This window comes from Cellulomonas sp. plas2, assembly GCF_057221735.1.
In genome coordinates, this window is sequence record NZ_CM170155.1 from 2,567,479 (window position 1) to 2,624,882 (window position 57,404).

General features: G+C 76.4%; 49 protein-coding genes, 2 tRNA genes and 1 pseudogene (2 of these 52 only partly in view). 27 read left to right on the top strand and 25 right to left on the bottom strand.

Annotated features, from left to right (window positions below; all coding sequences use genetic code 11):
• The 7 genes and pseudogenes from clpX to AC2TDM_RS11515 all read right to left on the bottom strand — a co-directional run.
• Positions 1-281 carry the 5' end (the start) of an ATP-dependent Clp protease ATP-binding subunit ClpX gene (gene clpX / locus AC2TDM_RS11485; protein WP_090030004.1) on the bottom strand. Its footprint begins 1,003 nt before the window's first position, so only the first 281 of its 1,284 coding nucleotides appear in the window; it begins with the start codon at positions 279-281; its stop codon lies beyond the left edge, outside the window.
• Positions 282-591: 310 nt separating this feature from the next.
• Positions 592-1,306, bottom strand: a pseudogene (locus AC2TDM_RS11490) (ATP-dependent Clp protease proteolytic subunit).
• Between the two features lie 44 nt (positions 1,307-1,350).
• Positions 1,351-1,998 (bottom strand): ATP-dependent Clp protease proteolytic subunit, encoded by a 648-nt coding sequence (locus AC2TDM_RS11495; RefSeq protein ID WP_484634696.1) that lies wholly within the window; start codon positions 1,996-1,998, stop codon positions 1,351-1,353.
• A 258-nt stretch (positions 1,999-2,256) separates the two neighbouring features.
• Positions 2,257-3,777: a trigger factor gene (gene tig, locus AC2TDM_RS11500; RefSeq protein ID WP_484634697.1), complete on the bottom strand. Its 1,521-nt coding sequence runs from the start codon at positions 3,775-3,777 to the stop codon at positions 2,257-2,259.
• Between the two features lie 196 nt (positions 3,778-3,973).
• Entirely contained in the window at positions 3,974-5,185 is a 1,212-nt protein-coding gene (locus AC2TDM_RS11505; RefSeq protein ID WP_484634698.1) for a baeRF2 domain-containing protein, read from the bottom strand.
• A 173-nt stretch (positions 5,186-5,358) separates the two neighbouring features.
• Positions 5,359-5,432, bottom strand: a tRNA-Pro gene (locus AC2TDM_RS11510).
• 36 nt (positions 5,433-5,468) lie between these two features.
• The gene (locus AC2TDM_RS11515; protein WP_484634699.1) at positions 5,469-6,416 is read right to left on the bottom strand and encodes a Ppx/GppA phosphatase family protein; all 948 of its coding nucleotides are present in this window, start codon (positions 6,414-6,416) and stop codon (positions 5,469-5,471) included.
• A gap of 105 nt (positions 6,417-6,521) precedes the next feature.
• Here AC2TDM_RS11515 and AC2TDM_RS11520 point away from each other — a divergent pair.
• Positions 6,522-6,595 (top strand) — tRNA-Gly (locus AC2TDM_RS11520).
• Here AC2TDM_RS11520 and AC2TDM_RS11525 read toward each other — a convergent pair.
• Positions 6,564-7,457, bottom strand: coding sequence for an alpha/beta fold hydrolase (locus tag AC2TDM_RS11525; RefSeq protein WP_090029996.1), 894 nt, complete (start codon positions 7,455-7,457; stop codon positions 6,564-6,566). The two genes, AC2TDM_RS11520 and AC2TDM_RS11525, sit on opposite strands and share 32 nt — an antisense overlap.
• A gap of 111 nt (positions 7,458-7,568) precedes the next feature.
• Between AC2TDM_RS11525 and AC2TDM_RS11530 the strand changes: the two genes are divergently transcribed.
• The 4 genes from AC2TDM_RS11530 to epsC all read left to right on the top strand — a co-directional run bounded on the left by AC2TDM_RS11530 (position 7,569) and on the right by epsC (position 11,217).
• Positions 7,569-8,408 carry a DUF4214 domain-containing protein gene (locus AC2TDM_RS11530; protein WP_484634700.1) on the top strand — a complete coding sequence of 280 codons (840 nt, stop codon included), beginning with the start codon at positions 7,569-7,571 and terminating at the stop codon, positions 8,406-8,408.
• Between the two features lie 109 nt (positions 8,409-8,517).
• Positions 8,518-8,841, top strand: coding sequence for a hypothetical protein (locus AC2TDM_RS11535; RefSeq protein ID WP_484634701.1), 324 nt, complete (start codon positions 8,518-8,520; stop codon positions 8,839-8,841).
• 707 nt (positions 8,842-9,548) lie between these two features.
• Positions 9,549-10,484, top strand: coding sequence for a cysteine synthase A (gene cysK / locus AC2TDM_RS11540; protein WP_090029990.1), 936 nt, complete (start codon positions 9,549-9,551; stop codon positions 10,482-10,484).
• Positions 10,485-10,629: 145 nt separating this feature from the next.
• Positions 10,630-11,217, top strand: a complete 588-nt coding sequence (gene epsC / locus AC2TDM_RS11545; protein WP_484634702.1) for a serine O-acetyltransferase EpsC — start codon at positions 10,630-10,632, stop codon at positions 11,215-11,217.
• On the opposite strand, the gene AC2TDM_RS11550 is transcribed toward epsC, so the two are convergent.
• Entirely contained in the window at positions 11,208-12,320 is a 1,113-nt protein-coding gene (locus tag AC2TDM_RS11550; RefSeq protein ID WP_484634703.1) for an LLM class F420-dependent oxidoreductase, read from the bottom strand. The two genes, epsC and AC2TDM_RS11550, sit on opposite strands and share 10 nt — an antisense overlap.
• 105 nt (positions 12,321-12,425) lie before the next feature.
• On the opposite strand from AC2TDM_RS11550, the gene AC2TDM_RS11555 reads away from it, so the two are divergent.
• The 4 genes from AC2TDM_RS11555 (at position 12,426) to AC2TDM_RS11570 (ending at position 16,056) form a co-directional block, all read left to right on the top strand.
• On the top strand, positions 12,426-12,776 hold the full coding sequence (locus AC2TDM_RS11555) for an MGMT family protein (protein WP_484634704.1): 351 nt from the start codon (positions 12,426-12,428) through the stop codon (positions 12,774-12,776).
• Positions 12,773-13,429, top strand: coding sequence for a GyrI-like domain-containing protein (locus AC2TDM_RS11560; protein ID WP_484634705.1), 657 nt, complete (start codon positions 12,773-12,775; stop codon positions 13,427-13,429). Before AC2TDM_RS11555 ends, AC2TDM_RS11560 begins: the two co-directional genes overlap by 4 nt.
• 80 nt (positions 13,430-13,509) lie before the next feature.
• Entirely contained in the window at positions 13,510-14,802 is a 1,293-nt protein-coding gene (locus tag AC2TDM_RS11565) for a GNAT family N-acetyltransferase (RefSeq protein WP_484634706.1), read from the top strand.
• Between the two features lie 48 nt (positions 14,803-14,850).
• Entirely contained in the window at positions 14,851-16,056 is a 1,206-nt protein-coding gene (locus tag AC2TDM_RS11570) for a benzoate/H(+) symporter BenE family transporter (protein WP_090029978.1), read from the top strand.
• Between the two features lie 21 nt (positions 16,057-16,077).
• Here AC2TDM_RS11570 and AC2TDM_RS11575 read toward each other — a convergent pair whose 3' ends face one another.
• A complete protein-coding gene (locus tag AC2TDM_RS11575; RefSeq protein ID WP_484634707.1) occupies positions 16,078-16,524 on the bottom strand; it encodes a ribose-5-phosphate isomerase in 447 nt (148 codons plus the stop codon).
• Positions 16,525-16,573: 49 nt separating this feature from the next.
• Here AC2TDM_RS11575 and AC2TDM_RS11580 point away from each other — a divergent pair, with 49 nt between their 5' ends.
• Positions 16,574-18,688, top strand: a complete 2,115-nt coding sequence (locus AC2TDM_RS11580) for a M13 family metallopeptidase (RefSeq protein ID WP_484634708.1) — start codon at positions 16,574-16,576, stop codon at positions 18,686-18,688.
• A 99-nt stretch (positions 18,689-18,787) separates the two neighbouring features.
• On the opposite strand, the gene AC2TDM_RS11585 is transcribed toward AC2TDM_RS11580, so the two are convergent.
• Complete coding sequence (locus tag AC2TDM_RS11585) at positions 18,788-19,429, bottom strand: hypothetical protein (protein WP_484634709.1); 642 nt, start codon at positions 19,427-19,429, stop codon at positions 18,788-18,790.
• A complete protein-coding gene (locus tag AC2TDM_RS11590; protein WP_275407343.1) occupies positions 19,429-20,037 on the bottom strand; it encodes a mycothiol-dependent nitroreductase Rv2466c family protein in 609 nt (202 codons plus the stop codon). Before AC2TDM_RS11590 ends, AC2TDM_RS11585 begins: the two co-directional genes overlap by 1 nt.
• Before the next feature lie 329 nt (positions 20,038-20,366).
• Between AC2TDM_RS11590 and pepN the strand changes: the two genes are divergently transcribed.
• Positions 20,367-22,964 (top strand): aminopeptidase N, encoded by a 2,598-nt coding sequence (gene pepN, locus AC2TDM_RS11595; protein ID WP_484634710.1) that lies wholly within the window; start codon positions 20,367-20,369, stop codon positions 22,962-22,964.
• Positions 22,965-23,035: 71 nt separating this feature from the next.
• Here pepN and AC2TDM_RS11600 read toward each other — a convergent pair whose 3' ends face one another.
• Entirely contained in the window at positions 23,036-23,644 is a 609-nt protein-coding gene (locus AC2TDM_RS11600; protein WP_090029972.1) for a P-loop NTPase family protein, read from the bottom strand.
• Positions 23,641-25,776: a 4-alpha-glucanotransferase gene (gene malQ, locus AC2TDM_RS11605; RefSeq protein WP_484634711.1), complete on the bottom strand. Its 2,136-nt coding sequence runs from the start codon at positions 25,774-25,776 to the stop codon at positions 23,641-23,643. The genes AC2TDM_RS11600 and malQ overlap by 4 nt, the downstream gene beginning before the upstream one ends.
• A gap of 64 nt (positions 25,777-25,840) precedes the next feature.
• Here malQ and AC2TDM_RS11610 point away from each other — a divergent pair, with 64 nt between their 5' ends.
• Both AC2TDM_RS11610 and AC2TDM_RS11615 read left to right on the top strand, forming a co-directional pair.
• A complete protein-coding gene (locus AC2TDM_RS11610; RefSeq protein ID WP_484634712.1) occupies positions 25,841-28,102 on the top strand; it encodes a prolyl oligopeptidase family serine peptidase in 2,262 nt (753 codons plus the stop codon).
• A complete protein-coding gene (locus AC2TDM_RS11615) occupies positions 28,099-29,157 on the top strand; it encodes a mechanosensitive ion channel family protein (RefSeq protein WP_484634713.1) in 1,059 nt (352 codons plus the stop codon). The genes AC2TDM_RS11610 and AC2TDM_RS11615 overlap by 4 nt, the downstream gene beginning before the upstream one ends.
• A gap of 27 nt (positions 29,158-29,184) precedes the next feature.
• On the opposite strand, the gene AC2TDM_RS11620 is transcribed toward AC2TDM_RS11615, so the two are convergent.
• Together AC2TDM_RS11620 and AC2TDM_RS11625 are read right to left on the bottom strand one after the other, a co-directional pair.
• Positions 29,185-29,655: a PTS sugar transporter subunit IIA gene (locus AC2TDM_RS11620; protein WP_239078844.1), complete on the bottom strand. Its 471-nt coding sequence runs from the start codon at positions 29,653-29,655 to the stop codon at positions 29,185-29,187.
• A gap of 2 nt (positions 29,656-29,657) precedes the next feature.
• Positions 29,658-29,888: a PTS sugar transporter subunit IIB gene (locus AC2TDM_RS11625; RefSeq protein ID WP_090029964.1), complete on the bottom strand. Its 231-nt coding sequence runs from the start codon at positions 29,886-29,888 to the stop codon at positions 29,658-29,660.
• A 427-nt stretch (positions 29,889-30,315) separates the two neighbouring features.
• On the opposite strand from AC2TDM_RS11625, the gene AC2TDM_RS11630 reads away from it, so the two are divergent.
• The 5 genes from AC2TDM_RS11630 to AC2TDM_RS11650 all read left to right on the top strand — a co-directional run bounded on the left by AC2TDM_RS11630 (position 30,316) and on the right by AC2TDM_RS11650 (position 36,452).
• Positions 30,316-32,007, top strand: a complete 1,692-nt coding sequence (locus AC2TDM_RS11630) for a putative PEP-binding protein (protein WP_484634714.1) — start codon at positions 30,316-30,318, stop codon at positions 32,005-32,007.
• Between the two features lie 56 nt (positions 32,008-32,063).
• Entirely contained in the window at positions 32,064-32,447 is a 384-nt protein-coding gene (locus tag AC2TDM_RS11635) for a globin (protein ID WP_090029960.1), read from the top strand.
• A 13-nt stretch (positions 32,448-32,460) separates the two neighbouring features.
• Positions 32,461-33,426: an acyl-CoA thioesterase gene (locus AC2TDM_RS11640; RefSeq protein ID WP_484634715.1), complete on the top strand. Its 966-nt coding sequence runs from the start codon at positions 32,461-32,463 to the stop codon at positions 33,424-33,426.
• A gap of 66 nt (positions 33,427-33,492) precedes the next feature.
• Complete coding sequence (locus AC2TDM_RS11645) at positions 33,493-34,491, top strand: DNA topoisomerase IB (RefSeq protein WP_484634716.1); 999 nt, start codon at positions 33,493-33,495, stop codon at positions 34,489-34,491.
• 356 nt (positions 34,492-34,847) lie between these two features.
• A complete protein-coding gene (locus AC2TDM_RS11650; RefSeq protein WP_239078848.1) occupies positions 34,848-36,452 on the top strand; it encodes an SDR family oxidoreductase in 1,605 nt (534 codons plus the stop codon).
• 18 nt (positions 36,453-36,470) lie between these two features.
• On the opposite strand, the gene AC2TDM_RS11655 is transcribed toward AC2TDM_RS11650, so the two are convergent.
• Positions 36,471-36,986 carry an acyl-CoA thioesterase gene (locus AC2TDM_RS11655; RefSeq protein WP_484634717.1) on the bottom strand — a complete coding sequence of 172 codons (516 nt, stop codon included), beginning with the start codon at positions 36,984-36,986 and terminating at the stop codon, positions 36,471-36,473.
• Between the two features lie 105 nt (positions 36,987-37,091).
• Here AC2TDM_RS11655 and AC2TDM_RS11660 point away from each other — a divergent pair, with 105 nt between their 5' ends.
• The gene (locus AC2TDM_RS11660) at positions 37,092-38,411 is read left to right on the top strand and encodes an amidohydrolase family protein (protein WP_090029952.1); all 1,320 of its coding nucleotides are present in this window, start codon (positions 37,092-37,094) and stop codon (positions 38,409-38,411) included.
• Positions 38,412-38,424: 13 nt separating this feature from the next.
• Here the strand turns inward: AC2TDM_RS11660 and AC2TDM_RS11665 are convergent, their stop codons facing one another.
• Together AC2TDM_RS11665 and AC2TDM_RS11670 are read right to left on the bottom strand one after the other, a co-directional pair.
• Positions 38,425-39,399, bottom strand: coding sequence for a PDR/VanB family oxidoreductase (locus AC2TDM_RS11665; RefSeq protein ID WP_090029950.1), 975 nt, complete (start codon positions 39,397-39,399; stop codon positions 38,425-38,427).
• On the bottom strand, positions 39,396-40,088 hold the full coding sequence (locus AC2TDM_RS11670; protein WP_090029949.1) for a helix-turn-helix domain-containing protein: 693 nt from the start codon (positions 40,086-40,088) through the stop codon (positions 39,396-39,398). Before AC2TDM_RS11670 ends, AC2TDM_RS11665 begins: the two co-directional genes overlap by 4 nt.
• 258 nt (positions 40,089-40,346) lie before the next feature.
• On the opposite strand from AC2TDM_RS11670, the gene AC2TDM_RS11675 reads away from it, so the two are divergent.
• The 8 genes from AC2TDM_RS11675 (at position 40,347) to AC2TDM_RS11710 (ending at position 48,295) form a co-directional block, all read left to right on the top strand.
• On the top strand, positions 40,347-41,693 hold the full coding sequence (locus AC2TDM_RS11675; RefSeq protein WP_090029947.1) for an amidohydrolase family protein: 1,347 nt from the start codon (positions 40,347-40,349) through the stop codon (positions 41,691-41,693).
• Between the two features lie 5 nt (positions 41,694-41,698).
• Positions 41,699-42,475, top strand: coding sequence for an ABC transporter ATP-binding protein (locus AC2TDM_RS11680; RefSeq protein ID WP_090030432.1), 777 nt, complete (start codon positions 41,699-41,701; stop codon positions 42,473-42,475).
• A complete protein-coding gene (locus AC2TDM_RS11685) occupies positions 42,472-43,257 on the top strand; it encodes an ABC transporter permease (RefSeq protein WP_090029945.1) in 786 nt (261 codons plus the stop codon). The genes AC2TDM_RS11680 and AC2TDM_RS11685 overlap by 4 nt, the downstream gene beginning before the upstream one ends.
• Before the next feature lie 110 nt (positions 43,258-43,367).
• Positions 43,368-44,561: a substrate-binding domain-containing protein gene (locus AC2TDM_RS11690; RefSeq protein WP_090029944.1), complete on the top strand. Its 1,194-nt coding sequence runs from the start codon at positions 43,368-43,370 to the stop codon at positions 44,559-44,561.
• A gap of 4 nt (positions 44,562-44,565) precedes the next feature.
• On the top strand, positions 44,566-45,351 hold the full coding sequence (locus AC2TDM_RS11695) for an SDR family NAD(P)-dependent oxidoreductase (RefSeq protein WP_239078845.1): 786 nt from the start codon (positions 44,566-44,568) through the stop codon (positions 45,349-45,351).
• A 102-nt stretch (positions 45,352-45,453) separates the two neighbouring features.
• Positions 45,454-46,848: an FAD-binding oxidoreductase gene (locus tag AC2TDM_RS11700; protein ID WP_484634718.1), complete on the top strand. Its 1,395-nt coding sequence runs from the start codon at positions 45,454-45,456 to the stop codon at positions 46,846-46,848.
• Positions 46,845-47,681, top strand: coding sequence for a creatininase family protein (locus AC2TDM_RS11705; protein WP_484634719.1), 837 nt, complete (start codon positions 46,845-46,847; stop codon positions 47,679-47,681). Before AC2TDM_RS11700 ends, AC2TDM_RS11705 begins: the two co-directional genes overlap by 4 nt.
• A complete protein-coding gene (locus AC2TDM_RS11710; protein WP_203708856.1) occupies positions 47,678-48,295 on the top strand; it encodes a pyridoxamine 5'-phosphate oxidase family protein in 618 nt (205 codons plus the stop codon). Before AC2TDM_RS11705 ends, AC2TDM_RS11710 begins: the two co-directional genes overlap by 4 nt.
• A 106-nt stretch (positions 48,296-48,401) precedes the next feature.
• On the opposite strand, the gene AC2TDM_RS11715 is transcribed toward AC2TDM_RS11710, so the two are convergent.
• From AC2TDM_RS11715 to AC2TDM_RS11740, 6 genes are all read right to left on the bottom strand, one after another.
• Complete coding sequence (locus tag AC2TDM_RS11715) at positions 48,402-49,463, bottom strand: methylenetetrahydrofolate reductase C-terminal domain-containing protein (protein WP_484634720.1); 1,062 nt, start codon at positions 49,461-49,463, stop codon at positions 48,402-48,404.
• A 79-nt stretch (positions 49,464-49,542) separates the two neighbouring features.
• A complete protein-coding gene (locus tag AC2TDM_RS11720) occupies positions 49,543-51,156 on the bottom strand; it encodes a GTPase (protein ID WP_484634721.1) in 1,614 nt (537 codons plus the stop codon).
• Positions 51,153-53,168, bottom strand: a complete 2,016-nt coding sequence (locus AC2TDM_RS11725) for a dynamin family protein (RefSeq protein WP_484634722.1) — start codon at positions 53,166-53,168, stop codon at positions 51,153-51,155. The genes AC2TDM_RS11720 and AC2TDM_RS11725 overlap by 4 nt, the downstream gene beginning before the upstream one ends.
• Positions 53,169-53,282: 114 nt before the next feature.
• Complete coding sequence (gene ettA / locus AC2TDM_RS11730; protein ID WP_090029934.1) at positions 53,283-54,965, bottom strand: energy-dependent translational throttle protein EttA; 1,683 nt, start codon at positions 54,963-54,965, stop codon at positions 53,283-53,285.
• 146 nt (positions 54,966-55,111) lie between these two features.
• A complete protein-coding gene (locus tag AC2TDM_RS11735) occupies positions 55,112-55,705 on the bottom strand; it encodes a single-stranded DNA-binding protein (RefSeq protein ID WP_484634723.1) in 594 nt (197 codons plus the stop codon).
• A 180-nt stretch (positions 55,706-55,885) separates the two neighbouring features.
• Positions 55,886-57,404, bottom strand: the 3' portion of a protein-coding gene (locus tag AC2TDM_RS11740; RefSeq protein WP_484634724.1) for a P-loop NTPase family protein. It continues 35 nt past the right edge of the window; 1,519 of the gene's 1,554 nt are visible here — the last part of the coding sequence; the start codon falls outside the window, past its right edge; the stop codon is at positions 55,886-55,888.

Below are 57,404 nucleotides of genomic sequence, written 5' to 3' on the forward strand. Positions count from 1 at the left end.
TTGTAGTGGTTGTACACCGCCACCGCCAGGGCCCGCTTGGCCTGCTCCTGGCCGATGATGTACTGCTCGAGGAACTCGAAGATCTCCTTCGGCTTCGGCAGCTCGACGAGGCCGACCTCCGTCGCCTCCGCGAGCTCCTCCTCGATGATCTCGTTGCACAGCTCGATGCACTCGTCGCAGATGTAGACGCCCGGCCCCGCGATGAGCTTCTTGACCTGCTTCTGCGACTTGCCGCAGAAGGAGCACTTGAGCAGGTCAGCGCCGTCCCCCATCCGAGCCACGTGCGTCTCCCTCCTCCGTCGGGTCCCGCGTCCGCGGGTCCGGCCGTGCCGTCGTGCCCCCGGCGCCGGCCGGGTCGTGCTGGCCGCGACGGCGGTGCCGCCGCGGAACCGTGCCGGTGGACCGTATCGGCCGTCCGACGCCACCGATGACCGACCCGCCGGTCCGTCACCGTCCTGCTCCCCCATTCCACACCACGGCGGGGGCCGTGTCAGCCGCGCCGCGCGGGTCGTGCGCACGCCCCGCACCGGTGCGGCGAGGACACCACGGGCCCGGCGGGAGGTACCCGCCGGGCCCGTGGCCCGTCCGACGTCAGACCGGCTGCACGACGGTCGGGCGGGCGCCCTTCCGGCTCTCGAGCACCTGGTCGACGATGCCGTACTCCTTGGCCTGCGCGGCCGTGAGGATCTTGTCGCGCTCGATGTCCTGGCGGACCAGCTCGACGTCGCGGCCCGTGTGGTGGGCCAGCGTCTCCTCGAGCCACTCGCGCATGCGGATGAGCTCGTTCGCGTGGATCTCGATGTCGGAGGCCTGGGCGTAACCGCCGCCCTCCATGGCGTGGCTGGTGGATGAGCACCCGCGCGTTCGGCAGCGCCAGGCGCTTGCCGGGCGAACCCGCGGACAGCAGCACCGCCGCGGCCGACGCGGCCTGCCCGAGGCAGACCGTGGAGACCGGCGACTTGATGTACTGCATCGTGTCGTAGATCGCCGTCAGCGCCGTGAAGGAGCCGCCGGGCGAGTTGATGTAGAGCGTGATGTCGCGGTCGGGCTCGCTGCTCTCCAGCACGAGCAGCTGCGCCATCACGTCGTCGGCCGAGGCGTCGTCCACCTGCACGCCGAGGAAGATGATGCGGTCCTCGAACAGCTTGGTGTACGGGTCCTGCCGCTTGTAGCCGTAGGCCGTGCGCTCCTCGAACTGGGGCAGGACGTAGCGGCCCGCGGGGCTCGCCGGGGCGCTGCCGCCGAAGCGGCCGGGGCTGCCGGCCAGCCGGCCCGCCCGCGCCATGAACTGGTACTCGTCGCTCACAGGTGTCTCCTCGAGAGGTCCGTCAGGGGTCCGGGGCGGGGCGGTCAGTCGGTCCCGCCGCCACCGGTGACCGAGCCGGAGCTGGCCACCACGTGGTCGATGAACCCGTACTCGAGGGCCTCGTCGGCCGTGAACCAGCGGTCCCGGTCGGCGTCCCGGTTGATGTCGTCGACGGACTTGCCCGTCTGCTGCGCCGTCAGCTCCGCCAGCACGTTCTTCATGTGCAGGATGAGCTGGGCGTTGATGCGCACGTCGGTGGCCGTGCCGCCGATGCCGCCCGAGGGCTGGTGCATCATCACGCGGGCGTGGGGCAGCGCGTACCGCTTGCCCTTCGCGCCCGAGGAGAGCAGGAACTGCCCCATGGAGGCGGCCATGCCCATGGCGATCGTCGCCACGTCCGGCTTGATGTACTGCATCGTGTCGTAGATGGCCATCCCCGCGGTGATGGAGCCGCCCGGGGAGTTGATGTACAGCCAGATGTCCTTCGTCGGGTCCTCGGCCGCGAGGAGCATCAGCTGCGCGCAGATGGCGTTCGCGTTCTCGTCGCGGACCTCGGAGCCGAGCCACACGATGCGCTCGCGCAGCAGCCGGTTGTAGATGCTGTCGTTGAGGCCCAGCGTGGCCCCGTCGGCACGGGCCACCGCCGGCAGCCCGCCGGTGGCGTCCCGGCCCGCCAGGGCCCGCTCGTCCACGCCTCGCTCGTTCACGTGAAGCTCCCTCGTGTCGCTGCTGCCAGGGCCGTCACCGGCGGCGGGGACGCCGCCGGGCCTGACCTTCGCCAGTGACCCTAGTGCCCGACAACGACACGCCCCGCGCCCGCGGTACCCGGTTTCGCTGTCGGCGCACCCTGCCCGCCCGCGACTCCTCGAGGACGCCGCGGAGATCCCGCGGGGACGCCGGAGGGGGCCCCGCGACGTGCGGGACCCCCTCCGGACGGGCGTGCGGACGGCTCAGGCCTCGGCGGCCGGGGCCTCCTGGGTGACGGCCTTCTTGCGCGTGGCCTTCTTCTTCGGCGCGGGCGTGGCCTCCTCGGCGACGGGCGCCTCCTCGGCGGGCGCCTCGTCAGCCGGCGCGTCGGCGGGCTCGGCCTCGACGACCACGGCGTCGACCTCCGCCTCGACCTCCGTCGCCGTGCCGTCCTGCTCGAGGGCCTCCTCCGACTGCGCGGCGTCCTCGGCGGCGTCCTCCTCGTCCGTGCCGATGAACTCGGACAGGTCGACGGCGGCACCGGCCTCGTCGATGATGGTGACGCGGCGCAGGGCGACGGCGAGCGCCTTGGAGCGCGCGACCTCGGCGACCATGGCCGGGACCTGGCCCTGCTCGTCGACGGTCTTGATGAAGGTGTTGGGGTCCATGCCGTACTGGCGGGAGGCGGCGACCAGGTAGTCGACGAGCTCCGGCTGGCTGACCTTCACCGCGAGCTGCTCGGCCAGGGTGTCCAGGAGGATCTGGTTGCGCAGGGCCGTCGTGGCCTGCTCCGTCACCTCGGCACGGTGCTCGTCGTCGGCGAGGCGGTTCTCCGACTCGAGGTGGCGGTGCACCTCGGCCTCGACGACGCCCGCCGGGACGGGGACCTCGACGCCGGCGACGAGCGCCTCGAGGAGACGGTCGCGCGCCTGGACGGCCTGGTTGGAGGACTTCGTGCGGGCGACCTGCTCGCGCAGGTCGGCGCGCAGCTCCTCCAGCGTGTCGAACTCGCTCGCGAGCTGGGCGAACTCGTCGTCCGCCTCGGGGAGCTGGCGCTCCTTGACCTGCTGGGCGGTGACGGTGACCGTCGCCTCCTCGCCCGCGCGCTCGCCGCCGACGAGGGCGGAGACGAAGGTCGTCGTCTCGCCCGCCGACAGGCCGGTGAGGGCCTCGTCGAGGCCGGCGAGCATGTTGCCCGAGCCGACCTGGTAGGAGACGCCGGAGACCTCGTCGACCGTCTCCTCGCCGATGACGGCCTTGAGGTCGAGGACGACGTAGTCCGTGTCCTGCGCCGGGCGGTCGACGCCGACGAGCGTGCCGAAGCGCTCGCGCAGCGCGTCGAGGCGGCCGGTTACGTCCTCGTCGGCCACCTCGGGGCTGTCGACGGTCAGCGCCAGGCCGTCCAGGGCCGGCAGCTCGATCGTCGGGCGCACCTCGACCTCGGCGGTGAACTCGAGCTGGCCCTCCTCCTCGCCCTTGACGAGGCCGGGGACCTTCGTGACGTTCACCTCGGGCTGGCCGAGCGGGCGCAGCTTGTTCTCGCGGACGGCCTCCGCGTAGAAGCCGCCGAGGCCCTCGTTGACGGCGTGCTCGATGACGGCCGGGCGGCCCACGCGCTGGTCGATGATGCGCGGCGGGACCTTGCCCTTGCGGAAGCCGGGCACCGTGACCTGCTGGGCGATGTGCTCGTACGCGTGCGTGATGCTCGGACGCAGCTCGTCGTACGTCACCTCGACGGTCAGCTTGACCTTGGTGGGCTCCAGGGTCTCGACGGCGCTCTTCACTGATGCTCTCCCATGATCGGGGTGGTGCGGACGGGTCCTGACGGGTACAGGTGCCGCGGCGGCCTGCGACGGCCCCCGCGCGGCCGGGGGCCGGGCAGGGGTGCGCTCGCCGCGCGCGCGACCCTCGATGGTACGTCAGGACCCGCCCGCCCCGATCAGCGTGCTCCGACCCGGGCGGTCGGACAGGGGGCCCGGCTCAGCGCGCCACGTCGTGGTGGCGGCCCTGGCGGTGCGTGTCGCCTCCCATCGACAGCAGGGACTCGTCGGGCGTCGACGCGTCCTCGTAGCGCAGGAGCGCGCCGATGCCGTCCACGAGGTCGACCGACCCCGCGTCCGCGAAGGTGACGCCGCTGTCCGTGCCGACGGCCGCGTCGAGCAGCGCGATGTCGGCGCGCAGCTCGTGCTGGTCCGCCTCCGGCACGCCGAGCGCGTCGAGGTCCGCCCTCGACAGCCCGATCTGCAGCGGGTCGATGCCCACCCACAGGGTGCGGTCGGCCAGCGGCGACCCGGGCTGGGCGGTGCGCTCGTCGAGCACGAGCTCCGACACCTGGGCTCGGCGCAGCGCCTCGACGACGTCCCCGAGCTGCGTGACGGCCGCACCGGCCCGCCCCCGCTCCGCCCGGAACCGGTCGAGCACGCCCTCGCGCCGCCGAGCGCGGACGGCCGTGAGGACGTCGCGCACGCGGTCGGCGAACACGTCCTCCTTGACCCCGTCGGCCCGGGACCCGCCGGACAGCTCGACGACGAGCTCCTTCGCCGCCGCCCCCAGCGCCTCGTGCACGAGCGCCACCGCCCGCACGTCACCCGTGAGCACGACGACCTCGGGGCGCCGCTCGGTGACCAGGCGGTCGACCTCCGCCGCCACGGCCGCCGCGTTGCGCTCCCACGAGTCCTCGGCGCGGCTCTGGAACCGCCGCTGCGACCACCCGCCCGTCGGGACCTTGCGCAGCTCGTCGTGCCCGCCCTCGACCGTGCGGTCGGGCGCGCCGCCCGGGGTGACGCCGTGCGACCACGTGAGGTCGGCCCCCGACCGGTCCACGGCGACGAGCAGGTGGGCCACCTCGCCGTCCGTGGCCAGCGCCGCACCGAGGAGCGCCGGCTCCGCACCCCAGCAGGCCTCGTCGCGGGTCGGCGGCACCGCCAGGACGCGGTCGAGGACGACGCCCTCGGCCGTGGCGACGAGCACGCGGCCGTGGGGGCCGCCGACTCCCGTCGACTCGGTGACGACCTCGTCGAGGTGCGCGAGCACGTCCTCGGCCGCGCCCTGCTGCACGAGGTCGCGCCGCAGCCCCTGCCACCGGTCCTGCAGCTCGCGCTCGCTGCGCGTGTCGGCGCGCGTCGCGTCGAGGTGGACGGTCGCGAACGGGCCGCTGCGTCCGACGAGGGGCTTCATCCAGTCGAGCTTCATCAGTGTGGACCTCCGGGTCTCGCTCTGGACGGCCGCGCGCTCCCCCGAGCCCCGCGGCCGTGACCGGTGCCGCCGGCACCGGCTCCCCGCCCACTCTGCTCGTCACGGACCTGACCTGCCACCGCATACCCGGCACGTCATCTGCCGCGGAGGCCGGCGGCGCGCCCTCGTCGTCGGGATGGCGGGATTCGAACCCACGACCTTCCGCTCCCAAAGCGGACGCGCTACCAACCTGCGCCACATCCCGTGCGGGGCGAGTGTAGTGACGCCCGCACGGGCCGCGTCAGCGCCGGTCGTCGATGCGGTCCAGCCGTCGCAGCAGCGCCCCCTCGCGCAGCGCCCACGGGCAGATCTCGACGCCGTCGACGTCGAGCGCCCGCATCGTCTCGGCCGCCACCACCGCACCGCCGAGGATCTGCGGCGCCCGCTCCGCGGTGATGCCCGGCAGCTCGGCCCGCGCCTCGGGGCCCAGGCGCGCCAGGCGCGGCACCCAGTCGGCGAGCTGCGCACGGCCCATGCGCCACCGCTCGTCCGGCCCGACGACGTCGACCTGCATCCCCGCCAGCCGCGCGAGCGACCGGAACGTCTTGGACGTGGCGACGACGTGGTCCGGCCGCGGGACGGCCGCGAGCGCCTCGACGGCCGAGGCCAGCGTCGTGCGCACGTGCTCCCGCAACCGTTTGAGGTCGCCCGACGAGGGCGGGTCGTCGGGCAGGAAGGCGCGCGTGGTCCGCCCCGCCCCCAGCGGCAGGGACAGGGCGACGTCCGGCTCCTCGTCGATCCCCGACGCGATCTCCAGCGACCCGCCGCCGATGTCGAGCAGCAGCAGGCGCCCGGCGGCCCACCCCTGCCAGCGCCGCGCCGCGAGGAAGGTCAGGCGGGCCTCGTCGGGCCCGGACAGCACCTGCACGGCGGCGCCGACGCGCGCCTCCACGGCCGCGAGCACCTCGGGCCCGTTCGTCGCCTCGCGCAGCGCCGAGGTCGCCATCGCCAGCACCTCGTCCACGCCGTGCTCCCGGGCGAAGGTGAGCCCGGCGTCGACCGCGTCGAGGATGAGCGCCACGCCCTCGTCGACGAGCCCGCCGTCGCCGTCGAGGTATCGCATGAGCCGGACCACGCGCCGTGCGGAGCCGACCGGGCCGGGCCGTGCCCCGTGCCGCGCGTCCACCACCGCCATGTGCACGGTGTTGGAGCCGATGTCGAGCACGCCCAGCCGCAGGTCCTCCGTCACGGGCGCGACCCTAGCGGCGGCGAGCGGCTACCCTGGGCGCGGCATCCGGGGCGGCACGGCTCGGGCGGCTCCCTGCGGGCCCCTCGTCACACGCTCCTGACCAGCGCGGACGTAGCTCAATGGTAGAGCCCCAGTCTTCCAAACTGGCTACGCGGGTTCGATTCCCGTCGTCCGCTCCACATCCACCATCGGTGCGCTGCCACGAGGCAGCAGGAACGCCCGCAGGACGTCGACGAAGGCGTCGGGCCGTTCGGAGTGCACCCAGTGCCCGGCGCCGCGCACGGTGACCGACCGCGTCCGCGGGAAGAGCCGGCGCATGGGTGCCGCGTGCTCCGGGCGCACGTACGACGAGCGCTCCCCCGCGACCCACAGCACCGGCCCGTCGAAGGTCGCCGCGGAGCCGTCGGGCCGCAGCACCTCCGGGAAGCCACCGATCGTCGGCAGCTCCCGGCGCAGCAGCGCGAGGTTCGGCTCCCACGCGAACCCTCCGTCCGTGGCCCGCAGGTTCTGCAGGAGGAACAGCCGCACGCGCTCGTCGGGCACGGCGGGGGCCAGCAGCTCGTCCGCGTCCGAGCGCCGCACGACCCGTTCGAGCGGCAGGGCGGCCAGGCTCGCCAGCAGGTGCTCGAACTCCCCCGCCCCGCTGCTCTCCGCCGGCGCGATGTCGACGACGACGAGCCGCTCGACGAGGTCCGGCCGCGTCAGGGCGAGCACCATGGCGACCTTGCCGCCCATGGAGTGCCCGACGAGGTGCACGGGCCCGTCGGCGGCGTAGCGCTCGTCGAGCAGGTCGGCGACGAGACCGGCCACGACGGGGTAGTCGACGGTCGTCGTCCAGGCGGAGGCGCCGTGGTTGGGCAGGTCGACCAGGACGGACCGCAGCTCCGGCGTCAGCGCCTTGGCGACCTGCGTGAAGTTGCGCCCCCGCCCGAACAGGCCGTGCAGCAGGACCACCCGAGGTCCCTCCGTGCCGACCTCCGTGACCCGGAGGCCCGCCGCGGGGTCGTCCCGCCCGTCACCGTCGTTCCCGTCGCCGCGCACCCCGTCACCGTAGACGCGCCGGGACCTCGGTCCCTGTCGCGCACGACCGGCCGGGGGCAGCGTGAGGACGACGCGCAAGGGGGCGCGCCACCGGTCGGGGAGGTGGGCACGGTGAGGGGCACGCTGCGGGGCACGTCGCGGGGCACGTCGCGGGGCACGGTCGAGGCCGCGCGACGACGCCGGCCGGTCGGGACCGCCGTGGTGGGGGCCGCGCTGGCGCTGGGCGCGCTCGGTGCGGTGCCGGCCACGGCGGCGGACGTCGCGCCGCCACCGGCCGGGGCCGCGGCGACCGCCGACGCGCTGGACGCGGCGGTGCAGCGGTGGCTCACGACGCTGTACCGCGTCGGGGTCGGCCGGGACCCCGAGCCCGGGGCCGTCGAGCACTGGTCGGCCGCGCAGGCCGCCGGCGTACCCCGTGCAGCGGTGGCGTCGGCGGTGCTGGCCGGTCCCGAGGCGCGCACGACCTTCGTCGCCGGGACCTACCGGGAGCTGCTGGGACGGGAGGCGACGGCCGCCGAGCTGACGTACTGGCTCGGGATGCTCGACCGGGGCTTCACGCGGCTGCAGGTCGTCCAGGCGGCGGTCGCCTCGCTCGAGTACCACGACCACGCCCGGGACCGCGGCCTGCAGGTGTCCGAGGCGCTGTACGCCGACCTGCTGCGCCGGCCGATCCAGCGGGAGGAGTACTGGTACTGGTACGGCAAGGGCCACCTGGAGAACGCGTTGTACCCGTGGTCGTACGGCGGCTGGCTCGGGCCGCGGGTGCTGTGGGGCGACGAGCACCTCACGCTCCTCGTCACCGACCTCTACGCGGCGTACCTCGGCCGCGAGCCGGAGCGCGACGGGCTCGACGGCTGGCTCTTCGCGCTGCACCAGGGCCTCGACCCGGAGGATCTCGGCGTCGCGCTGGCCGCCTCCGACGAGGCCCGGGCCGTCGCGTCGCGCGGTTGACGCGCACCGGGAGGACGACCTCGCCGGAGGGCTAAGGTCCGGCGGCGTGCGTGCCGATGGGAGGGGGTCGACCCCCCGTCGGCACGGACCGCACCCACCGGAGCACGCCATGTCCACCGCCGTCCTCACCGCTCCCGCCGCCCTCGCCGCCGGGACCGCCCCCGCCCCTCACGCCGCCGCCGCCCTCCCGACGCCGCACGCCGTGCCCGGCGCGCGCGGCGCGGCCGTCGTGCTGCGCGGCACGGACACCGCGACCGGCCGCGTCGGCACCTGGCACGTCACCCCGCTCGAGGGCACGGACGCGTGCGAGGTCGAGCACGTCGAGGGGCACGTCATGAGCGAGGCCGTCTGGATGCAGACCGCGAAGACGTCCGTCGCGATGACCGGTGGCGAGGTGACCGAGCTCGTCGCCCGCGTCGAGCCGTGCTGCTGACCCCTGCCTGACCCGCTGCTCGATCCGCTGCCGACCCGCTGCTCGATCCGCTGCCGACCCGCTGCCGACCCGCTGCCGACCCGCTGCCGACCCGCCGTCGGCCGCGTCCCGCCGGCCACGGCGCCCGAGCCCCCTCCCGTCGACGGAGGGGGCTCGTCGTCGTCCGGGGGCGGCGCCACGCCGGCGTCACCCGGACGGGGTGACGCGTCGCGGGCATCTTTGCGGGGCCTCCGTCGTTACGGGTAGCGTCGCCGCGCCCGCGGTCCCCGCTCGTCGTCCTGCCAGGGACGCCGTCCGGCCGCGGCTCGCGACCCGGCCGTCCGCACCGGGACGGATGCAGGACCGACACTGGACCGACACGGCACCGATCTCATGGGAGGGGACGAGCGTGCTGCACCGCACCGCCGGCCGCCCGTGCACGTGCCCGTCCGCCGACGCCGTCGTCGGCCGCCCCTGTCGCTGTCGCTAGAGCGCCGGTCCCCCTCCGTGCGAGGGTGGGGCTGCCCTGCAGCAGCCCGTCCGGACCCGGCGCTCGCCCCGGGGGCCTGCACGTCCCGTCGCCGGCCCGGCATCCACCGCGCACGCGGCCCCGCACGGCCCTCGTCGGGAGGACGTCCCGGCACCCACACCCGCAGCCCGCACCGCCGCACCACCCCGGCGCCGCGCCGGACCCACCCCTCACCCTCCTCGAAGGAGAACGACCCACCATGGCCCGCATCTACGACGACGCGACGCAGCTCATCGGGAACACCCCGCTGGTCCGGCTCAACCGGATCACGGACGGCGCGCAGGCCACCGTGCTGGCCAAGCTCGAGTTCTACAACCCCGCGAACTCGGTGAAGGACCGCATCGGCGTCGCGATCATCGACGCGGCCGAGCAGTCCGGCGAGCTGCCCCCCGGCGGCACGATCGTCGAGGCGACGTCGGGCAACACCGGCATCGCCCTGGCCATGGTCGGCGCGGCCCGTGGGTACGACGTCGTCCTCACGATGCCCGAGACGATGTCGAAGGAGCGGCGGGCCCTGCTGCGCGCGTTCGGCGCCGAGCTCATCCTCACCCCCGGATCCGAGGGCATGAAGGGTGCCGTCGCGCGGTCCGAGCAGATCGCGGCCGAGCGGCCGGGCGCGATCCTCGCGCGCCAGTTCGCCAACGCGGCCAACCCCGCGATCCACCGCGCGACCACGGCGGAGGAGATCTGGGCAGACACCGACGGCGCGGTCGACATCTTCGTCGCCGGGATCGGCACGGGCGGCACCATCACGGGCGTCGGGCAGGTGCTCAAGGAGCGCAAGCCGGGCGTGCAGGTGGTGGGCGTCGAGCCGGCCGAGTCCCCGATCCTCAACGGCGGCGCCCCCGGCCCGCACAAGATCCAGGGCATCGGCGCGAACTTCGTCCCGGAGATCCTCGACCGCGAGGTCTACGACGAGATCATCGACGTCGACGCGGAGACCTCGGTGAAGGTCGCCCGCCGGGCCGCCGCCGAGGAGGGCCTGCTGGTCGGCCTGTCCTCCGGCGCCGCCCTGCACGCCGCGACGCAGCTCGCCCAGCGGCCGGAGAACGCCGGCAAGACGATCGTCGTCATCGTCCCGTCCTTCGGGGAGCGGTACCTGTCGACGATCCTCTACGCCGACCTCATGGACTGACCGGTCCGCTCACCGGTCCCGAGCACCGGGGTCTCGTGCGCCCCTCGTCGCCCGCCCATCGCGGCCGACGAGGGGCGCACGCCCGTCGCTCGCCCCGCCCACAGATCCGCCCCACCGATCCGCCCCCACCGATCCGAGGCACCGCATGACCACGCACCCGCCCTTCCGGGCCACGCTGCAGGAGGACCTGCGGGCCGCCCGCGACCACGACCCGGCCGCGCGCAGCCTGCTCGAGGTGGCGCTCGGCTACCCCGGGGTGCACGCCGTGTGGGTCTACCGGCTGGCGCACCGCATGTGGCAGGTGCCCGCACTGCGGCTGGCCGCCCGCCTGCTCAGCCAGGCCACGCGCAGCGCGACCGGTGTGGAGATCCACCCGGGGGCGGTGCTCGGGCGGCGGCTGTTCATCGACCACGGCATGGGCGTGGTGGTCGGCGAGACGGCGGTCGTCGGCGACGACGTCGTGCTCTTCCACGGCGCCACGCTGGGCGGCACGTCGATGCGGCACGGCAAGCGGCACCCGACGCTCGGCGACCGGGTCGTCGTCGGGGCGGGGGCCAAGGTCCTCGGGCCCGTCTGGGTGGGCGACGACGCGCGCATCGGCGCGAACGCCGTCGTCATCCGCGACGTGCCGCCGGACAGCACCGCGGTGGGCGTCCCGGCGACGGTGCGCCGCCGGCCGGCGCCGGTGCCGCCCTTCGTCGCCGAGGTCGACGACCCCGCGATCTACATCTGACCCGCCGCGGGCCGCGCCGCGCCGTCCGCGCCGCCTCCGAGCCCGGCGGCCCGGAGCGCCCCGACGACGGCGGGCAGGTCCGCCGGGTCGGTCTGCAGGGCCAGCGTCGTCGCCACGGACCCGGACCAGCGCCGGGCCTGCTCGGTGAGGTCCGCCGGCGTCCCGACGAGCGCGATCTCCCGCACGAGCTCCGTGGGCACGGCGGCGGCGGCCCGTTCCCGGTCCCCCGCGCGGAAGCGGGCCTCGACCTCGTCGAGCACCTCGGCGAACCCGAGCCGGTCGAGCGCCGCCCGGTGGTGGTTCGCGCCCGGCGCACCCATGCCGCCGGCGTACAGGGCGACGAAGGGCCGCACCCGGTCGGCCGCGCTCTCGACGTCCGGCCCGAGGGCCACCGGGACCGTCGCGACGACCTCGAACGCCTCGGGCGGCCGCAGCCGCGGGTCCCGGCGCGCGAAGCCGTCGGCGAGCTGCTCGCGGACGCGCTCGTCGGCGGACGGGGTGACGAACAGCGGCAGCCACCCGTCCGCGATCTCCGCCGCGAGCGCCACGTTGCGCGGACCTTGCGCGGCCAGCAGGACCGGCAGGTCGGCGCGCAGCGGGTGCAGCGTCGGGCGCAGGGCGCGACCCTGGCCGCTGCCCTGCGGCTCCGGGAGCGGCAGGCGGTAGAACTCGCCGTCCGCGCGCACGGGCCCCTCGCGCCGCAGGACCTGGCGCACCACGGCGACGAACTCGCGCGTCCGGGCGAGCGGCCGCGCGTAGGGCCGCCCGTACCAGCCCTCGACGACCTGGACGCCCGACGCCCCCAGGCCCAGGACCGCCCGCCCGCGGGAGAGGTGGTCGAGCGTCATCGCGGCCATGGCCGTGGCCGTCGGCGTGCGCGCGTCGACCTGGGCGACGGCCGTGCCGAGCCGGACCCGCCGGGTGCCCGCACCCCACCACGCCAGCGGCGTGAAGGCGTCGGAGCCGTAGGCCTCGGCCGTCCAGACGGAGTCGAGCCCGAGCGCGTCGGCCCCGGCGACCGCCTCCGCGACGCCCGGCGGCGGCCCCGCCGACCAGTAGCCGGTGTGGTACCCCAGCGCGGGCGCTGCGTCCCGGTCGTCCACGTGCCCGTCCCCTCCGGCGCCGGCCCCGTCGCCGTGCCACCACCGCCACGGTAGCGGCCCGTGGCAGCGCCGGGCGGTGAGCCGGGGGTCGTTAGGGTCCCTCCCGTGGACGAGGAGTACCTGGAGACGGTGCTCGACCTCGTCGCGGCCATCCCGCCCGGTCGGGCGACGACCTACGGCTCGCTCGCCGAGGCCGCGGCCGACCGGCTCGAGGCGGCGGGGGGGCAGCGCCGCGGCGGGCCGCGCCAGGCGGGGCAGGTGCTGGCGCGGGCCGGGTCCGGCGTGCCGTGGTGGCGCGTCGTCGACGCCGCCGGGCGCCCGCCCGCCCGGCACGCCGACCGCGCCCTCGCGCACCTGCACGCGGAGGGCACCCCGCTCGCGCCGGACGGCCGCCGCGTCGCGCTGCGGGCGGCGGCGTGGTTCCCCTCCGACGACGCAGGGGTTGCCGACCGATGAGCGGCTCCGGCGCACCGTCCGCCACGGACCTGCGGCGCACGCTCGACGAGTACCGCGGCCGCCGCGGGGTGGTCCGGCTGCTCGAGGTGCCGCCCCGCACCTACCTCGCGGTCGACGGCGCGGGCGACCCGGACACGGTGCCGGCCTACCCGGCGGCGCTCGCCGTGCTGTACCCCCTGGCCTACGCCCTCCGGGCGGCGGCCCGGCGCGAGACCGGCCGGGTCCACGTCGTCCCGCCCCTCGAGGGGCTGTGGTGGGCGGACGACCTGCGGGCGTTCACCTCCCGGCGGGACAAGACGGTGTGGCGGTGGACGCTGCTGCTCCTCGTCCCGCCGTGGGCGCCGGTCGAGCTCGTGGCGACGGCGCGGGACGACCTCGCCCGCCGTCGCCCCGCCCTCCCGCTCGACCACGTGCGGCTCGAGGCGCTCGACGAGGGGCTGTGCGCGCAGACGCTGCACGTGGGCCCCTACGACGACGAGGGGCCGGTCCTCGCCGACCTGCACGGGGCCTTCCTGCCCGAGCACGGGCTGGTCCCCACCGGCCGGCACCACGAGGTGTACCTCGCGGACCCGCGACGCACCGCGCCCGAGCGCCTGCGCACCCTGCTCCGGCAGCCCGTGCGGCGGGCGGACGCCGCCCCCGCCGGCGGCTGACCACTCACGTGGCGTCGGGCGGCACCGGGCGCCGAGGAAAGGACGTGCCGCCTGCGGGTGCGGCCGGGCACGATGCGGGCATGGTCACCACCACGCCCGCGCCCGTCGTCGTCGCCCCCGCCCTCCCCGACGGGTACCGCACCGTCACCGTGCCGCCGGAGCGCGAGGCGGAGTACCGCGAGGTCGACGGCCTGGCGTTCGCGATGCCGAGCACCCCGGAGCTCGAGGCGCAGCTGCCCCTGACGGTCCCGTTCGAGCGCGCGATGGCGGTCGAGGCCCCCGACGGGACGCTGGCCGCCGTGCACGGCTCCTACGCCTTCCGGCTGCCGGTGCCCGGCGGGTCCGTGGCCTGCGCTGGCCTGACCTGGGTGGGCGTGCGGCCCGACCACCGGCGTCGAGGGATCCTGCGGAGCATGATCGCGACGCACCTGGCGCGCAGCCTCGACCGCGGCGAGCCCGTGTCGGCGCTGTGGGCGGCCGAGCCGGCGATCTACGGCCGCTTCGGGTACGGGTCCGCCGCCGACTCGGCCACCTGGACGCTCCCCCGCGGCGCCGCCCTCCGCGACGTCCCCGGGTCGGCCGCGCTGACCGTCCAGCTGCGGACGGCCGACGTCGAGCGCGACTCCGCCGTCGTCGAGGCCGTGCACGCCGCCTGCGCGGACCGGCCGGGATGGATGACGCGGGAGACGGACGTCCTGCGCCGGCGGGTCTTCCTGGACCCGGTGCCGTGGCGCGACGGCGCCGAGCCCCTGCGCCTCGTGACCGTCGCGGCACCGGACGGCGAGGTTCGCGCCTACGCGCTCTTCGCCCGAGCCGAGAAGTGGGAGGCCACCGGCGCCGCGGCGACCGTCCGCGTCCGCGACCTCGCCGCGCGCGACGCCGCCGCCGCCCACCGGCTGTGGTCGTTCCTGCTCGACCTGGACCTGACGGCCACGGTCCGCACCCCGGGCCTCGCGCTCGACGACCCCCTGGCCGCGCTGCTCGTCGACCCGCGGGGACGCGCCACGCTCGCGGACAACCTCTGGGTGCGGCTGCTCGACCTGCCCGCGGCGGTGGCGGCCCGGCGCTGGAGCGGCGACGTCGACGTCGTGCTGGAGCTCACCGACGCGCTGCTGCCCGGCAACGCGGGGCGCTGGCGGCTCGTCACCGGCGCGGCGGACGCCGACGGCCTGCGCGACGCCCGGCTGGAGCGCACCGACGACGGGCCCGCCGTCCGGCTGGACGTGCGCGAGCTCGGGGCGGCCTACCTCGGCGGCCGGTCCTTCGAGGCCTTCGCACGGGCCGGGCTGCTCACGGGCGAGTCGTCCGCGCTCCGGAGGCTGGACGTGGCCGCCCGCTGGCCGGTCGCTCCGGTGTGCAGCTGGGTCTGGTGACCGCACGGTGACCCGCGGGCCGGGCCCGACCGGCTAGCGTCGCCGCCCGTGCCCCCGACGAGCCGCCGCCGAGACGCCACGCCCGCCGACGCCGCTGCCGGTGCCCGCGGCCACGCCGTCCCGGCCGGGCTCGTCACCGCGGTCGTCGGCTTCACCAGCGCCTTCGCCGTCGTCCTCGACGGTCTGCGGGCGGTGGGCGCCACCCCGGCGCAGGCCGCGAGCGGGCTGCTGGCCGTCACCGTCGCCATGGGCGGGGCCACGCTCGTGCTGGCGCTGCGGACGCGGATGCCCGTCACCGTCGCGTGGTCGACGCCGGGCGCCGCGCTGCTGGCCGGCACGGGTGCGGCCGCGGGCGGCTGGGGGCAGGCGGTCGGCGGGTTCCTCCTGTGCGGCCTCCTGCTGGCGCTCGTCGGACTGGTCCGGCCGCTGGAGGCGCTCGTCCGCCGCATCCCGGTCCCCGTCGCGCAGGCCATGCTCGCGGGCGTGCTGCTGCCGCTGTGCCTGCGGCCCGTGACGGCGACCGTCGACGCCCCGGCGCTCGTCGGGCCCGTGGTGCTCGTGTGGCTCGTCGTGCTGCGGCTCGCGCCGCGCTGGGCCACGCCCGCCGCCATCGCGCTGGCGGTGGCCGTCGCCGTCGTCGCCGAGCAGCGGTCGGGGCTGGGCGGGGCGACGCTGCTGCCCGCCCCCGTCTGGACGGCCCCGGAGCTCGGCCTGCCCGCGCTCGTGTCGGTGGCCCTGCCGCTGTTCGTCGTGACCATGGCCTCGCAGAACATCCCCGGCCTGGCCGTGCTGAGGGGCTTCGGCTACACGCCGCCGCTGCGGCCGGTCATGCTCGTGACGGGCGTCGGCACCGCCCTGGCGGCGCCCTTCGGCGGGCACGCCGTGAACCTCGCCGCCATCAGCGCCGCACTGGCCGCGGGGCCGGAGGCCGGGGCGGACCGCGGCCGCCGGTGGGTGGCCGCCGTCACCGCCGGGCTCGGCTACCTCGTTCTCGGCGTCGGCTCGGCCGCCGCCGCCGCAGTGGCGCTGCAGGCACCGGCGGGCCTCGTCGCCGCGGCCGCCGGCCTGGCGCTCGTGCCGACCTTCGCCTCGTCGCTGGCGGGGGCCTTCGGCGCGGAGGAGGGCCGCACCCCGGCCGCCGCCGCGCTGCTCGTCACCGTCTCGGGCATCAGCGTCGCGGGCGTGTCCGCCGCGTTCTGGGGCCTGCTCGCGGGGGTCGTCGTGCACGTCGCCCTCGCGCGCCGCCGGGGCTGAGCCATGGCGGCGGCCGGGCCGTCAGCGGGCCTCGTACTCTGCTATGAGGTCGATCCGCCGCTGGTGGCGGGGGTCGTGGCTGTACGGCTCGGCGACGAAGGTGTCGACGAGCTCCACCGCCTCGTCGATGGTGTGCTGCCGCGCCCCGATCGACACGACGTTCGCGTCGTTGTGCTGCCGCGCGAGCACCGCCGTCGCCGCGTTCCACGCCAGCGCCGCCCGCACGCCGCGCACCTTGTTCGCCGCGATCTGCTCGCCGTTGCCCGACCCGCCGATGACCACCCCGAGGCTGCCCGGGTCCGCCACGACCGCCTCCCCCGCCGCGAAGCAGAACGGCGGGTAGTCGTCGAGGGCGTCGTAGGTGTCGGCCCCGTGGTCGACCACGTCGTGCCCCTGGTCCCGCAGGTGCTCCACCAGAGCCGTTTTGAGCTCGTACCCGGCGTGGTCGGAGGCGATGTGGATGCGCATGGCGTCATCCTGCCGCACCCGCCACGGGCTGCGCGCCTACGCTGGCGCCATGACCGAGCCCACCCACGAGCCCGCCCCCGGGCCCGACACCGCGCCTGCCTCCGCGCCCGGCTCCGCGCCCGACTCCGCGCCCGACTCCGCGCCCGACTCCGCGCCCGACTCCGCGCCCACCGCCACCGGCACCCGCAGCGGAATCGACCCGGCCGCCCTCGACCCGGCCGTGCGCCCCGCCGACGACCTCTTCCGCCACGTCAACGGCCGGTGGCTCGCGAGCCACGTCATCCCCCCGGACCGCGCCGCGGACGGTGCCTTCCGCCGCCTGCACGACGAGGCGGAGGTCCAGGTCCGCGACATCATCACCGAGGCGGGCGAGCGCGTGGCCGCCGGGACGGCGAGCGGCGTCGAGGCCAAGATCGGCGCGCTCTACGCGTCCTTCATGGACACGGACGCGATCGCCGCGGCCGGGCTGGCGCCGCTCGCCGCCGACCTCGACCCCGTGCTGACTGCGTCGTCGCGGGAGGAGCTCACGCAGGCGCTCGGCACGCTGCAGCGCGCCGGGGCGCTCTCGGCCGTCGGGTTCTGGGTCGACAACGACGCCAAGGACCCCGAGCGCTACGTCGTGCACCTCACCCAGGACGGCCTGGGCCTCCCCGACGAGTCGTACTACCACGACGCCACGCACGCGGACGTCCTGGCGGCCTACCGCCCGCACGTCGCGCGCATGCTGCGCCTGGGCGGCGTGGCTGCCGAGGAGGACGCCGCGCAGGCCCTGGCCGCGCGCGTGGTCGAGCTCGAGACGCGGCTCGCGGGTCACCACTGGGACGTCGTGAAGGACCGCGACGCCGAGCTGACCTACAACGCCACGACGCTGGCGGACCTCGTCACCGATGCACCGGGCTTCGACTGGCGCGCCTGGGTGGCCGCGCTGGGCGCGCCCGAGGGGGCGATGGACCGCCTCGTCGTGCGCGAGCCGTCCTACGCCACGGGATTCGCGGCCCTGTGGGCGTCGGCGGACCTGGAGGACTGGCGCGCGTGGGCGGCGTACCACGTCGTCAGCGCGCGGGCGCCGTACCTCACCGACGAGCTCGTCGAGGCGAACTTCGACTTCTACGGGCGCCGGCTGACCGGTGCGCAGCAGCTGCGGGACCGCTGGAAGCGCGGCGTGTCGGTGGTCCAGGGCGCGCTGGGCGAGGCGGTGGGCGAGGTGTACGTGTCGCGGCACTTCCCGCCCTCGCACAAGGAGCGGATGGAGGTGCTCGTCGCGCACCTCGTCGAGGCCTACCGCCGGTCCATCACGGGGCTCGACTGGATGGGCGAGGAGACGCGCCAGCGCGCGCTGGCCAAGCTCGAGCGGTTCACGCCGAAGATCGGCTACCCCGCCCGCTGGCGCGACTACTCGGCGCTGGAGGTCGCGCCCGACGACCTGCTCGGGAACGTCCGGCGCGCGTCGGCGGCCGAGCAGGACCGCGAGCTGGCGAAGATCGGGCGCCCGATCGACCGCGACGAGTGGTTCATGACGCCGCAGACGGTCAACGCCTACTACAACCCGGGGATGAACGAGATCGTCTTCCCCGCCGCGATCCTGCAGCCGCCGTTCTTCGACGCGGAGGCGGACGACGCGGTCAACTACGGCGGCATCGGCGCGGTCATCGGCCACGAGATCGGCCACGGGTTCGACGACCAGGGCTCGAAGTACGACGGCGACGGCCGGCTCGAGGACTGGTGGACCGCGGCCGACCGGCAGGAGTTCGAGCAGCGGACGAAGGCCCTCATCGCGCAGTACGACGCCTTCTCCCCCGCGCAGCTCGGCGGCTCGCACCACGTCAACGGCGCGCTGACGATCGGCGAGAACATCGGCGACCTCGGCGGCCTGGCCATCGCGCTGAAGGCCTACGCCCTCGCGCTCGGCACCCCGCTGGAGGAGGCGCCCGTGCTCGACGGCCTCACCGGCCTGCAGCGCGCGTTCATCGGCTGGGCGCAGTCGTGGCAGGGGAAGTACCGCGACGAGGAGCTGGTCCGGCGGATGTCGACCGACCCGCACTCCCCCGACGAGTTCCGCTGCAACGGCGTCGTGGCCAACCTCGACGAGTTCTACACCGCGTTCGACGTGCAGCCCGGCGACGCCCTGTACCGGGCGCCCGAGGAGCGCGTGCGGATCTGGTGACCCCTGCCGGGTCCGGCGCGTCGGCGCCGGACCCGGGAGCAGGTGCGGGTGCGGGCGCAGGGGACGCGGCGCTCGTCGGCGGACGCCGCGAGGCCCGCGTCAGGGCAGCGTGACCAGCTCGCCGCTCGCGAGCCGGAACCCCGTCCCGCTGCCCGCCTGCGCGCACGTCACGCCGTCCGTCCCGCTCGTGCAGGTGAAGTCCCCCACGGTGCTCGTCGAGCCGTAGTCGAGCACGGCCGCGTCCGCCGCCGGTGCGGGTGCCGCGTCGAGGCACGGGAGCGTGACGCCCGAGGCGTCCAGGACGACGACGGGCCCGCGCGTGGCCGTGCAGGACGGGTCCTCCGGCGGCGTCCACCGGTAGGAGCCGATCGTGCAGGTCACGGTCTCCTCCGTCATGTCGCACGAGATGTTGCCGCTCGGCAGGCGGAACGCGGCCGGCCCCGGGTCGGCCGTCGGCGTCGCCGCCGACCCGGAGGGTACGGCGCCGCCGGTGGCCGGCGCCGGTGCCGCCGACGGGTCCGTGCCCGTGCCCGTCTGCGTGCCCGTCTGCGTGCCCGTCTGCGTGCCCGATCCGCTCGGTGAGGTGCCGCCGAACAGGGTCAGGCCCGCCACCACGAGGAACGCGACCACGAGCAGCGCGACGACGACCGCGAGCGCGACGACACCACCGCCGGGCCCGCGCCGGGCCACCGGCGCCGGCGTCCCGGGCGGCACCGGCGGCGGCTGTGCCGCGGCGCCCATCAGAACTGGGGCCCGGCCGTCCGCGAGCGCTTGAGCTCGTAGAAGCCGGGGACGGTCGTGGCCAGGACGAGCCCGTCGTACAGGCGCGCCGCCGCGGGGCCGGTGGGCGCGGGGGTCATGACGGGCCCGAAGAAGCCGGTGCCGTCGATCGCGACGACGGGCGTGCCGACGTCCTCGCCGACGAGGTCGATGGCCCCCTGGTGCGAGGCCCGCAGCGCGTCGTCGACGGAGTCCCCGCCGGCGACGTCCGCGAGGTCCGCCGGCAGGCCCACCTCGGCCAGCGACTCGGCGGTGATCGCGTCGAGGTCGCTGCGGCCGCCGGGGTGCCGGCGGGTGCCCATCGCGTCGTAGAGGGGCTTGAGCACGCCGTCCCCGTGCGCGGCCGCGGCGGCGACGAGCACGCGCACCGGGCCCCACGCCTGGTCGAGCATGCGCCGGTAGCCCTCGGGCAGGTCGCGGCCCTCGTTGAGCACCGCCAGGCTCATGACGTGCCAGTGCACGTCCACGTCGCGCTGCGCGGCGACCTCGTCCATCCACCGCGACGTCATCCACGCCCAGGGGCAGGCGGGGTCGAACCAGAAGTCGACGCGGTGGCGCTGCGCGAGCACCTCCTGCGTCGTCGCGTCCGCCGTGCCGGTCGTCGTCGTCACCGTGCCTCCTCGGGAGTGCTGCCGTCGTGGGCCGAACCGCAGCAGTCTCGCCGACGCGGCGCCTGGCGCGCACGCCGACACGGTGCACGACACCGTGCACGACACCGTGCACGACACCGCGCACGACACCGCGCACGACACCGCGCACGACACCGTGCACGACACCGTGCACGACACCGTGCACGACACCGTGCACGCGAGGGGTGTCCGGCGGGACGTGGAAGGATCGCGGACGTCGACGGCCCCGCCCGCGGGGCCCACCGTGCGAGGACCCCGAGGAGTCGTCTGTGCCTGGAGAGAACCTGACGCGTGCCGAGGCGCGGGAGCGTGCCGCGGTCGTGCGGACGCAGTCGTACGAGGTCGCGCTGGACCTGACGACGAGCCCGAAGACCTTCGGCTCCCGCACGCTGATCCGGTTCGACGCGACGCCGGGGGCGGGCACGTTCGTCGACCTCATCGCACCGGCGGTGCACGAGGTGGTGCTCAACGGCCGCGCGCTGGACGTGGCGGACGTCGTGGGCGACTCCCGGATCCGGCTCGACGGGCTCGCGGCGAGCAACGAGCTGCTCGTCGTCGCGGACTGCGACTACATGCACACAGGCGAGGGCCTGCACCGGTTCGTCGACCCCGTCGACGACGAGGTCTACCTGTACTCGCAGTTCGAGGTGGCGGACTCCCGCCGCGTCTTCGCGGTCTTCGAGCAGCCCGACCTCAAGGCGACCTTCGCCTTCACCGTCACGGCACCGGCGCACTGGACCGTGGTGTCGAACTACCCGCAGGTGGGTGAGCCGGAGCCCGTCGAGGGCGGCGTCAACGCCAACGGCGGCCGCGACGAGGGCACTGCCGTATGGCGGTTCGAGACGACGCCGCGGCTCTCGTCGTACGTCACGGCCGTCGTCGCCGGGCCGTACCACGCGGAGCACGGCGAGCTGACGAGCAGCGACGGCCGGACGATCCCGCTGGGCGTGTACTGCCGGCGCTCCCTGGCCGAGCGCCTGGACACCGACGCGATCCTCGACGTCACGCGCGCCGGGTTCGCGTTCTACGAGGAGCAGTTCGACTTCCCCTACCCGTTCGCGAAGTACGACCAGCTCTTCGTCCCGGAGTTCAACGCCGGCGCCATGGAGAACGCCGGCGCGGTGACGTTCCTCGAGTCCTACGTCTTCCGTTCCAAGGTGCCGGAGGCGACGGTCGAGCGACGCGCGACGACGATCCTCCACGAGCTGGCCCACATGTGGTTCGGGGACCTCGTCACCATGCGCTGGTGGGACGACCTGTGGCTCAACGAGTCGTTCGCCGAGTACGCCTCGACGTTGGCCGCCGCGGAGGTCACGCGCTGGACCTCGTCGTGGACCACCTTCTCCTCGCTGGAGAAGAGCTGGGCGTACCGGCAGGACCAGCTCCCCAGCACGCACCCGATCGTCGCTGACATGCGCGACCTGGAGGACGTCGAGGTCAACTTCGACGGCATCACCTACGCCAAGGGCGCCAGCGTGCTCAAGCAGCTCGTCGCCTGGGTCGGGCGTGAGCAGTTCTTCGACGGCGTGCGCGCGTACTTCGCCAAGCACGCCTGGGGCAACACGGAGCTGCGCGACCTGCTGACCGAGCTGGAGACGACGAGCGGCCGCGACCTGGCCGCCTGGTCCCGGCTGTGGCTCGAGCAGGCGGGCGTCACGCTGCTGCGTCCGGAGGTGACGACGGCCGAGGACGGCACCATCGCCTCCTTCGCGATCCTCCAGGAGGTGCCCGACGAGCACCCGGTCCAGCGGCCGCACCGCCTCGCCGTGGGCGGCTACGCGCTCGACGACGCCTCGGGCCGGCTCGAGCGCGTCCTGCACGTCGAGCTCGACGTCGACGGCGAGCGGACCGAGGTCCCCGAGCTCGTCGGGCAGCCGCGCCCGCCGCTGCTGCTCGTCAACGACGAGGACCTGGCCTACGCGAAGGTCCGCCTGGACGAGGAGTCGCTGGCGGCGGCCGTGTCCTCGCTGGACGCGTTCGACGACTCGCTGCCGCGCACCCTCGTCTGGGGCGCGGCCTGGGACGCGACGCGCGACGCCGAGACGCCGGCCCGGGACTTCGCCGCGCTCGTGCTCGGCAACGTCGCGGCCGAGACGGACTCCTCCGTCGTCCTCGTGCTGCTGCGTCAGCTCGCGACGACGCTGGACCTCTACGTGGCCCCGGAGCACCGCGACGAGGTCCGCACGGCGGCGGCCGACCGGCTCCTGGAGCTGGCCCGCTCCGCCGAGCCCGGATCGGACACCCAGCTCCAGCTCGTCAAGGCCTTCGCGGCCCGCGCGGCCACGCCCGCCCAGCTCGACGCCGTCGCCGGTGTCCTCGACGGCAGCGCGACGCCCGAGGGCCTCGCCGTCGACACGGACCTGCGGTGGGAGCTGCTGGTCTCGCTCGTCGCGGGCGGTCGGGCCGGCCAGGGCGAGATCGACGCCCAGCTCGAGCAGGACGCCACGGCCACGGGGCAGCGGGCCGCGGCCACGGCCGGCGCCGCCCTGCCGTCGGAGGAGGCCAAGGCGCAGGCCTGGGCCCGCCTCGTCGACACCGACGACCTGCCCAACGCCGTCCAGGCGGCGACGATCGCGGGCTTCGGCCGCGTGCACGACCTCGGCCTGCTCGTGCCGTTCGTGGAGCCGTACTTCGAGGCTCTCGAGCGGGTGTGGGCGGAGCGGACGAACGAGATGGCGCAGAACGTCGTCGTCGGCCTCTACCCGACGGCCCTGGCCGGGCACCCGGAGGTCGACGTGCTGGCCGCCACCGACGCCTGGCTCGAGGGCCACCCCGACGCCGCACCGGCGCTGCGACGCCTGGTCGTCGAGGCGCGCGACGGCGTCCGTCGCGCCGTCGCCGCGCAGGAGGCCGACCGCCGCCGCTGAGGTCCGGTGCCGCGTGCGCCGCTCCTGACGCGGGACGTCGGGCCGGGTCCTCAGGACCCGGCCCGACGCCATCACCCCGTGCGGCGGAGCGACCGCAGCCAGCGGTCGACCTCGCGGGCCGAGGAGAGGCGCAGGACGGACGGCCCCGACGAGGGGGTGGCCCCTGGCCTCGCCGTCCGTGAGGCGGCGGGCGGGACGGCCTGCGCCGCGTGCAGCGCGCCGTAGCGCGCCCGGTAGGCGTGGTGCTGCGTCCAGGCCCAGAGCACCACGTTCTGCTCGGGGTCGCGGAGGAGCAGGTTCCTCAGCCGTTCCCTGTTGCCGTGCCACAACGGCTGCCGCGTCAGACCCCGTCGGAGCGTGCGACCCAGCACGCGACGCATGACGACGCGCCGCGGCAGGTCGAGCCACACCACCAGGTCGGCCTCGTCGTCGAGCATGCCCAGCAGCCGCGAACGCCAGTTGCCGTCGACGACCCAGCCCTCGCGGCCCGGCCCGGCGAGGAAGGCGGCGACCAGCGCGCGCCCCTCCGCGGGGTCGCGGTGCAGCCAACCGGCCTGCCAGAAGACCTCGTCCAGCTCGAGGTGCGCAACCTCCAGCGCGTCGGCCGCCCGCCGGGCGAGCGTCGTCTTGCCGGCACCGGAGTTCCCGACCACGCGGACGCGGCGCGGCGCGGCGGTCACGACCCGTTCATCACCCGGGCCAGGGACCGCAGGCGCGAGCTCTCGACGAGGTCCTCGACGAGGACCGGGCGCCCGGAGCCGTCGGCCAGCGGGACCTTCCAGTTCGGGTACTCCTGGTCCGTGCCGGGCTGGTTCTGCGCGCGCCGCTCGCCGACCGCGTCGGCCAGCGAGACGCCCAGCAGGGCCGCCGGGGACGCCTGGATGTAGCGGTGCAGCGCCTCGACGACCTCGCGCTCGCTCGGGTCCTCGCCGAGCAGCCCGCGCCCGCGCAGCAGACCGAGCATCCGCTCGCGCTCCTCGGCCGCCTGTGCGCGGACCTGCTCCACCGGCTCGGTGAGCAGCCCGAGCCGCTCCCGGATCGCGACGTGCTCGTCGGCCAGGTAGCCGGCGGTCGGCGGCAGGTCGTGCGTCGTCACCGTCGCCAGGACGAGCCGCCGCCACTTCTCCGGCGCCAGCGGCCCGCCCTGGTCGTCGTACTCGAACCACAGGATCGAGGTGCCGAGCACGCCGCGCTCGGACAGGTAGTCGCGCACCCACGGCTCGACCGTGCCGAGGTCCTCGCCGATGACGACCGCGCCGGCGCGGTGCGCCTCCAGGGCGAGGATGCCGACGATCGCCTCGTGGTCGTACTTGACGTACGCGCCGAGGGCCGGGGACTGCCCGCGCGGGATCCACCACAGCCGGAACAGGCCGATGACGTGGTCGATCCGGATGGCGCCCGCGTGCCGCAAGATCGTGCGCAGCATGTCCCGCCACGGCCGGTACCCGACGCGGGCCAGCTCCTGCGGGTGCCACGGCGGCTGGGACCAGTCCTGGCCCTGCTGGTTGTACATGTCCGGCGGCGCGCCGACGGACGCCTCGGGCGCCAGCACGTCGCGCAGCGCCCACGCGTCGGCACCGCCCGGGTGCACGCCGACCGCGAGGTCGTGCATGATCCCGAGCGCCATGCCGCCCGTGCGCGCGGCCGCCTGCGCGGCGGCGAGCTGCTCGTCGGCCACCCACTGCAGCCAGCGGAAGAACTCGACGCGGTCCGCCAGCTCCGTGCGGGCCGCGGCGACGAGCGGCGAGGACAGGTCCCACGCCTCGTCGGGCCAGTCCTGCCCCGCGTAGCGCTCGGCCAGCGCGGACCACAGCGCGAAGGTGTCGAGGCCCGTGCCCTCCTCGGCGCAGTAGGCCTCGAACGCCCGCTGCCGGGCACCCGTCCGCGGCGCCGCGAACACGACCTCGAGGGCCGCCTTCTTGGCCGTCCACGCGACGTCACGGTCGATCGGCCCGGTGTCGGTGTTCAGCGCGCGGGCCGGCTCGGCCGCCCATTCGACGAGCGCACGGTCGGCGGAGGACAGGTACGCCGCCTCGCGCACCGCCTCGGGCCGGACGAACAGCGGGTTGACGAACCGGCGCGTGGTGGGCAGGTAGGGCGACGGCGTCATCGGCGTCGTCGGCTCCGCCGCGTGCAGCGGGTTGATGAGCAGGAAGTCCGCACCGCACTCGCGCCCGGTGAGCCAGGCGATGTCGGCGAGGTCGACGAGGTCCCCCACGCCCCACGAGTCGCGCGAGCGCACGGAGTACAGCTGGGCCATGAGGCCCCACATCCGCTCGCGGTCCCCGAGCGCCGGCGTCAGCGTGAGCCGGGCCGGCGTCACGACGGCCGGGCTGTGCCCCTGCGCGCTGGGTCCCTCCACGACGACCTCGTGGTAGCCCAGCGGCAGGTCGTCGGGCAGGACGAACGTCGCCCGCCCCACGCGGCGGCCGTCCACCGTGCGCGGCTCGACGAAGGCGTCCGCCTGCTCCAGGTCACGGCGGCCGCCGCCCGCGTCCGCGTCGATCTCGACCCACGCGCGCACCGGGTCGCCGTCGGTGACGTGCACCGGCACGTGCACCGACCGGCCCTGGCGGGTCACGACGAACGGCGGCAGCACCTGGCGCCACGGGGTGTCCTCCGCGTTGCGCAGCGCGAGGTCGACGAGCGCCGGGGAGCCGGCGTCGACCCCGAGCGCCCCGAGCACGTGCCGCAGCGTCGACGCCGACGGGGTCTGGCGACGCCCGTGGTAGTCCCAGAAGTCCGTCGTGATGCCGTGGAGCTCGGCGAGGCGGAGCAGCGCGTCGGAGGGGTGGTCCACGTCGTCGGTCACGCGTCGATCCTGCCATCCACCTGTCCGTCTGTCCGGGCGGGCGCCCGTCGTAGCCTTGCCGACCATGACCGCCACCCCCGGGGCCCCGGCCCTGCGCTACCCCGATGCCGAGCGCCTCGACCTCGTGGAGGACCTGCACGGCCACGCCGTCGCCGACCCCTACCGCTGGCTCGAGGACGCGGACGCCCCGGCGACGCAGGCGTGGTCGGCCGCGCAGGACGACCTGTACCGCACCTACCGGCGCCGCTGGGACGAGCCGTCGGGCGCGCGGGCGGACGGGCCCTTCGCCGGTCCCGCGCTCACCGCTCGCCTGGGCGCCCTGCTGGGTGCCGGGTCCGTCTCGCTGCCGGTGTGGCGCGGGGAGCGCTGCTTCGCCTCGCGCCGGGTGGGCGACGAGGAGCACGCGCGGGTGCTGGTGCGCGAGCCGGCGGTGCCGGGTGGGGGCACGGGTGGGGGCACGGGTGGGGGCACGGGTGCGGACACGGGCGGGGCCGGCGGTGAGGTCGAGCGCGTCCTCGTCGACCCGCTGGCGCTGGACCCCGCGGGCACGACCACGCTCGACGCGTGGCGGCCGTCCCTCGAGGGCGACCTGCTGGCGTACCAGGTGTCCACGGGCGGCACCGAGGAGAGCGTCCTGCACGTGCTCGACGTGGCGACGGGTCGCCCTGTGGACGGCCCGATCGACCGCGCCCGCTACTCCCCCGTCGCCTGGCTGCCGGGCGGCCGCGCCTTCTTCTACGTGCGCCGGCTGCCCCCGGAGGACCTCCCCGCCGACGAGCGCCAGTATCACCGGCGCGTCTGGCTGCACCGGGTAGGGACCGACCCCACGGCCGACGTCGAGGTGTTCGGCGCAGGGCTGGCGACCACGAACTACTACGGCGTGACCGTCTCGCGCGACGGCAGGTGGCTCGTCGTGTCCGCCTCGGCCGGCACCGCGCCGCGCACCGACGTGTGGCTCGCGCGGATCGACGCCACGCCGGACGACGAGGGGTCGGCCGCGGCCCCGGCCTTCACCGAGGTCATGGTCGGACGGGACGCGCAGGCCGGGGTGTCGGTCGGCCGCGACGGTCGCCTGTACGTGCACACCGACCTCGAAGCCCCCCGGGGACGCCTCTGCGTCGCCGACCCCGCGGCGCCCGGGGTGGAGGGCTGGCGGACGCTGCTGCCCGAGGACCCCGGGTCCGTGCTAGAGCACGTGACGCTCGCCGACGACGGCGACCCCGAGCGGCCCGTGCGCCTGCTCGCCTCCCGCCGCCGCCACGCCGTCAGCGAGATCACCGTGCACGACCCGGCGACGGGCGAGCCCCTGCCCGGCGACGCCGGCCGGGTCATGCTGCCGGGGCTCGGCTCGGTGTCCGGGCTGGCGACGCGCCCGGAGGGCGGCCACGAGGTCTGGTTCTCGTACACCGACCACACGACGGTCCCGCACGTGCTGCGCCTCGACGCGCTGACGGGCACGACGACGCTGTGGGCGGCACCGCCCGGCGTCGTCGCGGACCTGCCGGACGTCCGCGTGCAGCGGCTCGAGGCGACGAGCGCCGACGGCACGACCGTGCGCGCGTTCGTCGTCGCCCGGGCGGACGCGCTCGACGCCGACGGACGGCCGCTCGCCCCCGCACCGACCGTGCTCTACGGGTACGGCGGCTTCCAGATCTCGCTCGAGCCCGGGTACTCCGCCTCCACGCTCGCGTGGGTCGAGGCGGGCGGCGTGCACGTCGTCGCCAACCTCCGCGGCGGGGGCGAGGAGGGCGAGGACTGGCACCGCGACGGCATGCGCGGCGCCAAGCAGCACGTCTTCGACGACCTCGTCGCCGTGGCCGAGCGGCTCGTCGCCGACGGGTGGACGGCACCCGACCGTCTCGCCTGCTGGGGCGGCTCCAACGGCGGCCTGCTCGTCGGGGCGGCGGTGACGCAGCGTCCCGACCTGTTCGCGGCGGCCGTCTGCTCGGCGCCCCTGCTCGACATGGTCCGCTACCAGCGCTTCGGCCTGGGCACGACGTGGACGGAGGAGTACGGCGACGCCGACGACCCCGTCGAGCTGGGTTGGTTGCTCGGCTACTCCCCGTACCACCGCGTCGTGCCGGGCACGGCCTACCCGGCCGTCCTCTTCACCGTCTTCGAGGGCGACACCCGGGTGGACCCGCTGCACGCCCGCAAGCTCGCCGCCGCCCTCCAGCACGCGACGAGCGCGCCCGCCGACGAGCGGCCGGTGCTCCTGCGCCGGGAGGTCGGCGTCGGCCACGGCGGGCGCGCGCTGTCGCGCACGATCGCGCTGACCGTCGAGCAGCTGCAGTTCGTCGCCGACCGGACGGGGGCGGTGCGGTGACCGCCACCCCCAGCCCCACCCCGGACCTCGTCGACGCCGGGCTCGAGCGCGGGCGCGCGGGCCTGGACTGGCTGCTGGGGACACCGCTGCAGATCGTCATCATCGTGGTGGCGGGGCTGGTCGCGGTGGCCGTGCTACGCGCGCTCATCCACCGCGTCACCGACCACCTGGCCGACGGCCGGCCCGTGTGGCGGCGGGGCGTGCTCGGGCAGATCAGCGAGCACGAGCGGGCGGCCGTGCTCCTGCGGGCCAACCCGCTCGCCGCCGCCCGGCGCGCCCAGCGCTCGCGCACGGTGGGGTCGGTGCTGCGCTCGGCGTCCTCGCTCGTCGTCGGGACGATCGTCGTGGTGCTCGTCCTCGACGCCCTGGGCATCAACATCGCGCCGTTCATCGCGTCGGCGGGGATCGTCGGCGTCGCGCTCGGCTTCGGCGCGCAGAGCCTCGTCAAGGACTTCCTCACGGGACTGTTCATGCTCGTCGAGGACCAGTACGGCGTCGGGGACGTCGTCGACGTGGGGCCGGCGACGGGCACGGTCGAGGCCGTCGGCCTGCGCGTGACGCGGATCCGTGGGGACGACGGCACCCTCTGGTACGTGCCCAACGGCGCGGTGCTGCGGGTGGGCAACAAGACGCAGGGGTGGTCCGCCGCGACGGTCGAGGTGGACGTCGACTACTTCGTCGACCTCGACGAGGTGCAGGCCCTGCTCGAGGAGGCCGCGCGACGCGTGGCCGCCGACCCCGGGCTCGGCGACGCCGTCGAGGGCGCGGCCGACGTCGCGGCGATCGAGCGCCTCAGCGCCGAGGCCGTCACGGTCCGGCTGCGCGTGCGGACGCGCCCCGCGCAGCAGTGGGCCGTGGCGCGGCGGCTGCGGCTCGAGGTCCGCCGCCTGCTGGAGGAGGCGGGCATCCCGCTGGCCGGGCAGCGCGACGCGCTCGCCGCGCACCGCGAGCGCACCCTGGGCGCCGCGCTCGGCGACACGGCTGGCGACACGGCCGGCGACGGCACCGCGTCGTCGTCCGCGGACCGTGCCGCATCCAGCCCTCCGCAGGGGTAGGGACGGGGGCCGGGGCGGGGCGGGCCGTCAGCCCCAGGTGAGCAGCGGCTGCCCGGCCGTCAGCGCGGTGCCGGGCGCCGGCACGTCGGCCAGCGCGCCCGCGTCGGCCTCGAGAGCGACGACCGGGCAGACGGTCGCGCGGCCCCCGGCGGCGACCGCCGCGGGCGACCAGGTGATGACGCGCTCGCCGGCGGTCACGCGCTGCTGCGCCGCGACGTGCACGGTGAAGCCCTCGCCCCGCAGCTCGACCGTGTCGATGCCGAGGTGGACGAGCACGGAGCGCCCGTCGTCGTCCTCGACGACGAAGGCGTGCGGGTGCACCGTCGTCACGACGCCGGCCACCGGCGCCAGGGCCGTCAGCGACGCCGCGGCCTCGTCGGGCTGCACCGCGATGCCGGGACCGACCATCTCCTCGGCGAAGACCGCGTCCGGGACGTCCGACATCGCCACGGCACGCCCGTCGACCGGGCAGAGCACCGGGGCGGGCGTGCGCGCCACGCTCAGCGCAGGCTGTCCAGCTCGGCCGCGAGGTTGTCCGCCTCCGGCCCGACGATGACCTGCACGATGCGTCCCGACCGGACGACGCCGAACGCCCCGCTCGCCTTCAGCGCGGCCTCGTCGACCAGCTGCGAGTCGCCGACCTCCACCCGGAGGCGGGTGATGCAGGGCTCCAGGTCGACGACGTTCCCGTCGCCACCCAGCGCCGCGAGGATCTGCTCCGCCTTGCTCACCGTGCTCCTCCGTGTCCCGCACGTCGGGGCGACGCGCGGGGACCAGGGTAACCCTCCTGCACGCGACGGCCACGGCACGGGTGCAGGTCCTCCACGCGGGGCCTGCTCGAGCCGCCGGTCGAGCCCCCGGTCGAGCCCCCGGTCGAGGATCCGGTCGAGGATCCGGTCGAGGATCCGGTCGGGGATCCGGTCGAGCGTTCGGCGGGGACGTGGTCGACGACCTCGCGGTGCGGGCCCGGCACCTCGACGGGCCTTCCGGGACCTGCGTCCCGCCGCCGGCGCGGCCGCCCGCGGCAGGCTGCGCCCTGGCGTCGCCACCAGCGACGACGCCCCCGCGCCGGGCCCCGGCGCGGCGCGCTGGCGCGGTGGGCGCCGGGTCGGCCACACTGCCCCCACGCACCCCGCGACGACGAGGAGGTCCGACCCGGTGAGCGCCACGACCACGGTCCTGCCGGGGCTGCCCGCGAGCCCCGGCCGCACGTCCGGGCCCGCCCTGCGGCTGCCCGACCCGGTGCTCGAGCCGCCCGCCGGTGTGCGCGTGCCGCCGTCGGGCGACGTGGCGGCCGCCGCGGCGCGGATCGCCGACTCCTCGCACCGCGTCCGCGCGGCGCTGGAGGCCGACGCGGCCCGGGTGGAGGGGGACGCCCGGGAGATCCTGCAGGCCACGGCGGCGATCGCCGCGGACCCCGCCCTGCTGGACGACGCGCGGCGCCGCGTGCTCGAGGAGCACCTCGTGCCCGAGCGGGCCGTCTGGGAGGCCGCGGCCGAGGTCGCCGCCATGTTCGAGGCGCTCGGCGGGGTCTTCGCCGAGCGCAGCCACGACGTCGTCGACGTGCGCAACCGGATCGTCGCCGACCTGACGGGCCGCCCGGCACCCGGCCTGCCCGCGTGCGACCACGCGTACGTCCTCGTGGCCGGCGACCTCGCCCCGGCGCTGGCCGCCACCCTTGACCGGGCGCGCGTGCGCGCCATCGTCACGGCGACCGGCGGCCCGACGTCGCACACCGCGATCATCGCGCGCTCGCTCGGGGTGCCCGCCGTCGTCTCCGTCGACGGGCTCGTCGCGGCGGTGCACGACGGGGACGTCCTCGTCGTCGACGGGGACGCCGGGACGGTCACCGTCCGGCCAGAGGCGGGCGACGAGCCCGCCGACCTCGCACCCGCCGGCGCCCCGGTCTTCGCCGGCCGCGGCCTGACCGCCGACGGCGTGCACGTGCCCCTCCTGGCCAACGTCGGCACGCCGGCGGAGGCGCTCGCGGCGGCGGCCGCCGGGGCCGAGGGCATCGGCCTGTACCGCACGGAGTCGAGCTTCCTCGGGCGCACCCTGGCGCCGTCCGTCGAGGAGCAGGTGGCGACCTACCGCGCGGTGCTGGAGGCGTTCGCCGGCCGCACCGTCGTCGTCCGCACCCTCGACGCCGGCGCCCAGCAGCGGCTGCCGTTCCTCGTCGACCACGGCGAGGACAACCCCGCGCTCGGCGTGCGCGGCCTGCGCACCTCCGCCGCGCACCCGGACCTGCTGGAGGACCAGCTCCGGGCGGTCGCCCAGGCGGCGGACGGCTCCGGCGCGGACGTGTGGGTGATGGCGCCCATGGTCGCCACGGTGGAGGAGTCCGACCGGTTCGTGGCGCTCTGCGCCGCGCAGGGGCTGACCACGGCGGGCGTCATGGTGGAGGTGCCGTCGGCGGCGCTCGTCGCCGGGCCGATCCTCGAGCGGGCGGCCTTCGCCAGCGTGGGGACGAACGACCTCACCCAGTACACGATGGCCGCGGATCGGTCGCTCGGCACCGTGGCGACCCTCCACGACCCGTGGCAGCCCGCCGTCCTGCAGCTCGTCGCGCTCACGTGCGCCGCCGGCACCGCCCGCGGCCGGCCCGTGGGGGTCAGCGGCGAGGCGGCGGTGGACCCCGCGCTCGCCTGCGTCCTCGTCGGGCTCGGTGCGGCGCACCTGTCCGTCCGGCCCAACGCGCTCGGGCCGGTGGCGGCCGGGCTGGCCCGCGCGACGCTCGAGCAGTGCCGCGCGGCCGCCGCCGCGGCGCTGGCGGCACCGACCGCGGAGCGCGCGCGCCTGGCCGCGCTCGCGGCCCTGCCCCCCGCCGAGACGGACGTCGTGGCGGCGTAGGCGCGTGCACGACGCCCCGGTCCGGGTGCGCCGGGGCCCGCCACTAGGCTGACGGGGTGCGGACGGACTCCTTCTACGAGGCGGTCGGCGGGCACGCGACGTTCGTCGCGCTCGTCGACGCGTTCTACCGCGGGGTGGCCGACGACCCCGTGCTGCGGGGCATGTACCCCGAGGAGGACCTGGGCCCGGCGGCCGAGCGCCTGACCCTGTTCCTCGAGCAGTACTGGGGTGGTCCGACGACGTACTCCGACACCCGCGGGCACCCGCGGCTGCGGATGCGGCACGCGCCCTACAAGGTCAACCCGGACGCGCGGGACCGCTGGCTGCGCCACATGCGTGCCGCGGTCGACGAGCTGGACCTCGCCCCCCTGCACCGCGCCGAGCTGTGGGACTACCTGGAGCGCGCCGCGCACTCCCTGCTCAACACCTTCGAGGACTGAGGCCGCACCGCGCATGACTCCGCCCGACGAGCAGCACGACGAGCAGCAGCACGACGAGCACGACGCCCCGCTCCCGGAGCCGGACCCCCGCGCACCGCGCGTGACGCGGGCCGACCCCGCCGCCGTCGCCGCCACGCGGGCCGTGCTCGACGCCCTGGACGTGACGCCCTCGGGCGAGGACGCGTTCGTCGGCCGGAGCCTGCCCAAGCCCGACGGCCGGGTGTACGGCGGGCAGGTGCTGGCGCAGGCCCTGCTGGCCGCCGCCCGCACCGTCCCCGACGGGCGGCTGCCGCACTCGCTGCACGGCTACTTCCTGCGGGCCGGGGACCTGGCCGAGCCGATCGAGCTGCAGGTCGAGCGGCTGCGCGACGGCCGGTCCTTCTCGGCACGGCGCACGCACGCGCTGCAGCACGGCGAGCCGATCCTGTCGATGATCGCCTCGTTCCAGCCGCCGCAGCCGGGGGTCGAGTTCGCCGACGACGTGCCGCCGCACGTGCCGGAGCCCTGGGACGTCCCGAGCGCGCACGACGTCATGGGCCACGTCGACCACCCCATGGCCCGCTTCTGGACGCACGAGTCGGCGTTCGAGGTGCGGCACGTCGACGGCGCGCTGTACCTGGGGCACGCGGGCGAGAGCACGGGTCGGCAGCGCGTGTGGATGCGCTCGCGGGCACCGCTGCCCGACGACCCCGTCCTGCACCGCGCGCTCGTGGCCTACGCCTGCGACCAGGTGATGCTCGAGCCCGTGCTGCGCCGGGCCGGGCTGTCCTGGATGACGCGCGGGCTGGCGGTGGCGAGCCTCGACCACGCCCAGTGGTGGCACCGCGACCTGCGGGCCGACGAGTGGCTGCTGTACGACCAGACCACGCCGTCGGCCCAGGGCGGGCGCGGCCTGGGCGCCATGCGCGTCTTCGCCCACGACGGCACGCTCGTCGCCAGCGTGGCGCAGGAGGGCATGGTCCGCGTGCCGCAGGGCTGAGCCCCTGCGAACCGGTCGGGCGCGGCTCGCCGCGCGCCGTGGCCCGGCCTGACCGACGATCACCGCATGCCTCGGCTCCGACGTGTCCGCATCGACCAGCCCGGATGGACCCGCGAGCGCGTGGGCGACGGGTTCCGCTTCCTCGACGTGCACCGCGAGCCCATCACCGACCCGGAGCACCTCGAGCGCGTCGAGCACCTGGCGATCCCGCCCGCGTGGCAGGACGTGTGGATCTCCCCCTGGCGCAACGGGCACATCCAGGCGGCGGGGCTCGACGAGGCCCAGCGCCGCCAGTACCTGTACCACCTGCAGTGGCGGCAGCGGCGCGACAAGCTCAAGCACGAGCACACCCTCGTCGTGGCGAAGCGGCTGCCGCGGGCGCGCAAGCAGGTGACGGCGGACCTCGCGCTCGACGGGTTCCCGCGGCAGAAGGCCCTGGCCCTGGCGTTCCGTCTGCTCGACCTGGCCTACCTGCGCGTGGGCGGCGAGGGGTACGCGAAGAAGCACGGCTCGTACGGCCTGGCGACGCTGCGCAAGGAGCACGTGGAGGTGCTGCCGCCGGCGCACGACGGCGACGAGGGGCGCGTGCACCTGCACTTCCCCGCCAAGTCCGGGCAGGTGCGCGACACGGTCGTCGAGGACGACGTCGTCGCCACCCTCATCCGCACGCTGGTCCGCCGGCGCGAGCCGAGCCCCGAGCTGCTGGCGTGGCAGGACGACGCCGGCACGTGGCACGACGTGAGCAGCACCGACGTGTCGGCGTACGTCAAGGAGCGGCTGGGCGAGGAGGCGTCGCCCAAGACGTTCCGCACGTGGCACGCGACCGTCCTGGCGGCGCGCGCGCTGGCGGACGCCGGGGACCCGCCGACCTCGGAGCGTGGTCGGCGCAAGGTCGTCTCCGCCGTCGTCAAGGACGTGTCGCAGGAGCTGGGCAACACGCCCGCCGTCGCGCGCGCGTCCTACATCGACCCGCGCGTCATCGAGCTGTGGGAGCGGGGCCGGACGATCGGGCGGACGAGGACGCAGGCCAGCGCGGAGCGCCGCACGCTCGAGCTGCTGCGGTGAGCGGCACGGTGAGCGGCACGGTGAGCGGCACGGTGAGCAGCACGGTGAGCGGCGCAGTGACGGGTGCAGCGCTGAGCCGTCCCTGAGGGCCGTCGCGTGGCCGGCGGGCCCCGCGTGCGGGCCCCGGACGCCGGCACCACACTCGCGGCGTGACCTCCACCACGGGCAGCACCCCCCGGCAGGACCCCGACGACCGGCAGCAGGACGGGCGGCAGGACGGGCGGCAGGACGGACGCGGTCCGAACGCCCGCGGCGGGATCGGCGACGGGCCCGTCCGCACGCGGACGGAGACCGCGGAGGACGACCGCGCCGAGAGCCTGGCGCGCGAGCCCGTCGCCACCACGCTGACCGGCATCGTGCCGGGCACGGACGACGGGGGCCGGCCCCGCCCCGACGCGCCGCTCGTCGCCGTCACCGGCGTCACGGGGTACGTCGGGGGTCGGCTGGTCCCCGAGCTGCTGACGGCCGGCTACCGCGTGCGGGCCGTCGCGCGCCACCCCGACCGGCTGCGCGGGCACCCGTGGCGGGACCAGATCGAGGTCGCCGAGGCCGACGTCTCGGACCTCGAGGCGACCCGCAAGGCCCTGACGGGCGTGCAGGTCGCGTACTACCTGGTCCACTCCCTCGGCTCGGGCCGCAAGTTCGAGGCGACCGACCGGCACGCCGCGCTCGTCTTCGGCCAGGCCGCGCGCGAGGCGGGGGTCGAGCGGATCATCTACCTCGGCGGCCTGTACCCCGAGGGCGAGGACCTGTCCCCGCACCTGGCCTCGCGCCGTGAGGTCGGGGAGATCCTGCTGGCGTCCGGCGTCCCGACGACGGTGCTGCGCGCGGCGGTCATCCTCGGCTCCGGGTCGGCGTCGTTCGAGATGATGCGGTACCTCACCGAGCGCCTGCCCGCGATGACCGTGCCCCGCTGGGTGCGCAACCGGATCCAGCCCATCGCCATCCGGGACGTGCTGCGCTACCTCGTCGGGTCGGCGTCGATGCCGCACGAGGTGTCGCGGTCCTTCGACATCGGCGGTCCCGAGGTCCTCACCTACGAGCAGATGATGCAGCGGTACGCGGCCATCGCCGGGCTGCCGCGACGCGTCATCGTGCCCGTGCCGGTGCTCACGCCCCGGCTGTCGAGCCACTGGGTCGGGCTGGTGACGCCCGTGCCGGCCGGGCTGGCCAAGCCGCTCGTCGCCTCGCTGGTGCACGAGGTGGTGTGCGACGAGCACGACATCGCCGACCTCGTGCCCGACCCGCCGGAGGGGCTCGTCGGCTTCGACCGGGCCGTGCGCCTGGCGCTGCAGCGCGTGCAGGACTCCGCGGTGAGCACCCGGTGGTCCTCGGCGGCCGTGCGCGGGGCCCCCAGCGACCCGCTGCCCTCCGACCCCGACTGGGCCGGCGGCTACCTCTACGCCGACGAGCGGCGGACCGAGGTCGACGCCTCCCCCGCCGCGCTGTGGCGGGTCATCGAGTCGGTCGGCGGCACGCGCGGCTGGTACTCGTGGGGCCTGGCGTGGCGGGTCCGCGGCCTCATGGACCGCGTCGTCGGAGGGCCGGGGCTGCGCCGCGGTCGCTCCAACCAGGACCGGCTCGTCGTGGACGACGTCATCGACTGGTGGCGCGTGGAGGAGGTGCAGCCCGGGCGGCTGCTGCGGCTGCGCGCGGAGATGCGGCTGCCGGGGCTGGCGTGGCTCGAGCTGCGGATCGAGGACGTCGACGGCGCGGACGGTTCCGGGGAGCCCGACGAGGGGTCGCCCACCGACCCGCGCGACGACGAGCGCTGGACGCGGCCGCCGACGGTGTTCGCGCAGCGGGCGCTGTTCCAGCCGCACGGCCTGGCCGGCCAGCTCTACTGGGCGTCGGTGACGCCCTTCCACGGCATCATCTTCGGCAGCATGCAGCGCAACGTGGCCCAGGCCGCCGAGCGCGCGGAACGCGCCCGCCGGACCCCGGCGGTCGCGTCGCGCTGAGGTCCCCGTCGAGGTCCGTCAGGCGCGCGTGCGGCGGCGGAGGGCCACGGGCTCCTCGACGTACGGCTCCCACACCGCGCGCTCGGCCGTGCCGATCCGGCGCGGGCGGCCGGTCGCGGTGTCCATGAGGACGAGGGTGGATTCGGCCCGGGCGTGCACCACCGACGCCGGGTCGGCCGCCGGGCGGTCGCGGACCTCGTAGCAGATGTCCAGGCTCGCGCCGCCCATCCGGCCCAGCCACAGGGCGACGACGACGGGGTCGCGCAGGTAGGGCAGCGGCACGAGGTACTCGATCTCGTGCCGGGCGACGAAGGTCGCCACGGCCGCGTCGGGCCCGGCCTCGAGCACCGCCGTCGCGTGCGGACCCCCGCCCGCGCGGCCGGTGCCGCCGGCCGCCGGCCCGCCCGGGGGCGCCGACCAGAAGGCGGCGATGCGGGCCTCCTCGAGCAGCACCATCATCGCGACGTTGTTGACGTGCGCGTACGCGTCCATGTCCGACCAGCGCAGGTGGACGGGCACCTCGATCCTCGCCATCGCGCCATCATGCCCGCGCGCGGACCCGCTCCCGCACGGGCCCCGCACGTCGCCCGTCACCGGCACGTGACGTCCGCGACCCACGCGCCTGCTACAACCACGGGCGTGCTCACCGTCCGCGACGCCGACCACGTCCTCCTCGACGCCCGCACCGTCACGCGCGGCGACGTCCGCATCGCCGGCGGCCGCGTCCTGGCTCCGGGCGACGACCTGCCGCCCGACGACGGCCCGGACGAGGTGCTCGACGCCTCCGGCTGCGTCGTCACGCCCGGCCTCGTCAACGCCCACCACCACCTCCTCCAGACGGCCTTCCGCACGCTGCCCGGCACGCGCGGGGTCCCCATGGCCCGGTGGCTGCCGACGATGGCGGCCGCCTACGCGGCGGCCGGGCTCGACGCGGGGCTGTGCGCCGCGGCGGCGGGCGCGGGCCTGGCCGAGGCCCTGCTCAGCGGCGTCACCACCGTCGCCGACCACCACCTCACGTGGCCCGCCGGGGCCCCGGTGGCCGACACCGTCGCCATGGCGCAGGCGACGGCCGGCGCGGCGGCGACCCTCGGCGCGCGGCTCGTGCTCGTGCGCGGCACCGCCCGCGACGACCCGCAGGAGGCGGCGCTGTCGGCCGAGGCGGTCGTGGGCGCGCTGGTGCCCGGGGCGGCGGGCGGGCTCCGCGCCGACGGCCTCCTCCAGGTCGCCGTGGGCCCGGCCGGTGTGCACTCCGACGGGCCCGAGACGTTCCGCCTGCTGGCGGAGGTCGCGGCCCGCCACGGGCTGCGCCGCCGGACGCAGGCGAACGAGCAGGTCGACGTCGCCGTCGCGCTCGAGCGGTACGGCCGCCGCCCGCTCGACCTGCTCGAGGAGTGGGGCTGGCTCGCGCCCGACGTCACGCTCGCGCACCTGTGCGGCGTCAACGACGACGAGATCGCGCGGCTCGCGGCGGCCGGCGTGGGCGCGACGCACGCGCCGGGCTGCGACCTGCCGATGGGATGGGGCGTCGCGCCGGTCGCGGCGCTGCGGGCGGCCGGCGTGCCCGTGGGGCTGGGGACGAGCGGCGGCGGCAGCAACGACGCGGGGCACCTGCTGGCCGACGCGCGGCTGGCCCTCCAGGTGGCTCCCCTCGTCGGGCCCCCGCTGGCCGCGCAGGACGTCCTGGGGATGGCGACCGAGGGCGGGGCGGCGGGTCTCGGCCGGCCGGAGCTGGGCCACCTGCGGCCCGGGGCGGCCGGGGACCTGTGCGTGTGGGACGTCTCCGGGGTCGCCGACGCGGGGGTGGCCGACCCCGTCGCCGGGCTGCTGTGGGCCTCCCCCGGCCGCCGGCCGCGGCACGTGGTCGTGGCGGGGCGGGTCGTCGTGCGGGACGGCCGGCTGGTCGCCGCCGACGAGGGGGCGCTCGTCCGGGCCCTGCACGCGCGCGTGGCCCGGCCCTGAGGGGTGTCGCCGCCTACAGCTCCAGCACCAGCCGGGGGCACGCCGCGCGCGAGACGCAGATCATCATGGCCCGCCCGTCGGCGCGCTCGTCGGCGGTGAGGACGGAGTCCCGGTGGTCGACCTCCCCCTCGAGGACCGGCGTCTCGCAGGTGCCGCAGGTGCCCTCGCGGCAGGAGGACAGCACGAGCACGCCGGCCTCCTCGACGACGTCGAGCACCGAGCGCTCCGGCGGCACCGTGAGCGTGAGGCCCGACAGCTCGAGCTCGACCTCGAACGGCCCCGCCAGGACGGGCTCCCCGACGTCCCGCGGCACGAAGCGCTCGAGGTGGAGCGACCCCGCCCGCCGGGTCGCGCTCGCCGCCTCGACGGCCTCCATGAGCCGCGCGGGCCCGCAGCAGTAGACGGTGGCGGCGGGATCGGTCGCCGCGAGCAGCGCGGCCACGTCGAGCCGGTCCCCCTCGTCGCCGACGTGCAGACGGACCCGGTCGGGGTGCTCGTCGGCCAGCGCGGCGGAGAAGGCGAGCGTCCGGCGGGAGCGGCCGGCGTGGACGAGCCGCCAGTCGTGCCCTGCGGCGGCGGCCGAGCGGACCATGGGCAGCAGCGGCGTGATGCCGATCCCGCCGGCGACGAACAGCACGGGCCCGCTCGTCGCCCAGTCGGACGCGTCGTAGGCGAAGAGGTTGCGAGGGCCTCGCACGACGAGGGCGTCGCCGACCGCGAGCGCGTGCGCGCGCACGGATCCCCCGCGGCCCCCGGGCTCGAGGAGCACCGCCACCTGCCACACGGGCGCCCCGGGGACGCCGCACAGGGAGTACTGCCGCTCGAGCGCGTCGGACCCGGTCCCCAGCACGAGGTCCACGTGCGCCCCCGGCACCCAGCCCGGCAGGGGCAGCCCGTCGGCGCGGGCCAGGTCGAGGAGCACGACGCCGTCCGCGATGGGGGTGCGGGCGGCCACGACGACGTCGTAGGCGGTGTCGGCGACGCTCACGGGGCCTCCTGCCGAGCGAGGACCTGCTTGACGACGAGCACGCGGTAGGCGCCAGGTTCTGCTGCGCTGTCCGTCGTGCTGTCCGTCGGGGTGTCCGTCGTGGTGCCGGCGGTGGACCACCGGTGGGGCGTCCCGCCGCGGTAGCGCGCGCAGTCGCCGGCCGCCAGGAGGTGCCGGCCGTGCTCGCCGAGGTCGAGGAGCACCGTCCCGGACACCACGTAGAGGAACTCGTCCTCGACGTGCACGTAGTACTCGCCGGGGTCGGTGTTGGCGCCGACGAACTCCATGGGCTCGAACGGTGCCGGCGACCGTGTCAGCAGCCGGGCCTCGCCCTGCGGGAAGGGGCCGCGGGCGCCCTCGTCGGCGCGGAGCACCTCGGGCCGCGTGTCGCCGGGCGCGCGGGCGGCCGGCACCGCCGCGGCCAGCAGCTCCGCCTGGCTCGTTCCCAGCGCGGCGGCCACGCGGTCGAGCGAGACCATGCTCGCCCGCGTGTGCCCGCGCTCGAGCTGGGACAGGAACGGGTGGGACAGTCCCGCCGCCGCCGCGAGCTGGACGAGCGTGAGCGACCGGCGCCGGCGCAGCGCGCGGATGTGCGCGCCGATGCGGGCGGCCTGCGGGTCGACGACGCGCTCGCTCGCGGCGGGTGGCGCGTCCGCGGACGGGGCGGCGGACGGGGCGGGGGGCGGCATGGGCGCTGACTCTCTCCTGCCGGCGGGGGCGTCGGGGGCGGCGTCGCGAGGCTGTAACGCAACGGGTACCAGCGGTTACGCGACGGAAACGGGCGAGCCGTACATTCCGTCAATGTTCAGCCCATCAACATTGTGGCACGGACCCGCGGCCGGCGCACCGGCCCTCCCGCTCAGCCGTCACGTCGTTGCTGGTCAGAGCGCCGTAGCCGCGCGCCGGACGCCGTCGGAGCGTGCCGCACCACCGGAGAGGAGGACCGCATGACCTCGGTTCTGCCGCAGCCGCTCCGCCTCATCCGGAACGCGACCCTGGCCGACGGGCGGCTCGTCGACGTGGCCCTCGACGGCGCGACCGTCGCCGCGGTCACCCCCGCCGCGGGTCCCGCCGGCGACTCCGGCGACCACTCGGCCGGCGACTCCGCCGCGGGCGACGACGTCCTCGACCTCACCGGCTTCGTGCTGCTGCCGGCCCCGGCCGAGCCGCACGCGCACCTCGACAAGGCCCTCTCGTGGGACCGCATCCGCCCGCCGATGGGTGACCTGCGCCGGGCGATCGAGTCGTGGCAGGCCTACGCCGCGACGATGGACGTCGACGAGATCGCCGACCGCGCGCGCACCCAGCTCCTCGACATGCTGGCGCAGGGCACGACGGCGGTGCGCAGCCACGTCGACGTCCTGCTCGGCCCGGAGCCGCTGCGCGGGGCGCAGGCCCTGGTGCGGGTGCGCGAGGAGCTCGCGGGCCTGGTGGACCTCGAGCTCGTCGCGCTCGCGAGCCACCTGTCCGACGACGCGTCGGTCGAGGCGGTGCTCGACCTCGGCGTCGAGCTCGTCGGCGGCGCGCCGCACCTGGCGCCGGACCCGCAGCACGAGGTCGCGCGCCTGCTGGCCCTGGCCCGGCGCCGCGGCCGCGGTGTCGACCTGCACGCCGACGAGGGGCTCGGCGGCGCCGACACCCTCACCACGTACGCACGCACGGTGCGCGACTGGCCCGCCGGCACGTCGCTGTCGGCCGGCCACTGCGTCCGCCTCGGCACCCTGGCCGGCGACGAGCTGGCCGCCGCGGTGGCGGAGGTTCGCGCCAGCGACATCGGCGTCATCAGCCTGCCGATCACCAACCTCTACCTGCAGGGCTGGGAGCACCCAGTGTCCACGCCGCGCGGGCTCACCGCGCTCCGCGCCCTGCTCGACGCCGGCGTGCGCGTGGCCGCCGGCGCCGACAACGTCCGCGACCCGTTCAACCCCGTGGGCCGCGGCGACGCGCTCGAGACGGCGTCGCTGCTGGTGACGGCCGGGCACCTCACGCTCGACGAGGCCTACGCCGCGGTGAGCACCGGCGCCCGGTCGGTCCTGCACCTGCCCGTCGCCGGCGTCGTCCCCGGCGCTGCCGCGGAGCTGCTGGCGGTCCGCGGTGCCGACCTGGCCGAGGTCGTGGCGACAGCCTCGCCCGACCGGTACGTCGTCCACGCCGGCCGGCTCGTCGCCCGCACGCGCGTGGAGCGCACGGTCGCCGCCCCGGCCACCGCGCTGCCGACCGGCCCTCTCGACGCGGCCGGCCCCGCCGCCGCACCCGCACCCCGCCCCGACGCCCTGCTCACCGGAACGAGGTGACCCCCGTGCCCGTCGCCCCCAGCGCCGCCGCGCCCACCGCCGCCGTCACGACGTCCCTGCTCGAGTTCTCCGACGTCGAGATGACGTTCCCCGACGGGACGGTGGCCCTGCGCGGCGTCGACCTCACCGTCGGTCGCGGGGAGTTCGTCACCGTGGTCGGCCCGTCCGGCTGCGGGAAGAGCACCCTGCTGCGCATCGCGTCCGGCCTCGAGCACGCCTCCGCCGGCACCGCGACGCTGCGCACGGACCGCATCGGCTACGTCTTCCAGGACGCCACGCTCCTGCCCTGGCGGTCCGTGAAGGCCAACGTCGAGCTGCTGGCCGAGCTCAACGGCGTCGGCCGCGCCGAGCGGGCACGCAAGGCCGCGGCGGCCATCGAGCTCGTCGGCCTCGGTGGGTTCGAGCGGCACCTGCCCAAGCAGCTGTCGGGCGGCATGCGGATGCGCGCCAGCCTGGCCCGCTCGCTGACCCTGGACCCCGAGCTCTTCCTGTTCGACGAGCCCTTCGGCGCCCTCGACGAGATCACCCGCGAGCGCCTCAACGACGAGCTCCTGCGCCTCTTCGTGCAGCGGCAGTTCGCCGGGCTGTTCATCACGCACTCCGTCTCCGAGGCCGTCTACCTCTCGACGAAGGTCGTCGTCATGTCGGGGCGGCCCGGCGGGATCGTGCGGACCTTCGACGTGCCGTTCCCGCTGCCGCGCGACCCGGACATCCGGTTCACGGCCGAGTTCGCGGACCTCGTCGGGCACGTCTCCCACGCGCTGCGCGAGGGCCACGCGTGACGCGCCGGCGCGGCCGGACGCCGTGGTGGCAGCCGCTCGTCGTCCTCGTCGCCCTCATCGGCCTCTGGTACGCCGCGGCCGCGAGCTACGCCCGCCAGGAGCTGGCGTTCCTCGTGCCCTACCCGCACCTCGTGCTCCGGGCGATGGTCGCGGACCCGACGTTCACCCCGCAGCTGCTGCGCAACCTCGGGAACTCGACGGTCGTCGCCCTCACGGGGCTCGTCATCGCCATCGCCATCGGCGTGGCGTGGGCGGTGCTCATGGCGCAGGCGCGGTGGATCGAGCGGTCGCTGTACCCCTACGCCGTGATCCTCCAGTGCATCCCGATCCTGGCGCTCGTGCCCCTCATCGGGGCCCTGTTCGGCTACGAGTTCGCCTCCCGCGTCATCGTCACCGTGATGATCTCGATCTTCCCGATGGTGTCGAACACGCTCTTCGGGCTGCAGTCCGTGGACAGGGCGCAGCGCGAGCTGTTCGCGCTGCAGGGCGCCTCGACGTGGACCGTGCTGACGAAGCTGCGGTTCCCGGCGGCGCTGCCGTCGCTGTTCGTCGGGCTGCGGACCGCGGCGGGGCTCTCGGTCATCGGCGCGATCGTCGGCGACCAGTTCTTCCAGCGCGGCACCCCGGGCCTCGGGGTCCTCATCCAGGTGTCGACCTCCCGGCTCAACGGGCCGGGCACCTTCGCGGCCATCCTCACGGCCTCCCTGCTCGGCGTCGCGGTCTTCCTGCTCTTCGGGTGGCTGCGCACGCTCGTCGTCGGGCGGTGGAGCGACGCCGCCTGAGCGCGGCCCGCCCCGCCGTCCCCGGCACCCCGCACCGCCCGCCCGTCCCCTACCCCTGCCCGTCCCCTGCCCCCGTCCCGGCCCCTGCCCCGACCCCCTCTGGAGTCCCCATGCGCCCGACCGCGAAGCGGTCCACCCTCGCCGGCGGTGCGGTCCTCGCCCTCGCCGCGCTCGCCGCCTGCTCCTCCGGCGCCGCCGGCTCCGCCGACGCGACGGGCGGCGGCTCGACCGCGGCCACCGCCGCGGCGGGCGGCGTCGACCTCGCCTCCGTGTGCCCCGCCACCGTCGTCATCCAGACGGACTGGAACCCCGAGGCGGACCACGGCCACCTCTACGAGCTGCTCGGGCCCGACCCCGTCATCGACGCCGACAAGAAGTCGGTCTCGGGCGACCTGTACGCCAGCGGCGAGCCGACCGGCGTCAAGGTCGAGGTCCGGTCCGGCGGACCGGCCATCGGCTTCCAGTCGGTCTCCTCGCAGATGTACCAGGACACGGACATCACGATGGGCTACGTCTCCACCGACGAGGCGGTGCAGGTCAGCGCCTCGCTGCCGACGACCGCCGTCTTCGCCGAGGCCGACAAGTCCCCGCAGATGATCATGTGGGACCCGGAGACCTACCCGGACGTCACGACGATCGAGGAGCTCGGCAAGGCGCTGCCCGGCACGGGCGGGGTCGTCCGCTACTTCCAGGGCGCCGCCTACATGGGCTACCTCCAGGGCTCCGGCATCCTGCCCACCGAGGTGACCGACGGCGCCTACGACGGCACGCCGGCCAAGTTCGTCACCGCCAAGGGCGTCGACGGCCAGCAGGGCTTCGCCACCGCCGAGCCGTTCATCTACGAGAACCAGGTCGCCGCCTGGGGCAAGCCCGTGCAGTTCCAGCTCATCCACGACACGGGCTACCCCATCTACCCCGAGGCGATGGCCGTCCGCACGGGCGACCTCGAGGAGCTGCGGCCCTGCCTCGAGAAGCTGGTGCCGGTGCTGCAGCAGGCGACCGTCGACTACATCGAGGACCCGGCGGAGACCAACGCCCTCGTCGTCGAGCTCGTCACCGCCTTCGACAACGGCTGGGTGTACGACGCCGACGTGGCGGACTTCGGCGTCCAGCAGATGAAGGACCTCGAGATCGTCGGCAACGGCGACAACGAGTTCATGGGCGACATGGACGAGGCCCGGATCCAGACGGTCATCGACATCGACACCCCGCTGTTCACGGAGTCCGGCTCGGCGCCGAAGGAGGGCCTCGTCGCGAGCGACCTGTTCACGAACGAGTTCCTCGACGAGTCGATCGGCTTCTGACGCCGTGACCCCCGCCCTGGACGCCCCCGGTCCTGGTACCGGTCCTGGCTCGACGCCACGCCTCGCCGGCGTGCGGGCCGTCGTCACCGGGGGCGCCCAGGGCATCGGCGCAGCCATCGTGCGGCGCCTGTCCGCCGACGGGGCGCGCGTGGCGGTGCTCGACCGCCTCGTCGCCCCGGGGCAGGCGGTGGCCGACGAGGTGGGCGGCTCGTTCCACGCCGTCGACCTCGTCGACGTCGCCGCCACGCGGGCCGCCGTGGACGCCGCCACCAGCGCCCTCGGCGGGCTCGACGTCCTCGTCAACAACGCCGGGATCCTGCGCTTCGCGGCCCTGCTCGACCTCGACCCCGACGCGTGGGACGAGGTCATGGCCGTCAACGCGCGGTCCTTCCTCGTCACCACGCAGAGGGCGGCCCGCACGATGGTCGCGCAGGGCACCGGCGGCTCGATCATCAACCTCGCGAGCATGGCCGCGAAGGCCGGCGGCGCGGGCCAGGGCCACTACGCCGCCTCGAAGGCCGCCGTCGCCGCGCTCACCCGCGTCACCGCGCTCGAGCTCGGCGAGCACGGCATCCGCGCCAACTGCCTGTGCCCCGGGTACGTGCTCACGGAGATGGGCGCCGCCACCCGGACGGCCGAGGACGTCGCGACGTGGTCGTCGTACTCGCCGCTCGGCCGGCTCGGCGAGCCGGACGACGTCGCGGGGGTCGCCGCGTTCCTCGCCTCCCCGGACGCCTCCTACCTCACGGGGCAGTCCATCAACGTCACCGGCGGGATGGTCATGCACTGACGGGCGCTCGCCCGTCCGTCGCCCGGCCGTCGTCCTGCCGTCGTCCTGCTGCCCGCGCTGCTCCCCCGCTCCCCACCCGCCCCGTCCCGACAGGACCCGCCCATGACCGCCACCGCCGCCCGGCCCGCGCAGGCCACGCTCGCCGCCCTGGCCGCCGAGCTGCGCTCCCTGCTCGGGGACCGCGCCGTCACCACCGAGCTCGCCGCCCGCGAGAAGGCCTCCGTCGACGGGGCGCACCTGTCCCCCGTCATCAGCGCGCAGCTGCCCCTCGGCCTGGCGGACCTCGTCGCCTTCCCGACGACTGCGGAGGGCATCGCGCAGGCCGTCGGCGCCGCGGTGCGGCACGGCGTCCCCGTGACGCCGCGCGGCAAGGGCACGGGCAACTACGGCCAGGCCATCCCGATGGCCGGCGGTCTCGTCCTCGACCTGTCGCGCGCGCGCACGGTCGTCGAGGTCGGCGACGGGTTCGTCACCGCCGACGCGGGCGCGACCCTCGTCGCCCTGGAGCAGGCCGCCGGCCGCACGGGCCAGCAGGTCCTCATGTACCCCTCGACGGCGCAGTCCTCCATCGGCGGGTTCCTCTCGGGCGGCTCCGGCGGCACCGGGTCGATCGCGCACGGCATGCTGCACACGGGCTTCGCGCTCGCGCTCGACGTGGTGCACGCCGTGCCCGACGCGCGGCTCGTCCACGTGGAGGGCGCCGACGCCGAGCCCTACCTGCACACCTACGGCACCGCCGGCATCATCGCGCGGGCCACCGTCCGGCTCGAGCCGCTGCAGGACTGGCGCGCGCTGTACGCCAGCTTCGGCGACTTCGCCGACGCGCTGTCGGTGCTCCGCCCGTTCGCGGACCTGACCCCGACGCCCCGGCTCGTGTCGGCGGACCTGCCGACCCTTGCCGAGGCCCTGCCCGCGGACCCGGCGATCCCGGCGGGGCGCTCCAGCCTGCGCGCGATCGTCGACGCCGCCTCGCTCGACGCCGCGCGGGCGCTCGTCGAGGGCGCCGGCGGCCGCGTCGAGGACGTCCGCGAGGGCCCGCAGGCGACGATGAAGCTGAGCATGCTGTCCTACAACCACCCCGTCGAGTGGCTGCAGAAGGCGCACCCGGGCCGGTACTTCCACGTCGAGGTCGCCGGCGACGCGCTCGTCGAGCGGATCGACGAGGTCCACGCCGTGTACCCCGGCGGGATGCTCCACATCGAGGCGCAGCGCGGGCGGCCCATCGGGATGCTCGTCGGCGAGTACGAGAGCCCGGAGGCGGTGTGGGCCGGCTTCGAGCGCCTCACCGCGCTGGGCGTCGGCTTCCACAACCCGCACCAGTGGGCCGTCGACCACGAGCCGGAGCAGACGGCGGCGCTCGCCGCGACGACCGACCCCGCCGGGCTGCTCAACCCGGGCAAGCTCGCGCGCACGGACGTGGCACCGCTCGCGCCGGGGACGGTCGGCGGCATCGCGACGCGCGGCGCGGCGGTCGCCGTGACCGGGAGCCAGCGGTGAGCGCGGGCCGGCGCCTGGCGGAGCTGTCCGGGCCGGCCGCGGCCGCGGCGCTGGGCCCGGGCTCGGTGGTGGTCCTGCCGACGGGGGCCGTCGAGCACCACGGGCCGCACCTCCCGCTGCTGACCGACCAGATCATGGCCGACCGCGTCGCCGCCGAGGCGGTGGACCGGGCCGCAGCCGCGGGCGTCGACGCCTGGGTCCTGCCGACCCTGGCGTACACGAAGTCCGACGAGCACGCGTGGGCGCCGGGAACGATGTGGCTGCGCGCGGAGACGTTCCTGCAGACCGTCGTCGACCTCGGCCGGTCCGTGGCGGCGGCGGGCGCCGAGCGGCTCGTGTTCCTCAACGGCCACGGCGGGAACGTCGCGCCGCTCGGTGTCGCGCTGCGGGAGGTCCGCCGGCTCACAGGGCTGCGGACGTTCCTCGTGCCGGCGCTCGTCGCCGCGCCGCCGCCGGACGGCGAGGGGCTCGACGAGCTCGGGCTGGGCATCCACGGCGGCGCGGCCGAGACGTCGATGCTGCTGCACCTGCGCCCGGACCTCGTGGACCTGTCCACGGCCGAGCGCTGGGTGCCCGAGCACCTGGCGGCCTCCGAGCTCATCGGCTTCCACGGCAAGCCCGTGACGTTCGGCTGGCTGTCCGACGACTTCGGGCCGGCGGGCGTCCTCGGCGACCCGACGCAGGCCACCGCCGCCTACGGCGCCCGGCTGTACGAGGCGTCCGTCGCCCTGGCCGGCGCCGCCCTCACGGAGATCGCCGCCTTCCACCCGCTCGGCCCCGGTCACACGGTCGCGGGCGGGGCCGGCGTGGCCGGCCCGGTGGAGGTGCGGTGATCACCTCCTCGACGCTGTTCGGCCACGACGTCGAGGACCCCGACGCGCCGCTGGAGGACCCCGAGGCCCTGCTGGACGCGTGGCTGCCCCAGCCCGTCGACGAGCTGCGCCCGCTCATGGCGCTGACGACGCTCGACGAGGACGGCTGGCCGGACACCCGCCACGTGCTGCTGAGCGCGCACGCGCCGGGCGCCCTGCTGTTCCACACCGACGCCCGCACCCGCAAGGCCGCGCACCTGGCCGCCGACCCGCGCGTGTCCCTGGCCCTCGTCTGGCCGGACCTCGGCCGCCAGGTGACGGTCCAGGGCGAGGCGGAGCCCACGGAGGCCGAGGCCGCCGCCGCGGTCTTCGCCGCCCGGTCGCGGTACCTCCAGCTCCTCGCGTGGCAGAACGACGCCGACGCCGCGGCCCTGCCGCGTGCGGCCCGGCGGCAGCGGTGGGCGGAGTTCGCCGCCGCCCACCCCGAGGCCCTCGACGCGCCGGCCACCTGGGTCGGCTACCGCGTCACCCCCCGCCGCATCACCTTCTGGCGCGGCGACCCCGACGGCCCGAGCCACCGCCTCGCCTGCGCCCGCACCCCCACGGGCTGGACGGTCACCCGCCTCCCGGGCTGACCACCCCTGCCCACCCTGACCACCCCCGCCCCCTCCCTCCCCGAGCACCGGCACCGGCATCTCGGCGGGCGTGGCGGGCGGGGCGGGCGGGCGGGGCGGGGCGGGGCTACGGCGTGGTGCGGATCGCCAGGCGGTCGGCGATCTCCGCGAGGGCCTCGGCGTAGGGGGTCTCGGCGCCCGGGCCCGGGCCGCCCGAGAGGTCGACGCCCGAGACGCCGTCGACGGCGAGCACCTGCGCCGCCAGGTCGACGGCGGCCTCGATGCCGGCCGCGTGCGGGTCGGCGGCGTCGAGGATGCCGTCGAGGAAGCCCTCGGGGAGCACGAGCGTCGTGAAGGAGCGCAGCAGCGCGGCGCTCGCGTGGTCGAGGACCACCGGGACGCAGGCGATGAACGCCGAGGTGCTGCCGAGGTCGCGCGCCTCGCGGACGAAGCGGCCGACCGGGCCCGCGCCGCCGCAGTGGTTGACGAAGCAGACGTCCGCGCCGGCGGCCTCCTTCTGGCGCAGGCGGGCCGCACGGCGGTCGGCCGGCGGCGCCATCGGCGACTCCGCGACGGAGACGAGGTGGCCGGCCGCGCGGGCCAGGGCCGCGGTGGCGGTGGAGTCGAGGTCGAAGACCGGGCGGGCGTCGGGGCGGTGGCCCGTGCGCGGGTGGTCCCCGGTGACGCAGTGGACGCCCGCGACGCCGACGTCGGCGAGCGCGGCGACCTCGCCCTCGAGCGCCACGCGGTTGCGGTCCCGGTCGTTGAGGCCGGTCCACGCCGGCAGGCCGCGGGCCTGCACGAGCGCGGCCCGGTACGCCGGCGGGAACTGCACGCGCGCCGACCCCGAGTCCCCGGCCAGGACCGCGTCGACGTGCCCGACGAGGACGTCGGCGCAGCGCTCGAGCGAGGCGCGGTCCAGCGCGCGCGCCGGGAAGTCCGCGACGACGACGGGACGCCGGGCCAGCAGGGCGGCCATGGCCGCCGCCGACGGGAGGAGCGGGGGCGTCGGCACCGCGCCCGCCCCCGGGTCCGGCAGGTACCTGACGACCGGCGCGTCGACGAACGGGCACGGCCGGTCGCCGAGCTCGCACAGCCCGTCGAACCGCACGCCGCCGCACGGGCCGTGGACCATGTCCTTCGGGCAGGCCGCCGCAGCTGGAGGCAGCGACGTGGGCAGGGCCGTCATGGCCGGACCGTACCGATCCCGCGTGTCCGGCAGATGACGCGTGCGGCACGCCCACCGCACGCGCCGGTGGTCGGTCCGCTCAGCGCGTCGACGCCGCCCGCTGCGCTGCCGCGCGGCACGCCGCCAGCCGCTCGAGGTCCGCGCGCACGGGCTCGACGACGAGCGTCCGCGCGACGCCGGCCACCGCCTCCCGCAGGCGCCGCCGCGCCCGGGCCGCGCGTCGTCGGGCCCCGAGCCGGGCCAGGACGCCGGCCAGCAGCGCGAGCAGCAACCCGGCGAGCACGCCGCCGACCGCGAGCGCGGTCGGCACCGGCAGCGGCCCCCACCGCGGCGTCTCCGGCGCCGGGAGCTGCAGGTACGCCATGACCGCCAGCGCCCCGAGCCAGACGAGGCCCGCGACAGCCGCCGCCAGCAGCAGCCACTGCAGCACCCCGACGGCCCGCCACCACGGCGCGGGCCTCTCGGGCAGCAGCGGGGTGTCGGCCACGGCGCTGTCGAGCGCGTCGGCCAGGCGGTCGGGGCCGGCCGTCGTCGCCAGGGCCGAGCGGGTCGACAGCACCCAGGAGTCCGGCAGGCCCGCCGTCGCCTCGTCCGACCACGTGCGCACGGCCGTCGACGCCGCGGCGCGCACCACGGGGGCCGCCGCCGGCAGCGAGGTGCGCCCCGTCGCCGTGGCGTCCGGGAGGCCGACCCGCAGGTGCAGCCGCCGCAGGGGGTCGGGCCGCCACCGCGCCAGCCAGCGCACGGGCGGCCAGCCCGTCACGGACCCGGCCTGCCGCACGGCCGAGCGCCGCACCGCGTCCACGACGACGGGCACGCCGGCCGCCGCCTCCAGCGCGGAGACGAGCGAGCCCTCCGGCGGCGGACCGGCGGCGCGCTTCGGGCCCGGCCCGCCGCACGCCGCCAGCACCCGCTCGGCGGCGCTGCGGACGTCGCCGTGCACGCGCGCCACGGCGGCCTCACGGCGGCGGGCGGCGTCGACGAGGCGGTCGCGCAGCTCGTCGACGCCCTCCCCCGTGCGGGCGCTGACCGCCAGGACCGGCACGCGGCCGAGGCCGTCGTCCGCGGCGAGGCGGCGGGCGTCGTCGAGCCAGGCGGTCCGGTCCTGCGCCGGGACCCGGTCGGCGTGGTTGAGCGCGAGCACCATGACGCCCGCGAGCGGGGCGAGCGGCCGCAGGTAGCGCTCGTGCAGCACCCCGTCGGCGTACTTCTGGGGGTCGAGGACCCAGACGAGCAGGTCGACCCGCTCGTAGAGCCGCTCGGCGACCGCGCGGTGCTCGGCGACGACGGAGTCGTGGTCGGGCAGGTCCAGCAGGACGAGGCCGGTGGGCACGGCGCGGGCCGGCGGCGCGGGCGGCGTGTGCCGCACGTCGACACCGAGCCAGTCGAGCAGGGGGTCGACGTCCTCGTCGGGGCCGGGCCACACGGCGGCCAGGGCGCGCGCGGTGGTGGGTCGCAGGGTCCCCGGCGTGGCCAGCTCCGCCCCCGCGACCGCGTTGAACAGGCTCGACTTGCCCGAGCCCGTGGCGCCCGCCAGCGCCACGACGGTCGTGCCCGCCGCGAGGCCGAGCCGCTCGCGGCCGCGGTCGAGGACGCCGCGCGCGTCGGCCACGACGTCCGCCGGCAGGCGTCCCTCGCCGGCCTCGAGGGCGGTGGCGAGCTCCTCGGCGGCCTGCACCGCCGTGGTGCTCACGGCGCGTCCTGCCCGGTGACCCGTCGCCACCAGCCGCGCAGCCCGGTGGCGGCGCCCTCGTCGCCGGCGCCACGGCTGTCGGGGCCCCCCTCGCGGGCGTCGCGGCCCTGACCGTGCTCACCGCCGCCGCCGGGGCGACGACCGGCCGCCCCCGCCCCGCGCAGGCGTCCCGCGGCCCCGGCCGTCGGCGCCTGCGACGCCTCGGGCAGCGGCGAGCGCTCGACGAGGGCCACCGCCTCGCGCAGGCGCGCGCCGTCCGTCGAGACGCCGGGCGCCTGCGCCCCCGTGCCCAGGGCGTCGAGCTGCGCGGTGAACCGCCGCGACTCCGCCGCGAGCAGGGCGTCCACCCGCTCGGCGAGCAGCTCCTGCGCGCGGGTCGTCAGCCGCCGGACGGCGTCGTCGCCGAACACCGCCTCGAGCAGCCGCTGCGCGAGCAGCGCCGAGCCGCCCGCGATGCCGACCTCCGCGCCGGTGAGGCCGCCCGTGGAGGCGAAGACGACGAGCATGAGCGCGGCGCCGAGCCCGTTGACGCCGAACGACAGCGCCCGCGCCTGCGTCCGCCGGCCCGACCCCTCGTCCGTGACGAGCGCGAGGACGTCCCCCTGCCAGGCGCGCACGCCCTCCGCGACCTGCGCGCGCAGCGACGACGAGGCCCGCGAGAGCGCCAGGCCCTCGAGCAGCGCGGCCCCGGCGGGGTCGGAGCGCCACGCGGCGTGCGCGCGCTCGGCGGCGGTCTCCGCGGCGTCGAGCACGACCGCGTCGAGGTGGTGCCCGATGGCGTCCTGGAGCTCGGGGGCCGCCGACGGCTTGCCGCGCAGGGCCGCGCCGAGCCGGTCGCGGAGCCGGGAGACGCCCTGCTCCACGGACCGCATGAGCTCCCCCGTCCCGACGAGCTCCTGCCAGCGCGCGAGGACCTCGCCGCGCAGCAACGTGCCGTCGGAGGTGGCCCGCCGGACGTCGGCCGAGGCCGCCGCGTAGGCCGACTCCACCGCCGACCGCAGGCGCGCGTCGGCCACCGCCTGGGCGTCGGCGGCCGCGGCGAGCCGCGCGGACCGGCCCAGCAGGTCCGCCAGCAGGCCGTCCCGCGTGCGGCGGACGACGTCGCGCCGGGCGGCCGGGTCGGCGGCGAGCGCGGTCAGCCAGTCTGCGAGCGGCGCGACCGCCCACGTCGGCAGGAGGCCGTCCTCGAGCGGCGCCTCGGGCACGGTGAGGACCGTCGTGCCGGGCAGGTCGTGCTCCGCGAGCATCGCTCGCAGGTGCGCACCGACGACCTCCTCCTGCCCGGGGTCGACGCGGTCGAGCACGAGCGCGAGCTCGACCCGGCGCTCGGCGGCCGTCTGCAGGAGCTCCCACGGGACGGCGTCGGCGTACCGGGCGGCCGTCGTCACGAACAGCCACAGGTCGGCGGCACCGAGCAGCTGCCGGGAGAGCCGCCGGTTCTCCTCGACGAGGGAGTCGATGTCCGGGGCGTCCAGCAGCGCGAGGCCCTGCGGCAGGGCGTCGGAGGCGACGAGGCGCAGCCCGCCGACACCGTCGCCGGCCTCGGTCGGGGCGACGGCCGCGCCCGACGAGCCGGCCGGGGCGTCGAGCCGCCGCGCGAGGCCGGGCAGGACGCGGTCCGTCGTGAACCAGCGCGCGTCGAGCGGGTGGTGCACGAGCACGGGCCAGCGCGTGGTGGGCCGCAGCACGCTCGAGCGGCTGACCTCGTGCCCGAGCAGCGAGTTGACCAGGGTCGACTTGCCGGCGCCGGTCGAGCCGCCGAGGACGGCCAGGACGGGGGCCGCCGAGGCGCGCAGGCGCGGGAGCAGGTAGTCGTCGAGCTGGTCGAGCACCTGGCGGCGCGCCTGCCGGGCCGGCTCGACACCGTCGCCCTCGAGGGGGAGGTCCACCTCGTCGACGCGGGCGCGCAGCAGCACGAGGGCGTCGACGAGGCTGGTGTCGCCGTCCCCGGCCGGCGGGCCCGGGTCGGCGTGCCGGGCGGTGCTCACCCCGTCGTTCAGCTCGTTGCTCACGCCCCGATCGTGGCCGACGGGCGGGCCCTCGGCACCCCGAGGACCCGCCCGTCGTCGTCCGTCACCTGCACGTCGCCCCGCGGGACGGGGTGCTCGGCCCCCGCCCGGCGGGGGTCAGTCGCGGCGCAGCTTGCGGTGCGTCACCCGGTGCGGCCGGGCCGCGTCGGCACCGAGGCGCGCGACCTTGTTCTCCTCGTACGCGGCGAAGTTGCCCTCGAACCAGTACCAGGCGGCCGGGTCCTCCTCCGTGCCCTCGTAGGCGAGGATGTGCGTGGCCACCCGGTCGAGGAACCACCGGTCGTGCGAGACGACCACGGCGCAGCCCGGGAACTCGAGCAGGGCGTTCTCCAACGACCCCAGGGTCTCGACGTCCAGGTCGTTGGTGGGCTCGTCGAGCAGCAGGAGGTTCCCGCCCTGCTTGAGGGTGAGCGCGAGGTTCAGGCGGTTGCGCTCACCGCCGGACAGGACGCCCGCGGGCTTCTGCTGGTCCGGCCCCTTGAAGCCGAAGGCGGCCACGTAGGCGCGGCTCGGCATCTCGACGTTGCCGACCTTGATGTAGTCCAGGCCGTCGGAGACGACCTCCCACAACGTCTTCTTCGGGTCGATGCCGCCGCGGCTCTGGTCGACGTAGGAGATGGAGACCGTCTCGCCGATCTTCAGGTCGCCCGCGTCCAGCGGCTCGAGCCCGACGATCGTCTTGAACAGGGTCGTCTTGCCCACGCCGTTGGGGCCGATGACCCCGACGATGCCGTTGCGCGGCAGCGTGAAGGACAGCCCGTCGATGAGGTCGCGCCCGTCGAAGCCCTTCTCCAGGCCCTTGGCCTCCAGCACCACCGAGCCCAGGCGCGGGCCCGGCGGGATCTGGATCTCCTCGAAGTCGAGCTTGCGGGTGCGGTCGGCCTCGGCCGCCATCTCCTCGTAGCGGGCCAGGCGCGCCTTGCTCTTCGTCTGGCGGCCCTTGGCGTTCATCCGGACCCACTCGAGCTCGTCCTTGAGGCGCTTGGCGAGCTTGGCGTCCTTCTTGCCCTGGACGTTGAGGCGCTCCTGCTTCTTCTCCAGGTAGGTGGAGTAGTTGCCCTCGTAGGGGTACAGGCGCCCGCGGTCGACCTCGCAGATCCACTCCGCGACGTGGTCGAGGAAGTACCGGTCGTGGGTGACCGCGAGGATCGCGCCCGGGTACTCCTGCAGGTGCTGCTCCAGCCACAGGACGGACTCGGCGTCGAGGTGGTTGGTCGGCTCGTCGAGGAGCAGGAGGTCGGGCTTCTGCAGCAGGAGCTTGCACAGCGCGACGCGGCGGCGCTCACCACCGGACAGGACGGTGACGTCGGCGTCCGGCGGCGGGCAGCGCAGCGCGTCCATGGCCTGCTCGAGCTGGGTGTCGAGGTCCCACGCGTCGGCGGCGTCGATGTCCTCCTGCAGCGTGCCCATCTCGGCCAGGAGCGCGTCGTAGTCCGCGTCGGGCTCGGCCATGAGCGCCGAGATCTCGTTGTAGCGGTCGAGCTTGGCCTTGATCTCGCCGACGCCCTCCTCGACGTTGCCGAGGACCGTCTTGCTCTCGTTCAGCGGCGGCTCCTGCTGGAGGATGCCGACGGTGAAGCCGGGCGACAGCCGCGCCTCGCCGTTGGAGGGCGTGTCGAGGCCGGCCATGATCTTGAGGATCGTCGACTTCCCCGCGCCGTTGGGGCCGACGACGCCGATCTTGGCGCCGGGCAGGAAGTTCAGCGAGACGTCGTCGAGGATGACCTTGTCCCCGTGCGCCTTGCGCGCCTTGTACATGGAGTAGATGAACTCAGCCACTGGCTCTCTGTCCGCCTCGGGTGCTCGGGTGTGCTGCAGGGGTCCGGTGCGTGGGTCGCGCGCGGGCGCGGCGACCGCGGGTGCGGGGCCGGTCGTGCGCCGACCGGTCCCCGCACCGTCGCTCGTCGACGTCCCAGCCTAGGCGATCAGCCCTGCCCGACGGCAGCGAGGTCCGCGCGCAGGCCCGCCAGCACCTCCCTCTGCAGGGCGGCCGCGTCCTGCTCGCCGTCGGCGCCGCTCCCGCCGACCGGCCCGTCGTCGTGACCCCCGGGCTCCGCGGGTGCGTCCGCGCCCTCCACCGCGGGCTCGTCCACGAGCTCCGCCAGCGCCGTCACGTCGACGGGCCGCCCCTCGCCGCCGGCGCCGGCCGCGCGCACCGTCCGCGTGAAGTGCGACGTGCCGAACGTCAGGTCGTGCCCGATGGTCGAGGCCAGCAGCACGACCTCCGTGCGCGGCGTGCCGTCCTGGGCGGTCCACTCCTCCGTGACGAGCCGCCCGCGGACCGTCACGGGGTCGCCCCGGCGCAGCGACTGGGCGGCGTTGAGCGCCGCCTGCCGCCACAGCTTGACGGTGAACCACTGCGTCGGGTCCTCCCGCCAGGCGCCGTCCCGGTCCTGCCACCGTCGCGTCGTCGCCACGCGCAGCGACGTGTAGTCCGGCTTGCCGTCCGCGGCCGGCACGTGCCGCGGGTCGGCCCCGAGCCATCCCGTCAGCGCCAGCTCCGTGCCCTGGTTGCTCATGCGTCCTCCTCCGTCCGCCCCGACGGTCGCGGGGCCGGAGCACGCACGCTGCCGCGCCGGCTCGTCCGGCGGCGCTGCCGGGCGCCCGCCGCGGGACGGAGCCGCCCGGAGCGGGGCTGGGGACGGCTCGCCCGCCGGCCGGCCCGCTACAGCGGTCGGGTCGCTACAGCGGTCGGGTCGCTACAGCGGTCGGGTCGCCCGGTCGAGGAGTGCCCGCACGGCCGCGTGCTCGTCGAGGACGGCCCGCGCGGGAGCCGACAGCCGCCGTCCGACCACCGTCGCCAACGCCCCCCGGGCCTCGTCCAGGGGCGGTGGTGCGGCGGCCTCGGTCCGCGTGCGCCGCCCGACGAGGAGGAGGGCCACCCCGCCCGCGAGCACCACCGCACCGGCACGCGCCATCTGCGTGCCCACGACGGGCGGGAGTCCGGCGAGCCCGCCGGCGAGGACGACCCCGAGCCCGACCGCGAGGAGCAGGGCGCCGACGAGCGCCAGCGCCGACCCGACGACCGGGCGCGCCCACCATGCTCGCGCAGCGGGCGCGGGGCCCGGGAGGTCGGCGAGGGCGCGACCGGTCGCGGCGACCAGGTCCTCGGCGGAGGACGTGCGCCGGTCGACGTCGCGCGCCCAGCGCTCGGGCACCCCGGCCGTGCGACGTGCGAGCCAGCGTCGACGAGCCAGCGCCACCGCGTCGGCCGGCGGGGGGACGGCGGCGGGTCCCACCGCGCCGGCCCTGGCCCCGGACAGGTCGAGCAGCTCCTCGACGAGCGCCTCGTCGGCCTCGTCGACCTGCCCGTCGGCCTCCGCGGACGCGGCGGTCCGGCCCACCTCCGCCCCGAGCCGCTCGGCGACCTCGTCGAGCACGCCCTCCGCACGCCGGGCGGCCAGGCCTGCCGCAGCCACGACCTCGGCGAGGACCCGACGGAGCTCCCCCACGCCCTCGCCCGTCACGGCCGACACGGCCAGGACGCGGGCGTCCAGCCCGTCCTCGGTCAGCAGCCGCTCGAGGTCCGCGACGAGCGCGTCCCGCGCGCCCGCCGGGACGGTGTCCACCTGGTTGAGCACGACGAGGGCCGCCACCTCGTGGGCCGCGAGGCGCTGCAGGTAGCCGCTGTGCAGGGCGTCGTCGGCGTACTTCTGCGGGTCGAGGACCCACACGAGCAGGTCCGCCTCGGGCAGGAGGGCGTCGACGAGCGCGCGGTGGGCGCCCTCGACGGAGTCGTGGTCCGGCACGTCGAGCAGGACCATCCCGCGCAGCGCCGCCTCCGCGTCGCCGTCGAGCGGGCTCTCCCGCTGCGTGCGACGGGTGGGGTGCACCCCGAGCCGGTCGAGCAGCGGTCCCGCGTCCCGCCCCCACACGCACGCGGTGACCTCCGACGAGGTCGGGCGCCGCACGCCGACCTCGGCCAGCGGCAGCCCGCTCACCGTGTTGAACAGGCTCGACTTGCCCGAGCCGGTGCCCCCCGCGAGGAGCACCACGGTGTGGTCGACGCCGAGCCGCAGCCGGTCGCGCACGGCGGTGAGCGCCGCCTCCACGCCCGTGCGCGTCCCCGGGTCCCAGCGGTCGGTGCCCAGGGCGAGCGCCTGCACGAGCACGCCCGCGCGCTCGAGGAGCGCGGCCGTCCGCGGGGCCGACGCGTCGTCACCGGGCGGCGTCGGTCGGGGCGGCGTCGGTCGGGGCGGCGTCGGTCGGGGCGGCGTC

What these genes read in the sequence shown, in the direction of transcription:
- AC2TDM_RS11505 (WP_484634698.1), bottom strand. Translation starts at nt 5,185, where the DNA reads ATGAAGCTCGACTGGATGAAGCCCCTCGTCGGACGCAGCGGCCCGTTC.
- AC2TDM_RS11535 (WP_484634701.1), top strand. Translation starts at nt 8,518, where the DNA reads ATGTCCACCGCCGTCCTCACCGCTCCCGCCGCCCTCGCCGCCGGGACC.
- cysK (WP_090029990.1), top strand. Translation starts at nt 9,549, where the DNA reads ATGGCCCGCATCTACGACGACGCGACGCAGCTCATCGGGAACACCCCG.
- epsC (WP_484634702.1), top strand. Translation starts at nt 10,630, where the DNA reads ATGACCACGCACCCGCCCTTCCGGGCCACGCTGCAGGAGGACCTGCGG.
- AC2TDM_RS11560 (WP_484634705.1), top strand. Translation starts at nt 12,773, where the DNA reads ATGAGCGGCTCCGGCGCACCGTCCGCCACGGACCTGCGGCGCACGCTC.
- AC2TDM_RS11565 (WP_484634706.1), top strand. Translation starts at nt 13,510, where the DNA reads ATGGTCACCACCACGCCCGCGCCCGTCGTCGTCGCCCCCGCCCTCCCC.
- AC2TDM_RS11575 (WP_484634707.1), bottom strand. Translation starts at nt 16,524, where the DNA reads ATGCGCATCCACATCGCCTCCGACCACGCCGGGTACGAGCTCAAAACG.
- AC2TDM_RS11580 (WP_484634708.1), top strand. Translation starts at nt 16,574, where the DNA reads ATGACCGAGCCCACCCACGAGCCCGCCCCCGGGCCCGACACCGCGCCT.
- AC2TDM_RS11585 (WP_484634709.1), bottom strand. Translation starts at nt 19,429, where the DNA reads ATGGGCGCCGCGGCACAGCCGCCGCCGGTGCCGCCCGGGACGCCGGCG.
- AC2TDM_RS11610 (WP_484634712.1), top strand. Translation starts at nt 25,841, where the DNA reads ATGACCGCCACCCCCGGGGCCCCGGCCCTGCGCTACCCCGATGCCGAG.
- AC2TDM_RS11640 (WP_484634715.1), top strand. Translation starts at nt 32,461, where the DNA reads ATGACTCCGCCCGACGAGCAGCACGACGAGCAGCAGCACGACGAGCAC.
- AC2TDM_RS11645 (WP_484634716.1), top strand. Translation starts at nt 33,493, where the DNA reads ATGCCTCGGCTCCGACGTGTCCGCATCGACCAGCCCGGATGGACCCGC.
- AC2TDM_RS11655 (WP_484634717.1), bottom strand. Translation starts at nt 36,986, where the DNA reads ATGGCGAGGATCGAGGTGCCCGTCCACCTGCGCTGGTCGGACATGGAC.
- AC2TDM_RS11670 (WP_090029949.1), bottom strand. Translation starts at nt 40,088, where the DNA reads ATGCCGCCCCCCGCCCCGTCCGCCGCCCCGTCCGCGGACGCGCCACCC.
- AC2TDM_RS11675 (WP_090029947.1), top strand. Translation starts at nt 40,347, where the DNA reads ATGACCTCGGTTCTGCCGCAGCCGCTCCGCCTCATCCGGAACGCGACC.
- AC2TDM_RS11690 (WP_090029944.1), top strand. Translation starts at nt 43,368, where the DNA reads ATGCGCCCGACCGCGAAGCGGTCCACCCTCGCCGGCGGTGCGGTCCTC.
- AC2TDM_RS11700 (WP_484634718.1), top strand. Translation starts at nt 45,454, where the DNA reads ATGACCGCCACCGCCGCCCGGCCCGCGCAGGCCACGCTCGCCGCCCTG.
- AC2TDM_RS11715 (WP_484634720.1), bottom strand. Translation starts at nt 49,463, where the DNA reads ATGACGGCCCTGCCCACGTCGCTGCCTCCAGCTGCGGCGGCCTGCCCG.
- AC2TDM_RS11735 (WP_484634723.1), bottom strand. Translation starts at nt 55,705, where the DNA reads ATGAGCAACCAGGGCACGGAGCTGGCGCTGACGGGATGGCTCGGGGCC.